The organism is Thermocrispum sp. (genome assembly GCF_002919275.1).
Taxonomy (GTDB): domain Bacteria; phylum Actinomycetota; class Actinomycetes; order Mycobacteriales; family Pseudonocardiaceae; genus Thermocrispum; species Thermocrispum agreste.
In genome coordinates, this window is the sequence record NZ_PKFA01000002.1 from 1 (window position 1) to 57,671 (window position 57,671).

Annotated in this window: 49 protein-coding genes and 3 tRNA genes; 35 read left to right on the forward strand and 17 right to left on the reverse strand. The window is 68.0% G+C overall.

The annotated features are described in order from the left end of the window. Positions 1 to 371: 371 nt before the first annotated feature. From CXP56_RS00175 to thpD, 5 genes are all read right to left on the reverse strand, one after another. Positions 372 to 1,598, reverse strand: a complete 1,227-nt coding sequence (locus CXP56_RS00175) for an MFS transporter (RefSeq protein WP_028847391.1) — start codon at positions 1,596 to 1,598, stop codon at positions 372 to 374. Between the two features lie 598 nt (positions 1,599 to 2,196). Then, complete coding sequence (locus tag CXP56_RS00180) at positions 2,197 to 2,355, reverse strand: hypothetical protein (RefSeq protein ID WP_286898977.1); 159 nt, start codon at positions 2,353 to 2,355, stop codon at positions 2,197 to 2,199. A gap of 520 nt (positions 2,356 to 2,875) precedes the next feature. Beyond that, positions 2,876 to 4,390, reverse strand: a complete 1,515-nt coding sequence (glpK, locus tag CXP56_RS00185) for a glycerol kinase GlpK (RefSeq protein ID WP_028847390.1) — start codon at positions 4,388 to 4,390, stop codon at positions 2,876 to 2,878. Between the two features lie 60 nt (positions 4,391 to 4,450). Further along, positions 4,451 to 5,269, reverse strand: a complete 819-nt coding sequence (locus CXP56_RS00190) for an MIP/aquaporin family protein (RefSeq protein ID WP_028847389.1) — start codon at positions 5,267 to 5,269, stop codon at positions 4,451 to 4,453. A gap of 500 nt (positions 5,270 to 5,769) precedes the next feature. Then, positions 5,770 to 6,675 carry an ectoine hydroxylase gene (gene thpD / locus CXP56_RS00195; protein WP_028847388.1) on the reverse strand — a complete coding sequence of 302 codons (906 nt, stop codon included), beginning with the start codon at positions 6,673 to 6,675 and terminating at the stop codon, positions 5,770 to 5,772. Positions 6,676 to 6,694: 19 nt separating this feature from the next. Here thpD and CXP56_RS00200 point away from each other — a divergent pair, with 19 nt between their 5' ends. Next, positions 6,695 to 7,246 carry a hypothetical protein gene (locus CXP56_RS00200; protein ID WP_286898983.1) on the forward strand — a complete coding sequence of 184 codons (552 nt, stop codon included), beginning with the start codon at positions 6,695 to 6,697 and terminating at the stop codon, positions 7,244 to 7,246. A 373-nt stretch (positions 7,247 to 7,619) separates the two neighbouring features. Here the strand turns inward: CXP56_RS00200 and CXP56_RS00205 are convergent, their stop codons facing one another. Beyond that, the gene (locus CXP56_RS00205) at positions 7,620 to 8,129 is read right to left on the reverse strand and encodes a hypothetical protein (RefSeq protein WP_051310092.1); all 510 of its coding nucleotides are present in this window, start codon (positions 8,127 to 8,129) and stop codon (positions 7,620 to 7,622) included. Between the two features lie 132 nt (positions 8,130 to 8,261). Beyond that, entirely contained in the window at positions 8,262 to 9,368 is a 1,107-nt protein-coding gene (locus CXP56_RS00210; protein WP_245566611.1) for a glycerophosphodiester phosphodiesterase, read from the reverse strand. A 214-nt stretch (positions 9,369 to 9,582) separates the two neighbouring features. On the opposite strand from CXP56_RS00210, the gene CXP56_RS00215 reads away from it, so the two are divergent. The 6 genes from CXP56_RS00215 to CXP56_RS00240 all read left to right on the forward strand — a co-directional run bounded on the left by CXP56_RS00215 (position 9,583) and on the right by CXP56_RS00240 (position 13,550). Then, positions 9,583 to 12,213 carry a putative bifunctional diguanylate cyclase/phosphodiesterase gene (locus CXP56_RS00215; protein ID WP_028847385.1) on the forward strand — a complete coding sequence of 877 codons (2,631 nt, stop codon included), beginning with the start codon at positions 9,583 to 9,585 and terminating at the stop codon, positions 12,211 to 12,213. A 62-nt stretch (positions 12,214 to 12,275) separates the two neighbouring features. After that, positions 12,276 to 12,351, forward strand: a tRNA-Thr gene (locus CXP56_RS00220). A 9-nt stretch (positions 12,352 to 12,360) separates the two neighbouring features. Beyond that, positions 12,361 to 12,434: transfer RNA gene (locus tag CXP56_RS00225), tRNA-Met, on the forward strand. Positions 12,435 to 12,489: 55 nt separating this feature from the next. Next, positions 12,490 to 12,654 carry a 50S ribosomal protein L33 gene (rpmG, locus tag CXP56_RS00230; protein WP_028847384.1) on the forward strand — a complete coding sequence of 55 codons (165 nt, stop codon included), beginning with the start codon at positions 12,490 to 12,492 and terminating at the stop codon, positions 12,652 to 12,654. 30 nt (positions 12,655 to 12,684) lie between these two features. Next, entirely contained in the window at positions 12,685 to 13,134 is a 450-nt protein-coding gene (locus CXP56_RS00235; protein WP_028847383.1) for a MaoC family dehydratase N-terminal domain-containing protein, read from the forward strand. Beyond that, the gene (locus CXP56_RS00240; protein WP_028847382.1) at positions 13,131 to 13,550 is read left to right on the forward strand and encodes a MaoC/PaaZ C-terminal domain-containing protein; all 420 of its coding nucleotides are present in this window, start codon (positions 13,131 to 13,133) and stop codon (positions 13,548 to 13,550) included. Before CXP56_RS00235 ends, CXP56_RS00240 begins: the two co-directional genes overlap by 4 nt. A 236-nt stretch (positions 13,551 to 13,786) precedes the next feature. On the opposite strand, the gene CXP56_RS00245 is transcribed toward CXP56_RS00240, so the two are convergent. After that, a complete protein-coding gene (locus CXP56_RS00245; protein WP_028847381.1) occupies positions 13,787 to 15,010 on the reverse strand; it encodes a pyridoxal phosphate-dependent aminotransferase in 1,224 nt (407 codons plus the stop codon). 145 nt (positions 15,011 to 15,155) lie between these two features. Here CXP56_RS00245 and CXP56_RS00250 point away from each other — a divergent pair. From CXP56_RS00250 to CXP56_RS00275, 6 genes are all read left to right on the forward strand, one after another. Beyond that, positions 15,156 to 15,231, forward strand: a tRNA-Trp gene (locus CXP56_RS00250). Positions 15,232 to 15,267: 36 nt separating this feature from the next. Then, on the forward strand, positions 15,268 to 15,684 hold the full coding sequence (gene secE / locus CXP56_RS00255; RefSeq protein ID WP_028847380.1) for a preprotein translocase subunit SecE: 417 nt from the start codon (positions 15,268 to 15,270) through the stop codon (positions 15,682 to 15,684). Positions 15,685 to 15,720: 36 nt separating this feature from the next. Then, on the forward strand, positions 15,721 to 16,509 hold the full coding sequence (gene nusG / locus CXP56_RS00260; protein ID WP_286898995.1) for a transcription termination/antitermination protein NusG: 789 nt from the start codon (positions 15,721 to 15,723) through the stop codon (positions 16,507 to 16,509). An 80-nt stretch (positions 16,510 to 16,589) separates the two neighbouring features. Then, entirely contained in the window at positions 16,590 to 17,021 is a 432-nt protein-coding gene (gene rplK, locus CXP56_RS00265; protein ID WP_028847378.1) for a 50S ribosomal protein L11, read from the forward strand. 72 nt (positions 17,022 to 17,093) lie between these two features. Further along, positions 17,094 to 17,816, forward strand: coding sequence for a 50S ribosomal protein L1 (gene rplA, locus CXP56_RS00270; RefSeq protein ID WP_028847377.1), 723 nt, complete (start codon positions 17,094 to 17,096; stop codon positions 17,814 to 17,816). Between the two features lie 126 nt (positions 17,817 to 17,942). After that, complete coding sequence (locus CXP56_RS00275) at positions 17,943 to 18,332, forward strand: hypothetical protein (RefSeq protein ID WP_286898999.1); 390 nt, start codon at positions 17,943 to 17,945, stop codon at positions 18,330 to 18,332. Positions 18,333 to 18,380: 48 nt separating this feature from the next. Here CXP56_RS00275 and CXP56_RS00280 read toward each other — a convergent pair whose 3' ends face one another. Beyond that, positions 18,381 to 19,457 (reverse strand): hypothetical protein, encoded by a 1,077-nt coding sequence (locus CXP56_RS00280; protein WP_156899165.1) that lies wholly within the window; start codon positions 19,455 to 19,457, stop codon positions 18,381 to 18,383. A 333-nt stretch (positions 19,458 to 19,790) separates the two neighbouring features. On the opposite strand from CXP56_RS00280, the gene rplJ reads away from it, so the two are divergent. The 18 genes from rplJ to CXP56_RS00370 all read left to right on the forward strand — a co-directional run bounded on the left by rplJ (position 19,791) and on the right by CXP56_RS00370 (position 45,345). Next, a complete protein-coding gene (gene rplJ, locus CXP56_RS00285) occupies positions 19,791 to 20,342 on the forward strand; it encodes a 50S ribosomal protein L10 (RefSeq protein WP_028847375.1) in 552 nt (183 codons plus the stop codon). A 36-nt stretch (positions 20,343 to 20,378) separates the two neighbouring features. Then, entirely contained in the window at positions 20,379 to 20,774 is a 396-nt protein-coding gene (rplL, locus tag CXP56_RS00290) for a 50S ribosomal protein L7/L12 (protein WP_028847374.1), read from the forward strand. Between the two features lie 290 nt (positions 20,775 to 21,064). Beyond that, positions 21,065 to 22,285 carry an ABC transporter ATP-binding protein gene (locus CXP56_RS00295; protein ID WP_051310090.1) on the forward strand — a complete coding sequence of 407 codons (1,221 nt, stop codon included), beginning with the start codon at positions 21,065 to 21,067 and terminating at the stop codon, positions 22,283 to 22,285. Then, positions 22,282 to 23,073, forward strand: a complete 792-nt coding sequence (locus CXP56_RS00300; RefSeq protein ID WP_028847373.1) for an MlaE family ABC transporter permease — start codon at positions 22,282 to 22,284, stop codon at positions 23,071 to 23,073. The genes CXP56_RS00295 and CXP56_RS00300 overlap by 4 nt, the downstream gene beginning before the upstream one ends. A gap of 7 nt (positions 23,074 to 23,080) precedes the next feature. Further along, positions 23,081 to 23,929, forward strand: a complete 849-nt coding sequence (locus CXP56_RS00305) for an MlaE family ABC transporter permease (protein WP_051310089.1) — start codon at positions 23,081 to 23,083, stop codon at positions 23,927 to 23,929. After that, on the forward strand, positions 23,926 to 25,398 hold the full coding sequence (locus CXP56_RS00310; RefSeq protein WP_028847371.1) for an MCE family protein: 1,473 nt from the start codon (positions 23,926 to 23,928) through the stop codon (positions 25,396 to 25,398). The genes CXP56_RS00305 and CXP56_RS00310 overlap by 4 nt, the downstream gene beginning before the upstream one ends. After that, the gene (locus tag CXP56_RS00315; protein WP_028847370.1) at positions 25,395 to 26,441 is read left to right on the forward strand and encodes an MCE family protein; all 1,047 of its coding nucleotides are present in this window, start codon (positions 25,395 to 25,397) and stop codon (positions 26,439 to 26,441) included. The genes CXP56_RS00310 and CXP56_RS00315 overlap by 4 nt, the downstream gene beginning before the upstream one ends. Then, the gene (locus CXP56_RS00320; RefSeq protein WP_028847369.1) at positions 26,438 to 27,427 is read left to right on the forward strand and encodes an MCE family protein; all 990 of its coding nucleotides are present in this window, start codon (positions 26,438 to 26,440) and stop codon (positions 27,425 to 27,427) included. The genes CXP56_RS00315 and CXP56_RS00320 overlap by 4 nt, the downstream gene beginning before the upstream one ends. Beyond that, entirely contained in the window at positions 27,424 to 28,596 is a 1,173-nt protein-coding gene (locus tag CXP56_RS00325) for an MCE family protein (RefSeq protein WP_028847368.1), read from the forward strand. The genes CXP56_RS00320 and CXP56_RS00325 overlap by 4 nt, the downstream gene beginning before the upstream one ends. Then, positions 28,596 to 29,795 (forward strand): MCE family protein, encoded by a 1,200-nt coding sequence (locus tag CXP56_RS00330; protein ID WP_286899010.1) that lies wholly within the window; start codon positions 28,596 to 28,598, stop codon positions 29,793 to 29,795. Before CXP56_RS00325 ends, CXP56_RS00330 begins: the two co-directional genes overlap by 1 nt. Beyond that, positions 29,795 to 31,060, forward strand: a complete 1,266-nt coding sequence (locus CXP56_RS00335; RefSeq protein WP_028847367.1) for an MCE family protein — start codon at positions 29,795 to 29,797, stop codon at positions 31,058 to 31,060. Before CXP56_RS00330 ends, CXP56_RS00335 begins: the two co-directional genes overlap by 1 nt. Before the next feature lie 114 nt (positions 31,061 to 31,174). Then, complete coding sequence (locus CXP56_RS00340; RefSeq protein ID WP_286899011.1) at positions 31,175 to 31,831, forward strand: hypothetical protein; 657 nt, start codon at positions 31,175 to 31,177, stop codon at positions 31,829 to 31,831. A gap of 6 nt (positions 31,832 to 31,837) precedes the next feature. Continuing rightward, entirely contained in the window at positions 31,838 to 32,845 is a 1,008-nt protein-coding gene (locus tag CXP56_RS00345; protein WP_286899014.1) for a hypothetical protein, read from the forward strand. A 698-nt stretch (positions 32,846 to 33,543) separates the two neighbouring features. Then, entirely contained in the window at positions 33,544 to 37,023 is a 3,480-nt protein-coding gene (gene rpoB / locus CXP56_RS00350) for a DNA-directed RNA polymerase subunit beta (RefSeq protein ID WP_286899017.1), read from the forward strand. 45 nt (positions 37,024 to 37,068) lie between these two features. After that, positions 37,069 to 40,983, forward strand: a complete 3,915-nt coding sequence (locus CXP56_RS00355) for a DNA-directed RNA polymerase subunit beta' (protein ID WP_286899021.1) — start codon at positions 37,069 to 37,071, stop codon at positions 40,981 to 40,983. Between the two features lie 294 nt (positions 40,984 to 41,277). Next, positions 41,278 to 43,101, forward strand: a complete 1,824-nt coding sequence (locus CXP56_RS00360; RefSeq protein ID WP_286899024.1) for a helix-turn-helix domain-containing protein — start codon at positions 41,278 to 41,280, stop codon at positions 43,099 to 43,101. A gap of 65 nt (positions 43,102 to 43,166) precedes the next feature. After that, complete coding sequence (locus CXP56_RS00365) at positions 43,167 to 43,955, forward strand: 3-hydroxybutyrate dehydrogenase (RefSeq protein WP_286899029.1); 789 nt, start codon at positions 43,167 to 43,169, stop codon at positions 43,953 to 43,955. Positions 43,956 to 43,983: 28 nt separating this feature from the next. Then, positions 43,984 to 45,345 carry an MFS transporter gene (locus CXP56_RS00370; RefSeq protein ID WP_286899031.1) on the forward strand — a complete coding sequence of 454 codons (1,362 nt, stop codon included), beginning with the start codon at positions 43,984 to 43,986 and terminating at the stop codon, positions 45,343 to 45,345. 174 nt (positions 45,346 to 45,519) lie between these two features. Here the strand turns inward: CXP56_RS00370 and CXP56_RS00375 are convergent, their stop codons facing one another. Both CXP56_RS00375 and CXP56_RS00380 read right to left on the reverse strand, forming a co-directional pair. Beyond that, the gene (locus CXP56_RS00375) at positions 45,520 to 45,924 is read right to left on the reverse strand and encodes an SsgA family sporulation/cell division regulator (RefSeq protein ID WP_028847359.1); all 405 of its coding nucleotides are present in this window, start codon (positions 45,922 to 45,924) and stop codon (positions 45,520 to 45,522) included. A 42-nt stretch (positions 45,925 to 45,966) separates the two neighbouring features. Further along, on the reverse strand, positions 45,967 to 46,464 hold the full coding sequence (locus CXP56_RS00380; protein WP_156899164.1) for a hypothetical protein: 498 nt from the start codon (positions 46,462 to 46,464) through the stop codon (positions 45,967 to 45,969). A gap of 901 nt (positions 46,465 to 47,365) precedes the next feature. On the opposite strand from CXP56_RS00380, the gene CXP56_RS00385 reads away from it, so the two are divergent. Next, complete coding sequence (locus tag CXP56_RS00385; RefSeq protein ID WP_051310087.1) at positions 47,366 to 48,697, forward strand: MFS transporter; 1,332 nt, start codon at positions 47,366 to 47,368, stop codon at positions 48,695 to 48,697. Positions 48,698 to 48,950: 253 nt separating this feature from the next. Here CXP56_RS00385 and CXP56_RS00390 read toward each other — a convergent pair whose 3' ends face one another. The 5 genes from CXP56_RS00390 to CXP56_RS00410 form a co-directional block, all read right to left on the reverse strand. Then, positions 48,951 to 49,196, reverse strand: coding sequence for a hypothetical protein (locus CXP56_RS00390; RefSeq protein WP_028847356.1), 246 nt, complete (start codon positions 49,194 to 49,196; stop codon positions 48,951 to 48,953). A gap of 245 nt (positions 49,197 to 49,441) precedes the next feature. Continuing rightward, on the reverse strand, positions 49,442 to 50,233 hold the full coding sequence (locus CXP56_RS00395) for a hypothetical protein (protein ID WP_156899162.1): 792 nt from the start codon (positions 50,231 to 50,233) through the stop codon (positions 49,442 to 49,444). 129 nt (positions 50,234 to 50,362) lie between these two features. Then, complete coding sequence (locus CXP56_RS00400; RefSeq protein ID WP_028847354.1) at positions 50,363 to 50,968, reverse strand: hypothetical protein; 606 nt, start codon at positions 50,966 to 50,968, stop codon at positions 50,363 to 50,365. 27 nt (positions 50,969 to 50,995) lie between these two features. After that, entirely contained in the window at positions 50,996 to 52,540 is a 1,545-nt protein-coding gene (locus CXP56_RS00405; RefSeq protein WP_051310086.1) for a putative T7SS-secreted protein, read from the reverse strand. Then, positions 52,540 to 52,902: a WXG100 family type VII secretion target gene (locus CXP56_RS00410; RefSeq protein ID WP_051310085.1), complete on the reverse strand. Its 363-nt coding sequence runs from the start codon at positions 52,900 to 52,902 to the stop codon at positions 52,540 to 52,542. The genes CXP56_RS00405 and CXP56_RS00410 overlap by 1 nt, the downstream gene beginning before the upstream one ends. Before the next feature lie 187 nt (positions 52,903 to 53,089). Between CXP56_RS00410 and CXP56_RS00415 the strand changes: the two genes are divergently transcribed. Together CXP56_RS00415 and CXP56_RS00420 are read left to right on the forward strand one after the other, a co-directional pair. After that, a complete protein-coding gene (locus CXP56_RS00415; RefSeq protein ID WP_028847353.1) occupies positions 53,090 to 53,938 on the forward strand; it encodes a hypothetical protein in 849 nt (282 codons plus the stop codon). Positions 53,939 to 54,144: 206 nt separating this feature from the next. Then, complete coding sequence (locus tag CXP56_RS00420; protein ID WP_028847352.1) at positions 54,145 to 54,732, forward strand: DUF3558 domain-containing protein; 588 nt, start codon at positions 54,145 to 54,147, stop codon at positions 54,730 to 54,732. 200 nt (positions 54,733 to 54,932) lie between these two features. On the opposite strand, the gene CXP56_RS00425 is transcribed toward CXP56_RS00420, so the two are convergent. Next, entirely contained in the window at positions 54,933 to 56,081 is a 1,149-nt protein-coding gene (locus tag CXP56_RS00425; RefSeq protein WP_028847351.1) for an acyl-CoA dehydrogenase family protein, read from the reverse strand. Positions 56,082 to 56,286: 205 nt separating this feature from the next. Between CXP56_RS00425 and CXP56_RS00430 the strand changes: the two genes are divergently transcribed. Further along, complete coding sequence (locus tag CXP56_RS00430; protein WP_286899049.1) at positions 56,287 to 57,600, forward strand: citrate synthase; 1,314 nt, start codon at positions 56,287 to 56,289, stop codon at positions 57,598 to 57,600. The last annotated feature ends 71 nt before the right edge of the window (positions 57,601 to 57,671 follow it).

Here is a 57,671-nt window from a genome sequence, read left to right on the forward strand (position 1 = left end):
TGCGGTGAGGAGGTGTGGACATGGCGAATCGGGACAACTGAGCAGGTGAGCCGACAGGTCCGGGCGACGACAGGGAGGTGCTGGACATGGCCAACCGCGACAACTGAGCGGTCGGTGACTACGTGCGGGCTTCGTCACGGAATCGGAGGTGTAGGCAGTGGCCAACCGGGACAACTGACGTGGTCGCTGGGGTGCAGGGTCGGCAGCCGAACAGAGGGGAGTCCGAGATGGCCAACCGGGACAACTGAGGCTTTCGTACGGTCGGGACGTCGCTCGCGTGCTTGCGGGACGGCTTTCGTGGTGGCGAATCGAGACGACTGAGAAATTGGTGCGGAGACGGATTCCCGCGGGCGCGCCCCCGACCGGTGCCGTCATGCTGCTGCGCTCCGAACCGGCGGCGTGTGGCGTACCCGGGCCCACGAGATCGCGATCGGGATCGCGACGAGCACACCAGCCACCGCGGCCACGCCGATGGCGTTCGCCGCTCCGATGAGGTCGGCCAGCCCACCGGCGGCCAGCGCGCCGAGGCCCTGGACGGTGATCACCCCGGAGGACGCCAGGCCGGTGCCCTGCGCGCGTCGTTCGTCCGGCAGGCGCTCGGTGAACTGCACGACGGTCTGGAAGTGATATCCCGTGGCCAATGCGCCGGACAGCGCCAGCAGTGCCAGGGCCACGATCAGTGCGGGCTTCAGCGCCAGCAGGATCAGCGGGATGCCCGCCGCGATGCCGAGCAGGCCGAGCGCGCGCACATTGGTCTCCTCGGAGACCCAGCGGCCGAAGATCGCGGCGCCGATGACCGAGCCGAGCGGGTCGGCCGCCATCAGCAGACCCACCGCGGCTGGTCCTGCGCCGATCTCGTCGGCGTACGGTGCGGCAAGGCCTTCGGCCACGACGTAGAACCCGGCGAGCCAGTTCAGCGCGAGCAGCGTGCGCAAGGCAGGAACGCGGAACACCAGCGCGGCTCCGGCGGCGATGGAGGACAGGTAGGACTGCTGCCCCTCCTTCGAGCTGGGCGTCACCGCAGGACGACGGCGCAACAGGAGCAGCAGCGCGGCCGATGCCACGAACGTGCCCGCATTGACGGCAAGCGCCACGAACGGCCCCCAGTGCGCGACCATCAAGCCTCCGCCGGCGAACCCGGCCAGCTGGGCCGCCTGCGAGCTGATGTTCCGCAGCGCCATGCCGACCCGGAACTTGCCGTTGGTGAGCACGTCCGGCAGGAGCGCTTGCTGTGCCGCCTTGAACGGGCCGTTCAGCAACGTCACCGCGGCCACCAACGCGCACAGCGCCCACAGCGGCATGCCCGGGACGATCATCAGGCCGACCAGAACGGCGCGGCCGATGTCGCTGGCGATCATCACGGTGCGTCGCGGGTGACGGTCACCGAGGCCGGACAGCATGACTCCGCCGACCAGGGCGGGCAGGAACGTCAGCGCGTAGGTCAGCGCGGTCAGCGCCGCCGAGTCCGTCCGGTCGAACACCAGCACGGACAGCGCGACGCGGGCGATCTGGTCTCCCGCGACCGACAACACCTCGGCCAGCCACATGGCCCGGAACTCGGCCACCCGCAAGACAGCGGTGAACGTCGGCGTACTCACCTAAAACCTCTCCCCCCTTGCGCGGCATCGGCGACCATGCCGCGCGGCGGAGGCTAGCAGCGGGCAGCCCCGGCGTCAGCCACTACGAGGAGGAATCAGTCGAATTCCCGCCGTAACCGAGGAAAGTTGTACGCAAAACGGGTGCTGTCCGTTCCGCGCGGGGTTGCGCCGCCGTTTACAGCTTCGGGTCTCGCGCCACGGTACATCGGACTGGGCGTGCGGGTGGGCTCCACGTCTGTGCGGGTGATCCACATCCCTTCCGGCTGGCCCATGCGACACGCGTGAGTTGCCCGCAAGAGCAACGCGAACCGAACCGGGTTGCGGGCCCGGTGGGCGGCCGGTTCCCGGCCGGCCGAGCAGCGAAACTCGGCAGCCACGGCGGATCCGCCGATGGCTCGGTGATCCCGCTCGGCTCACGGCGGGAGCTCGGTGATCCCGCTTGGCTCACGGGGGGAGCTCGCTGATTCGTCCTGGGTTCCGTCAGCTCGTGGCGGACTCGTCGATGCGGACGCCGACCTGCCCGCTCGTGCCAACGCGCCGGTCTGTACCGGATACCGGGCACAACTCGCGGTGGCACACCGCTTCGTAGCGGGATCCGTCAGCTCGCGCCCGGCTCATCGATCCGCACAGTGATCCGTTCGCTCGTGACGGCACACCGGTCCGTCCAGGTTCCGCCGGTTCGGGTCGGCGCTTCGGTCCGCACCTGGATCCGTCGGTTCGCGCCCGGCTCGTCGACCGGCGTCGCGATCTCACCCAACTGCCGACCCTATCGACCCGCGTCGCGCTCGCCGACTTCCGCCGCCGCACCTGTTTTCGTGTCGGTCCTATCGGTGTCGGCCACTGGTCGGCGGTGCGCCACCACTGGCAGGCCGGGCCTCGGACGTACCGCGGCTCCGGCTGCCGGTCGTCGGTGTCGTCATCGCCGGCAGGTGCTGCGACCGGCCCCTGACCGGCTGATCTGGTTGCGTGCCGTCCCACTGGGGGAGCCCGGTTCGCTGTCATGACCTGCCCATCGCACGTCCAGGTGCCGAGCGCGCCGAGGAGTCTGCCGCGCTGGTGGTGGCGGGTGTGGATGTCGGCGGTGCACCCAGCTTGCCCGCGAGTGCGCACGAGCCGGCCCAGCCACAGGCCGAGCGGCCGGACGGGCCGGGCCGGCTCGCGCACTCACCTGCCCTCGTCCGCGCGGGGAGACGAGGACCCAGCCATGCGGTGCCGCGCTCGCTGATCTCACCTGCCCTCGTCCGCGCGGGGACGAGCGGCACTTCCTCGACGAGCGGTCAGTCCTCGTCCTCGACCCAGCCGAAGGTCTTGGTGACCGCCTTCTTCCAGTTCTTGTACTCGCGCTCGCGCCGGGCCTCGTCCATGTTCGGCTCCCAGCGCTTGTCCTCGGCCCAGTTGTTCCGGATGTCCTCCTCGGACTCCCAGAATCCGACGGCCAGGCCCGCCGCGTACGCCGAGCCGAGCGCGGTGGTCTCGTTCACCACCGGGCGGATCACCGGTACACCGAGGATGTCGGCCTGGAACTGCATCAGCAGGTCGTTGACCACCATGCCGCCGTCGACTTTCAGCGACTTCAGCGGCACACCGGAGTCGGCGTTCATCGCGTCGATCACCTCGCGCGACTGGAACGCCGTCGCCTCCAACACCGCCCTGGCCAGGTGACCCTTGTTGACGTAGCGGGTCAGGCCGACGATGGCGCCACGGGCGTCGGACCGCCAGTACGGCGCGAACAGGCCGGAGAACGCCGGCACGAAGTAGGCGCCACCGTTGTCCTCGACCGTGCGGGCGTGCTCCTCGATCTCGGCCGCCGAGCTGATCATCTTCAGGTTGTCGCGCAGCCACTGCACCAGCGACCCGGTCACCGCGATCGCGCCTTCCAGCGCGAACACCGGTGCGTTGTCGCCGATCTTGTAGCAAACCGTGGTGAGCAGGCCGTTCTGCGACAGCACCTTCTCGGTGCCGGTGTTGAGCAGCACGAAGTTGCCGGTGCCGTAGGTGTTCTTCGCCTCGCCCGGCGACAGGCAGGCCTGGCCGAACGTGGCCGCCTGCTGGTCGCCCAGGATGCCGGCGATGCGCACTCCGCCGAGCGCGCCCCGCTCCCGGACCGTGCCGTAGACCTCGGACGACGACCTGATCTCCGGCAGCATCGACATCGGGATGCCCATGTCCGACGCGATGTCCGGGTCCCAGTTCAGCGTGTCCAGGTCCATCAGCAGCGTCCGGGACGCGTTGGTCGGGTCGGTGATGTGCAACCCGCCGTCCGGGCCGCCGGTCATGTTCCACAGCAACCAGCTGTCCATCGTGCCGAACAGCAGGTCACCCGCCTCGGCGCGCTCACGCGCGCCGTCGACGTTCTCCAGGATCCACATCACCTTCGGACCGGAGAAATAGGTGGCCAGCGGCAGCCCGGTCTTCTCCCGGTAGCGCTCCTGGCCGCCGCCCAGGTCACCGAGCTTGGCGATGATGCGGTCGGTGCGGGTGTCCTGCCAGACGATCGCGTTGTACACCGGCTTGCCGGTCTTGCGATCCCACACCACGGTCGTCTCGCGCTGGTTGGTGATGCCGACCGCAGCGATGTCGCCCGCCGTCAGGTCCGCCTTGGCCAGCGCGCCCGCGGCGACCGCTCGCGTGTTCTCCCACACCTCTTCCGGGTTGTGCTCGACCCAGCCTGCCTGCGGGAAGATCTGCTCGTGCTCCCGCTGCTCGCTGGCGATGACACCGCCGGAGTGGTCGAAGATCATGCAGCGAGTGGAGGTCGTGCCGTGGTCGATCGCTGCGACGTAAGAAGCCATGATGTCCCTTCTTTTGCGAGCTTGTCGGTCGGGATGTGCCGGAGGTGATCCGGCGGTCGGTTACAGCAGAGCCTGGGACAGCAACCCAGCCAGCACACCACCCACGATCGGGCCGAACACCGGCACCCACGAGTAACCCCAGTCGCTGGAGCCCTTCTTGCCGGGGGCGTCCGAGCCGGGACCAGGGTCCTCCGGCAGCTCGCCGCCTGCACCGGCGGCCACGCGGGCGGCCGCACGGGAGCCCTTGTAATGCAACGGCAGCACTGCGTGCGCCACTCGGGGGCCGAGGTCACGAGCCGGGTTGATGGCGTACCCGGTCGGGCCACCCAGCGAGGCACCGATCGCGACCACCAGCAGCGCCGCAGCGAGCGGGCCGAGGCCGGTCGGCGTCTTGCCGAAGCTGAGGATGACGAAGACCAGCACGAACGTGGCGATCACCTCGGTGGTGAAGTTCCACCCGTAGTTGCGGATCTCCGGACCGGTGGAGAAGACGCCGAGCTTCTTGGACTCGTCCGGGTCGTTGTCGAAATGCGGTTTGTAGGCCGCCCATGCCAGGCAGGCTCCGATGAACGCTCCGATGAACTGTGCGGCGATGTAGACCAACGTGGATCCGAACGTGATGGCCACGCCGGGCGCGTATTCCGCTTCTCCACTGGCCAGGATGCCGAGCGTGACGGCCGGGTTGATGTGGCCGCCGCTCCGGTAGGCGACGTAGACGCCGGCGAACACGGCCAAACCCCACCCGATGTTGATCAGCAGCCAGCCGCCGTCGTAGCCCTTGCTCTTCCTGAGCAGCACGTTGGCGACCACGCCCGCGCCCAGCAAGATCAGCATGGCTGTGCCGACCAGCTCACTGACGAATACCGTTCCTAGGTTCACAGCTCCTCCAAGCGTCCGATCCTTGCGGGCACGTGAGGACACGGAGCATCCCCTTGCAACGCGACTTCGGTCGACGGAGTCGATCGGTTACGCGCTGCTGGAGGAGTCGACCCGCAGTGCCCCCGCGAAGTTGATTATGGCGCAGCTCACAAGCCAATGGGTGAATTCATGTGGTGCGGGCGAGGCCGTGACCGGAGATCTTCCGTTTGGTGCGGCCCTGACCTGGACAAACTCGATCCGGACGGGCGGGAGCGCGGTGAGATGCGTCGTGACTGGTCCAATCGCGTCGAATGCGCTGGTAGAGCGCAGGTGAGGGTGGCGAACGAACGTACCCAGCACAGAAGGCAGGGCGCGGACGGAAACAGCGGAGGCCGGCATACGGACGCAAGCTGCGGGAGGCTGCGAACGGACGAAACAGGCCGTGCAGGAAAGCTCCTGCACGGCCTGTGGGCGTCGGCGAGCCGCCGGTGATGACGGCTATGAAGCCCCGGCGGGTACCGTCAGCGCGTCAGCGGCGTGAAGTCCCGAGCGGCGATGAATTCCGGACGCGGTGCGGGCGCCGCGAACGGTTCCACCAACGTGTTCTCGACGCTGTTGAACACCAGGAAGATGTTCGAGCGCGGGAACGGCGTGATGTTGTTGCCCGACCCGTGCATGATGTTCGAGTCGAAGAACAGCGCCGACCCGGCGGGCCCGGTGAACTGGTCGATGCCGTGCTCGGCGGCCAGCTTGGTGATGTTCTCCTCGCTCGGCACGCCGATCTCCTGCTCGCGCAACGAGTTCTTGTAGTGGTTCTCCGGCGTCTCGCCGATGCACTGCACGAACGTCCGCTGGGATCCCGGCATGACCATCAGCCCGCCGTTGAACGGGTAGTTGTCGGTCAGCGCGATCGAGCAGCTGACCGCCCGCGGCCGCGGCATGCCGTCCTCGGCGTGCCAGGTTTCGAAGTCCGAGTGCCAGTAGAAGCCGGTACCGCGGAATCCGGGCATGTAGTTGACCCGGCTCTGGTGGATGTACACCTCGGAGCCGAGGATCTGCCGTGCCCGGTCCAAGATGCGCGGGTCGGTGGCCAGCTCGGCGATGGCCTCGCTGATCTTGTGCACCTCGAAGATGGACCTGATCTCGCCGGAGCGCTTCTCGGTCACCACCCGCTCGTCCGATTTGAGCTGCTCGTCGCTGGTCAGCCGCTTCAGCTCCTGCCAGTAGGTCTGCACCTCGGCGGGGGTCAGCAGGCCCTCGATGATGGTGTAGCCGTTCTTGTCGTGCGCCGCCAGCCCGGCCGCGTCGAACGGGCCGTCCGCTTCGTCGCCCCAGACGGTGGGGTCTGTCCGCTCGAGCAGCTGCGCCCGCCCGCTGGCGAGTCGGGTCGGATAGGTGTCCGGAATCCGGCTCTTTGCGAGAGTCACGGTGTTTCGCCTCCTACGAGTGCTTCATCTTCTGGTGCTCGACTATTGCGCTGAACCTGGTTCCCTTCCTTCTTCTGGTGTCCGACCGGCGGTACGGCTCGATCTCCTCGGCCGTGGTCCGCTCGGTACCGGTCGCGAGATGCGTGGCACCGGCGACCGGAGCTTGTGGTCGGCCGCGCGGCGGGGCGGTGGAACGTATTCGCCGCTCCGATTGCGCAAGCCGCTCAGCCGGGACAGACGGGTGTGGCTGTTCACCTACCCGCTCATCAACCGTGACAAACCACGCGCAGTGAACGATGTACTCATCGACGACAAGTGCGCCGAAACCGGATTCGGTATTCTCGGAGAAATTCAGGTCGTCGTCGGCTGGAATGCCAACGGGATACCGTCGATCCGATCACCGGCTCCGATGGTGATGACGCGGCAGGCGGTGAACCGGGCCGGTCGAATTGTCACCCGTCTGTCTTGGTGCCGTCGGGCCGTGTTCCCGCCGTCATCCCTTGCGGCTTATGCCCATGGACCAGTGCAGGCCGGCTCTGCTCGGATCCGCGCCCGGAGCGTCCAGCGCTGATACGTGTACCGAGCCGACGGCATCCAAGTGATGAATCAATCGATCGCTCTTGGCATTGTCGTGCACACCCCCCGCGGTTTGCCGCCATCAGCAGGCAATGCGTGCTTTCCCGACATGTCCGTGCACCGTAACAGACAAACTCGCGCGATTCAGCCGTCGCCTGTTCACAAAAACGCAATCACCTGCAGCGACGCAGACTGTGCTGTGACAATATCGACAAATGCCTTCCGTGGCGCTGTTTCGTCTGCTATCAGCAATCCTGATCATCAGGCGTGTCGGCGGTGCGTGATCACCATCGAGAAGTTTGCCGAAACCGTCCTGGCAACGGCGGGGGTGCGGTGCCGACAGCCTCAGCGGCACATGCTCGAGCCCGTCAACCGAACACGAAGCGCGTCGCGTCGCGTGGATAGTCCGACCACGCCAGCACCTTGCGCGGGATCAGCACGTGCCCGTCACGCCACAGCTCGGCGTTCGGCGGGCCGTACTCCGGGTATTTCTCGGCGAAGGTCGTCGCCAACCGCGCGGCCTGCTCGTCGTCGATGCCCGCCGTGGACACCGTGCCCTGGACGATGACGACCTCCCACGGGTGGGGCAGGTGCATCGTCACTGCCGGATTCTTCGCCACCAGGCGGCGATGCAGCGTCTGCGGGCTTCCGCCGTGGTACCAGCGGTCGTCGATCCACATGCCGTCCAGCGGCACCACGTGCGGGTTGCGGTCACCGTTGTCGACCGCGATCCAGTACTGCTTGGCCTCGACCAGCTTGGCCCGCACGGTCGGCCAGGCCAAAGTCGTCTGCTGCTCGCCGTAGCCGGGCGGCATGGGCAGCGGCTGGGCAACCGGGTCCTGGCCGCCCCGCTCGCCGATGGGCGTGGTGTCGGTCATGGCCGTGATTGGAGCACCGGCCACCGACGGTCTCGGCTCGAGCGCCCCGGCAGGCAAGCAGACGGCCCGCCGGGGCCAAGCGCTCCCGGCGGGCCGTCACCGGAGTGGGAAGGACGAAGTGTCAGTTCTCCGTCAGTTCTCCTCGTCGTCGCGGACCTCGACACCGATGTCCGGGTTGTCGGTGAACACCCCGTCCACGCCGGCGTCGAAGTAGACCTCCAGTTCCTCGTGGATCCGGCCGTAGTGCGCCGGGTTGTCCGAGGAGCGGAAGTCCGCGGGCAGGAACGAGTTCTCCGCACGGAAGGTGTACGGGTGGACTTTCAGCCCCACCCGGTGGGCGTCCCGGACCAGCCGGGTCGGCTCGCCGAGGGTGCCGTCCGGGTTCCACGGGATGACCAGCTGCTTGTCCGGGCCGATGCCGTCGGCGTAGCTGGCGATCTCCCGCAGGCCCTTCGGCGTGATCAGGTCGGCGTAGGTGCGCGGATCGCCGGAGTCGACGAAGTCGTACGGCGCGCCGGTGGAGGAGATCAGCTGCACCAGCGGCACCCGCAGCTGGCGGTCGAGCTCCTTGAGGTTGCTCACCTCGAACGACTGCACGATCACCTTGGCGTTCGGGTGGTTCAGCCCGGCCTTCTTCAGCTCGGCGACCAGCCGCGGCTCGATCGGCAGGCCGATCTTGCGGAAGTAGGTCGGGTGCTTGGTCTCCGGGTAGACGCCGATCGGCCGCCCGAGCTCCTTCGACAGCCGCTTCGCCTCCTTGAGCACCTCGGCGAACGTCGGGATGGTGTAGCGCTCGTCGTAGATGGTGTTGCGCTGGCGGATGTCGGGCACCCGCTCCTTGGCCCGCAACGTCTTCAGCTCGGCGAGCGTGAAGTCCTCGGTGAACCAGCCGGTGATCTCCTGGCCGTCGATGGTCTTGGTGGTCTTGCGGTCGGCGAACTCCGGGTGTTCGGCGACGTCGGTGGTTTCGCTGATCTCGTTCTCGTGCCTGGCGACCAGCACACCGTCCTTGGTCACCACCAGGTCCGGCTCGATGTAGTCGGCGCCCATCCTGGCGGCCAGCCGGTAGGACGCCAGCGTGTGCTCCGGCCGGTAGCCGGACGAGCCACGGTGGCCGATCACCAGATCCTTGCGCACGTGCAGGCTGTTCGGCGTGGCGAAGTCGGACTCCGCTTGCGCAGCCGGCACGACGAAGCCGCAGGTGACTACCAGCCCGGCAGCCCCGGCAAGCACCGCCATGCGTCGAACCCACTTCCTGAACATCGTCGTGAACACCGCCCTCCAGTCGGGTCGAAACCCTCGATGCGGACCTTGACCGGTCCGGTCAACGACCGCCTGTCGATGGCAATACCTTTCGGTGGCCACCTCGTTAATTTCTCGCACGAGGTGGAATCCGCCAAGGCGCGATACAGTAATCGGGCTTCAGGGTCCGGCTAGGGGAGCAGGAGATCACTTGAGCGACCGCGGCGACACTGCGTCGGAGCGGCCGGGGGCGCATCCGTCGGCCCTGGAGGAACCGCCGTCCGGCGGGGAATCCGGGGCGAGTGGGGGTGACGGCACCGGCGAAGCAGGATTCCGGTGGTTTTCGTGGCTGATCCTGGCGTTCGCCGCCGCCGGCGCCGTCGCGATGGCGCTGGTCGAGCCGTTCACGTTCACCGCGGCGACGCTGCCGACGGCGGCGCTCTTCCTGGTGGCGTTCGTCGCCGCGGAGACACTGGCCATCAACATCGACGTGCGCAGCGGCATCTCCTGGACGGTGTCGTTCACCGAGATCCCGCTGGTCGTCGGGCTGATGGTGGCCGAGTACGAGCTCATCCTGGTCACGCATGTGATCGCCGGAGTCGGCACGCTGGTGGCGCGCGGGGTCAACCGCCGCAAGCTCTACAACTCCGGCGTGCTGGTCATCGAGATCACCACCGCCTACGCGGTGGCGACGACGGTGGCCGCGGCGATGGGTGCGCAGTCGATCACCTGGCCCGCCGCGTTCGCCGGTGCGGTGGCCGCGCCGGCCGCCAGCACCGTGCTGGCCATGGTCTCGGTCTGGGTGCTGCGCAACCGGATGAAGCTGTCCACCGGGCTGCGGTTCATGACCCGGGTCCTGGTCGTCGGCATGATCAACGCCTCGGCGGGCCTGGTCGGCTACCTGGTGGCCACCGAGGTGCCCGCGGGCTGGCTGCTGGTCGCCGCCATGGGCATCGGCCTGGCCGGGCTGTACTGGGCTTACGGCGATCTGCTCCGGGAGCAGCGGGACATCGACGCGCTGGCCGACGTCAGCCTGATGGTGGCCAGGTCGGGGCAGCTGACCGACACCGGCCTGCCCGGTGAGTTCGGCCCTGCGGACTGGGAAGCGCTGGCCGCCAGGATCAAGGATCAGCTGGCGGCCCGGCGGGTGGTGCTGCGGCTGCGACTGGACGGCGCGAACACGCTGACCACGGTGGTGGCGGGCGACCCGCTGGACGGTGAGGACGTCTCCGCGGACGACCCGCTGATCCGGCTTCCGCACAGCAGGCCGCGGCACGTCCGGCTGGTCGACAGCCGCCCCGATGTCCGGCGTGCGCTTGCCGCGCGCGGCGCGGAGGAAGTGCTGATCTGCCCGTTGCGCAGTGCCACCCAGCTGCTCGGCGTGGTGGAAGCGCACGATCGCCGCTCGCGCTGGCGCGGGTTCGCGGCGGCCGACCTGCAGCTGCTCGGGGCGATGTCGGCGCATCTGGCCACCGCGCTGGACAACCGCAGGCTGACCGCCACGATCAAGCACGACGCCTACCACGACCCGCTGACCGGCCTGCTCAACCGCCCGGGGATCTCGCACGCCGCGCGCGGTCCGTTGGCTTCCGGGCGCAACGTCGTGCTGCTGCGGGTGGACCTGGACAACTTCTCGACGGTCTGCGACGCGCTCGGCTACGCGTGGGCGGACCGGATGGTCAGCATCGCGGGCCGCCGGCTGGTCGACGTCCTCGGCCCGGAGGTGCCGGTGGCCAGGCTGGAAGGCGCATCGTTCGCCGCCCTGCTCACCTGCCCGGAGTCGACCGCGCGGGAGATCGCCGAGCAGGTGCGCAGCGAGCTGTCCATGCCGTATCCGATCGACCGGCTGACCGTCGAGGCACACGCCATCGTCGGATACGCCAGCAGCGACGTGGACGACGCGGTCGGCCGGATGGACGTCGACGGCCTGCTGCAGCGCGCCGACGTGGCGCTGCGCGCCATCACAACCAGCGGCAACACCGACGAGGTGCGCGGCTACGTGCCGAGCATGGGGCAGATCTTCATGCGCCGGTTCCAGCTGGTCAGCCAGTTCCGCCAGGCGCTGGAGAGCAACCAGGTCACGGTTCACTACCAGCCGAAGATCTCGCTGCCGAAGCGCACCGTGCTCGGGGTGGAGGCGCTGGTGCGGTGGAAGCACCCCGAGTTCGGCGACCTGCACCCGGACGAGTTCATCCCGCCGATCGAGGCGGCCGGACTGATCGGCGCGCTCACGTCGTTCGTGCTGGACGAGGCGCTGGCCAGGGCCCGCAAGTGGCTCGACGCGGGGCTGCGCATCTCGGTGGCGGTGAACATGAGCGTGCGCAGCCTGTCCGACGAGGAGTTCCCCGGGCTGGTGGCCGCCGCGCTGCAGCGCTTCCAGGTGCCGCCCGAGCTGCTCACGCTCGAGCTGACCGAGTCGGGCGTGATGGCCGACCGGCAGCGCGCCCTGCCGATCCTGCGCGAGCTGCACGCGCTCGGCGTGGTGCTGGCCGTGGACGACTTCGGCACCGGGTACTCGTCGCTGGCCTACCTGCGCCAGCTGCCGGTGGACGAGGTGAAGATCGACAAGAGCTTCGTGCTCGGCATGGGCACCGACCTGAACGACCTGGCGGTGGTGCGGTCCATCGTCGAGCTCGGCCACTCGCTCGGGCTGACCGTGGTGGCCGAGGGCGTCGAGGAGGACGTGGCGCGCGACCAGCTGGAGGCCATGGGATGTGACGTTGCTCAGGGCTACCTGATCTCCCGGCCGCTGTGCGAGGAGCGGCTGGAGGCGTGGCTGCACGCGCGCACCGCCCGTCACCTGGACGTTCAGTCCGAGACGGTGCTCAAGCTGCTCAACTGACCCCCCGCTTTCATCGCCCGCGGGCGGGGTTGTAAAGTTCTAAGTGCTCTCGCAGAGAGCATGCCCCTTTAGCTCAGTCGGCAGAGCGTCTCCATGGTAAGGAGAAGGTCTACGGTTCGATTCCGTAAAGGGGCTCCACGCTGACCTGGCGGGGTAGCTCAGGTGGTTAGAGCACACGGCTCATAATCGTGGTGTCGCGGGTTCAAGTCCCGCCCCCGCTACTCGAAGTTGGGATGATGAGAAGGCGCCACGGCGCGCCACGAGAAAGGACACGCAGTGGCTGCCACCGATGTGCGACCGAAGATCACGCTCGCGTGCGAAGAGTGCAAGCACCGCAACTACATCACCCGCAAGAACAAGCGGAACGACCCTGACCGCCTCGAGCTGAAGAAGTTCTGCCCGAACTGCGGGAAGCACCAGGTGCACAAGGAGACCCGCTGAGTCTCCCTGCGCGGCGGATAAGCTCCTGACGTGGCACTCAGTCGGTCATTCGTCGGGCGGTGCTACCCGCCCAAGGAGACGTACGAAGTCAGTCGCGCCAAGATCGCCGAGTTCGCCGACGCGATCGGTGACACCAGCCCGCTGAGCCGGGACAAGGCAGCCGCGCAAGCCGCTGGCTATCCCGACGTCATCGCCCCGCCGACGTTCTTGACGATCATCAACCTGGACGCCATCAACGCGATCATCAACGACCCCGAGCTGGGCCTGGACTACTCGCGGATGGTGCACGGCGACCAGCGCTTCGTCTACCAGCGCCCGGTGCACGCCGGGGACAAGCTGCGCATCACCACCTACGTCGAGGACATTTTCGACCGCATGGGCAACGACTTCTTGAACCTGCGCGCCGAGATCACCGACGAGTCCGGCGAGCTGGTGTGCACCACGCGTGCCCAGCTGGTCGTCCGGGGAGCCGACGCATGAGCGCCGATCTGAGCGCCGTCGAGGTCGGCACCGAGCTGCCCCCGCTGAACGTCCGCATCACCCGCAAGGACCTGATCCGCTACGCGGGCGCTTCCCTGGACTTCAACCCGATCCACTGGAACGAACGGCAGGCCACCGAGTCCGGCCTGCCGGGCGTGATCGCGCACGGCATGCTGACCATGGCGCTGGCCGGCAGGCTGGTGACCGAATGGACCGGGGACTCCGGGCGGGTCGTCGACCTGTTCGCGCGGTTCACCCGGCCGGTCGTGGTGCCGGACGACGACAAGGGCGCCGAGGTCGAGCTCACCGGCAAGGTGACGGAGATCTCCGACGGGCGCGCCACCGTGGCGATCACCGCGAAGTTCGAAGGCCGCCCGGTACTGGGCAAGGCCACCGCCGTGGTGCGGATCGACTGATCACCGACCCGCCACGCCTCTCACCTACCCACCACGGCCGATTCAGGACGTGATCTGCGGAGCTTCGCGGGGGCTCCCCATCGGGGGCCGGCCGAACCAGCGATGGCCACGACCACGCGGTAGGGGTGGCGAACATCACCGAGTTTCCTCGCGCGGGATGCCAGCTCGCGCGCCGATCCGGCAGGGTCCGCCGGTCGCCGGTTGCCGAGTCCGGCGGACCCTGTGCCGATCGCGCTTCACGCCACTTCGCTGAGCAGCTTGCCGAGCCGGGACACACCCTCGACCAGGTCGTCGTCGGACAGCGCGTAGGACATCCGGAAGTAGCCGGGGGTGCCGAACGCCTCACCGGGGACGATCGCCACCTCGGCGTGCTGCAGCACCAGGTCGGCCAGCTCCACGGTGTTCTGCGCCGTCGAGCCGCGCAGCGGCTTGCCGAGGAACGATTTCACCGACGGGTAGGCGTAGAAGGCGCCCTGCGGTGTCGGGCACTCGACGCCGGGGATCTCCGACAGCATCGAGACGATCTTGCGCCTGCGCCGGTCGAACACCTGGCGCATCTCCTCCACGGCGTCCTGCGGGCCGGAGAGCGCCGCCAGGGCGGCCTGCTGGGCGACGTTCGACACGTTGCCGCACAGGTGCGACTGGAACGACGTGGCGGCCTTGATGACATCCTGCGGACCGTGCATCCAGCCGACCCGCCAGCCGGTCATCGAGTAGGTCTTGGCCACCCCGTTGAGCACCAGCGTGGTGTCGGCCAGCTCCGGAACCGCTGCGGTGATCGGCGTGGCCCGGACGCCGTCGTAGACCAGGTGCTCGTAGATCTCGTCGGTGACCACCCAGATGCCGTGCTCCAGCGCCCAGCGGCCGATCGCCTCCACCTGCTCGCGCGGGTAGACCGCGCCGGTCGGGTTCGACGGGGAGTTGAACAGCAGCACCTTGGTGCGCGGCGTCCTGGCCGCTTCCAGCTGCTCGACGGAGACCAGGTAGCCGGTCGACTCGTCGGCGGTCACCTGCACCGGCACACCGCCGGCCAGCTTGATCGCTTCCGGGTAGCTGGTCCAGTACGGCGCGGGCAGCAGCACCTCGTCGCCCGGGTCGCACAACGTGGCGAACGCCGAGTAGACGGCCTGCTTGCCGCCGTTGGTGACCAGCACCTGGGACGGGCTGATCCGCACACCGGAGTCGCGCAGCGTCTTCTCGGCGATCGCTTCGCGCAGCTGGGGCAGGCCCCCGGCGGCGGTGTAGCCGTGGTTGGCGCGGTCCCGCACCGCCTTCGCCGCCGCCTCCACCACGTGCTCCGGCGTGGGGAAGTCGGGCTGACCAGCGCCGAAGCCGATCACCGGGACACCCTGGGCCTTCAGCTCCTTGGCCTTGGCGTCCACCGCCAGGGTGGCGGAGGGCTCGATCGAGGCGATACGCTCGGAAATTCGACGGGCTTGCGCTGAGTGTGAATCGGCCATGGATGCATCGTTTCACGGGACCGAACTCAGGCACGAGTCGGCGTTGCCGTACACTCCCTTACTTGAACGCCGACGACCGTGTGCCCGCGGGGCCGACACGGTGTCGAGTTCGTGTGTCCGCTTCGGCGCAAGCGGGCGCTGCCATAGGGGTGTAGCTCAATTGGCAGAGCAGCGGTCTCCAAAACCGCAGGTTGCAGGTTCAAGTCCTGTCACCCCTGCCAAGTGCACAGACCGGCCACGAGCTAAGGAGTTCGAGCGTGAGCGACGACGGCGCGAAGGGCAACGGCGAGGACGCGCGGCGTCCGCGCCGGCCGGAGACCGCCGCGGGTCGGCGTGCCCGTAGGCGGGCTGCCGGCGATGCGGTCAAGCAGCCCGCCGCCGTCGGTGCAGGCAAGGCCGGTCGTGGTTCGTCCGCCTCGGCGCCCGCCAAGCGCAAGGGCTCCCCGGCCCCGGCAACCAAGCGGGAGGACGACGGCGAGAAGCAGTCGATCTTCCGGCGGATCTCCCGCTTCCTGCGGGAGGTCGTCGCGGAGCTGCGCAAGGTCATCTGGCCAACCCGGAAGCAGATGGTCACCTACACCGCGGTCGTGCTCGCCTTCGTCGCCTTCATGGTGGCGCTGGTGTGGGCGCTGGACTGGGTGTTCGCCAAGGCCGTCTTCGCGTTGTTCGGCTGATCGGCGCGAGCGAAGAGAGATTGTGAGGACTGCAACGTGACCTCGGAGAACGCAGCCAACGGTGCTGCCGTCGACGCCACGGACGAGGCGGTGGCCGACGAGCGCCAGCCGGAGACTGCCGAGGAGACCGGCCAGGACGCCCGCCCGGAAGGCCAGGCTGACGCCGGCGACCAGGCCGAGGCCGCCGAGTCGGCCGAGGTCGACGAGGAGCCGGATCCGGCCGAGCAGCTGCGCGAGGAGCTGAGCAAGCTGCCCGGCCAGTGGTACGTGGTGCACTCCTACGCCGGGTACGAGAACAAGGTCAAGGCCAACCTGGAGATGCGTCGGCAGACGCTGGACGTCGAGGACTACATCTTCCAGGTCGAGGTGCCGACCGAAGAGGTCACCGAGATCAAGAACGGCCAGCGCAAGCTGGTGCAGCGCAAGGTGCTGCCCGGCTACATCCTGGTCCGGATGGAGCTCAACGACGAGTCGTGGAGCGCGGTCCGCAACACGCCGGGCGTGACCGGTTTCGTCGGCGCCACCAACAACCCGTCCCCGCTGAGCCTGGACGAGGTGGTCAAGTTCTTGCTGCCGAAGACGGAGAAGGCGGCGGGCAAGGCCAAGGCCGGTGCCGAGGAGGGGGCGGACGTCGCCGCGGGCGAGGTCGTCGAGGTGGACTTCGAGGTCGGCGAGTCGGTCACCGTCATGGACGGCCCGTTCGCCACGCTCCCGGCGACGATCTCCGAGGTCAACCCGGTCGCCCAGAAGCTCAAGGTGCTGGTGTCGATCTTCGGTCGGGAGACGCCGGTCGAGCTGGGCTTCCACCAGGTCTCCAAGATCTGACGGTCCACGAGGCCGGCAGAGCTTGCAGGAGCCCGCGCTACGGCAGGTGCGCGGGATGACAACACACACAAGGAAACGACATGCCACCCAAGAAGAAGAAGCTGGCGGCGATCATCAAGCTGCAGATCCCCGCGGGCCAGGCCAACCCGGCTCCGCCGGTCGGCCCTGCGCTGGGTCAGCACGGCGTCAACATCATGGAGTTCTGCAAGGCCTACAACGCCGCGACCGAGTCGCAGCGCGGCAACGTGGTGCCGGTGGAGATCTCCGTCTACGAGGACCGCTCGTTCGACTTCAAGCTCAAGACCCCGCCCGCGGCGCAGCTGCTGCTGAAGGCCGCCGGCGTGGAGAAGGGCTCGGGCGAGCCGCACAAGAACAAGGTCGGCACGGTGACCTGGGACCAGGTCAGGGAGATCGCCGAGACCAAGAAGGCCGACCTGAACGCGACCGACATCGAGCAGGCGGCCAAGATCATCGCAGGCACCGCCCGGTCGATGGGCATCACGGTCGAGTAAGCAACCCGCTTCGAGCGTGGGAGGGCCAGGCGCTGGCCCGGACACCACGACTGATCCGCGAAGGACAGACACATGGCAAAGCGCAGCAAGAAGTACCTGCAGGCGTTGGAGAAGATCGACCGCACCCGGCTGTACACGCCGCTGGAGGCGGCCCGGCTGGCCAAGGAGACCTCCACCACCAAGATGGACGCGACGGTCGAGGTCGCCATGCGCCTGGGTGTGGACCCGCGCAAGGCGGACCAGATGGTCCGGGGCACCGTGAACCTGCCGCACGGCACCGGTAAGACCGTCCGGGTGGCCGTCTTCGCGACCGGTGAGAAGGCCATGGAGGCCGAGCAGGCCGGCGCCGAGGTGGTCGGCAGCGACGACCTGATTCAGCGCATCCAGGGCGGCTGGCTGGACTTCGACGCCGCCATCGCCACCCCCGACCAGATGGCCAAGGTCGGGCGGATCGCACGCATCCTCGGTCCGCGTGGCCTGATGCCGAACCCGAAGACCGGCACCGTGACTCCGGACGTGGCCAAGGCGGTCGCCGACATCAAGGGCGGCAAGGTCACCTTCCGAGTGGACAAGCAGGCGAACCTGCACTTCATCATCGGCAAGGTGTCGTTCACGGCCGAGCAGCTGGTGGAGAACTACGCCGCCGCGCTGGACGAGATCCTGCGGGCCAAGCCGTCCGCGGCCAAGGGGCGCTACCTGAAGAAGGTCACGTTCACCACGACGATGGGCCCGGGCATCCCGGTCGACCCGGCGAAGACCCGCGACCTGCTGGCGGAGGCGGAGGCAGCGGCCTGACGGTCATCCGCAGCTGACAAGGCTCACAAGCTCTGCCGAAGGGCGGCCCGGCCATCCCGGGCCGCCCTTCGGCGTTGTCAGGGGACATGTGCGTCTCCACAGAGTGCTTTGGTACGCGATCGGATCGTGAGCACCTTCGAGGGCGGTCGGGTCGAGGACTTCGGCATGGACGGATCGTTTCCCGGATCCGATCAGCATGATGCTCACGTACACGCCGCAGCTGTCGCCTGCGGTGCTGACTACGTCTTGAGCTGCGACCGTGGTCTGCAGGAGGCAGCAGCGGAGGACGTCGAACTGCCGCACGAGGTGTACGCGCCGGACGAGTTCTTCCTCTTGATTGACGAATGTTCTCCGATCCACGTCCGGGAGGCCACGCTGCGGCAGACCCTGTATTGGCTGAAGAAGAGCGGCAAAGCGTCGATGGCGGAGCACCTGGAGAAGGCTGGTTGTCCGCAGTTCGCACAGAGAGTGCGCCAGTACCAAACACGGCTGTCGCTACCGAAGGACTTGCCATGACCGTCGGTCCTGTTGGTGGTAGCGGGTGTGGCCGGGGTCGGCCGCGGATCAGGGCTTCCGCGGGCACTTCTCCGGGCCGGGGACGTACTCGGTGATGATCCACTGGTCGCCTTCGGCGTTCGGGATCTTCGACACGGTGAACACACCGAGCGCGGGCCCGCCGACCACGCCCCCCGGGGCGATACCGACCTGGCACGAGTCGATCTCGATCTCGTCGCCGAGCTGCGGATTGGACACGTGGGACGGCAGCGACTCGGCGTAGGAGTCCGCGTCGGTGACCTTGCTGTGCAGCTCGGCGGCGGCATCGCTGCAGGTCTCGTGGTTGAAAGCGGAGGCGAACTGCTCGCGCGCCGCTTCGTCGAACCGGTAGCAGATGTCCTCGGTCGCGCCCTGGGCGATGTCGTCGTAGACGCGGCGCACCGCCTCGTACGGATTGCTCGCGTACAGCTTCGTCCCTTCGGCCTTCTTACCGCCCAGGCTGGCGTGCTCCTCCGGGCTCACCGGGTCGTCCGCGCCGAAGAAGTAGTCGATCGCGATGGCCGCGCCGACCACGATCGCCGCGAGCATCAGCAAAGCGCCGAGGATCTTCCCGCCGAGGGAGACCAGCCACCGGGGGGCCTTGCCCTTGCCTGTCGGCTGGCCGTTCGCTTCCCCCGCGGCCGACGGCATGACCTCGCGGGCGGCAGCCGGCTGGAGCTGACCCGTGTGCGCGGGGCCGGCCTGCTGGACGGCAGCGCTGGGCGGCTGCACCGGTGGTGCAGGAAGCGCCGTCCCGGCCTGTTGGGTGGCAGGCGGGATCAGACCCTGCTGCTGGGCCTGCTGGAACTCCTGGAACCGCTTGAACTGTTGGAACTGCTGGAATTCCTGGAACAGCCGCAGCTGCTCCGGGTCCAGCTGGGTGGCGGGGACCTGGGCGTCGCCGGGGCCGTGCTGCCCGGAGGCCACGCTCGGCGGTCCGCCCGGCGCGGGCACCGGCGCGCTCGAGGCGCCCGGCGCGTCCGGTGAACCCGCTGCGGTGCCCTCCGGGGTGTCCGCAGACGTGCTCGCCCCGGCCTGGGATCCGGGCGAAGCCTGCTGGCCGTCGCGCGGGTCCGGCTGCTGGTCGTCGTGTCGCTGATCCGCCACGGCGTCCATGATGCCTGCCGCGGTCGCCGAGGTCTCGGGTGTCCGCGGCAAGTTGACCCGGCTTGCCCACACCGGCCCGCAAAGCCCGACCCGGTGCCGGGGGCTGCGAAGCCGTGCCGTATCCTCGACAAGGTTCTACCGAAGACCGCTGGTCATCCATCCCCGGGATGGATCGAAGGTCCCGCAGCCGCGGGCGGCCCGCGCAGGAGGACGAGGCTTGGCCACGCTTGTGCGTGTGCTCATGTGTACGCCCCGCGCCGTCCTGCGCCGGGGCGTTTGTCGTATGTGGGGGCTTCGATGCCTGCGGTCGCCAGCCAAGAGAGGAGGCGCTGGATGGCGAAGCCGAGCAAGGTGGCCGCCGTCGCCGAGCTCGCGGAGGACTTCCGCACCAGCTCGGCCGCGGTGATCACCAAGTACGACGGCCTCTCGGTATCCCAGCTCACCGAGCTGCGTCGCGCCCTCGGCGCTGGTGCGAAGTACCGGGTCGCGAAGAACACGCTCGTCAAGCGCGCTGCCGCGGAAGCGGGCGTGCAAGGTCTTGACGACCTGTTCGTCGGTCCGACCGCGATCGCCTTCATCAAGGGCGAGCCGGTCGACGCGGCGAAGGCGCTCAAGAAGTTCGCGAAGGACAACGACGCCCTGCAGATCAAGGGCGGCTACATGGACGGCAACCCGCTCACCGTCGACGAGATCTCCCGTCTCGCCGACCTGGAGAGCCGCGAGGTGTTGCTGGCCAAGGCCGCCGGCGCGTTCAAGGCGAAGTTGTCGCAGGCCGCCGCCCTGTTCGCGGCTCCTGCCACCCAGGTCGCCAGGCTCGCCGCCGCGCTGGAGGACAAGCGCAAGGGCGAATCCGGCGACAGCACCGACACCCCTGCCGAGAGCTGACACCAGCCCAAGCCCGCACAAGAAAGGAAGGCCACCATGGCCAAGCTCAGCACCGACGAGCTGCTCGAGGCGTTCAAGGAACTGACGCTGATCGAGCTGAGTGAGTTCGTGAAGAAGTTCGAGGAGACCTTCGAGGTCACCGCGGCTGCTCCGGTCGCCGCCGTGGCCGCCGCGCCGGGTGCCCCGGCCGCCGGTGGCGAGGCCGCTGCCGCCGAGCAGGACGAGTTCGACGTCATCCTCGAGTCGGCCGGTGACAAGAAGATCCAGGTCATCAAGGTCGTCCGGGAGATCGTCTCCGGCCTGGGCCTGAAGGAGGCCAAGGAGCTGGTCGAGTCCGCTCCGAAGCCGATCCTGGAGAAGGTCGACAAGGAGGCCGCCGAGGCGGCGAAGGAGAAGCTCGAGGGCGCCGGCGCTTCGGTCAGCCTGAAGTAACTTCTCGTCGAACGACCGACGAACGCAGTGCGCACAGGGCAGGCATCCGTTCGGGTGCCTGCCCTGTGCTGCGTCCGGGGCAACTTCCGTTGGCCTGCAATGTGGTAACGGTTGCTATGAGCTGGGCCACGCGGACGGTAGGTTGCCCCCCCCTGGGCCGTCCCTGCCGGAACGGCACTTGCGGGTGAAAAGAACATGACTGGCGAGTAACCTGTGCCGCTCCGGCTCGTTGCACCGAGAAACTGCGGCCCGCGGGCGTGGCCTTGAGCAGTGCGGATTCAGGAGGGTCGATGGGAGCCGAGGTCATCGTCGAAGGCCTGACGAAGTCCTTCGGGAACCAAACCATCTGGCGGGACGTGACGCTGACGTTGCCGCCGGGTGAGGTGTCGGCGCTGCTTGGCCCGTCCGGTACCGGCAAGTCGGTGTTCTTGAAGTCGATGATCGGGCTGCTCAAGCCGGATCGCGGCAAGTGCATCATCAACGGCATCGACATCGTGTCGTGCTCGGAGTCCGAGCTGTACGAGGTGCGCAAGCTGTTCGGCGTGCTGTTCCAGGACGGCGCTCTGTTCGGCTCGATGACCCTCTACGACAACGTGGCGTTCCCGCTGCGCGAGCACACCAAGATGTCGGAGACCGAGATCCGGCGCAACGTGCTGGAGAAGCTGGAGATGACCGGCCTGGCAGGCGCGGAGAAGAAGCTGCCCGGCGAGATCTCCGGCGGTATGCGCAAGCGTGCCGGACTGGCGAGGGCGTTGGTGCTGGAACCGGAGATCATTTTGGTGGACGAGCCGGACTCGGGCCTGGACCCGGTGCGCACCACCTACATCTCCCAGCTCTTCCTCGACGTCAACGCGCAGATCGACGCGACGTTCCTGATCGTCACCCACAACATCAACCTGGCCCGCACGGTGCCGGACAACATCGGCATGCTGTTCCGCAAGGAGCTGGTCATGTTCGGGCCGCGCGAGGTGCTGCTCACCTCCGACGAGCCGGTGGTCAAGCAGTTCCTCAACGGCCGCATGGACGGCCCGATCGGCATGTCGGAGGAGAAGGACTCCGCCACGCTGGCCGCGGAGAGGGCGATGTTCGAAGCAGGCCACCACGCGGGCGGGGTGGAGGAGATCACCGGCGTGCCCAAGCAGATGCAGCCCACCCCCGGCCTGCCGCCGCGCAAGGGCGACAAGCGCCGGACCGATCGCGTCATGCGCATGCTGCACGAGCTGCCGCCGAAGGCGCAGGAAGCCATCATCGAGTCGCTCACCGAGGAGCAGAAGCAGTTCTACGGGGTGCGCTCGCCCGCGGTGGCCGCGGCCAACGCCGCGCCGGCCGCGGCGGGGAAGCAGGCGTCCCAGCCCCGCCCGCAGCCGCCGGGACCCGGCGGTGACCAGCCGGGCGTGCAGCGCGGGCAGCTGCCGCCCGAGCAGGTGGCGCGCATCCCGGAGAATCGGTGGTCGCCGTACCCGCCGGGCCGCGAACCGCGGCCGCCGCAGGGCCAGGGAGGCCTTCGGTGACGCAACGTTCGACGGTTTCGTTCCCGGGACGGGGCGCGCTGGAGTCGACCGGCAAGCTGTTCGCGCTCGGCGCGGACGTGGTCCGGTTGACGTTCAAGCGGCCGTTCCAGGTCCGGGAGTTCATCCAACAGGGTTGGTTCATCGCCGGGGTGTCGATCCTGCCCGCGATGCTGGTGTCGATCCCGTTCGGCGCGGTGGTCTCGCTGCAGCTGGGCCAGGTGGTCAACCAGCTGGGCGCGGCCTCGTTCACCGGCGCGGTGAGCGTGCTGGCCATCATCCAGCAGGCCTCACCCATCGTGTGCGCGCTGATCGTCGCCGGCGCGGCCGGGGCGGCGATCTGCGCCGACATCGGCGCCCGCACCATCCGCGAGGAAATCGACGCGATGGAAGTGCTGGGTGTCTCGGCGGTGCACCGCCTGGTGGTGCCGCGAGTGCTGGCCTGCACGCTGGTCGCGCTGCTGCTCAACGGCGTGGTCAGCGTAGTCGGCGTGCTGGGTGGCTACTTCTTCAACATCATCCTGCAGGGCGGCACCCCCGGCGCCTACCTGGCCAGCTTCTCCGCCCTCGCCCAGCTGCCCGACCTGTGGATCTCCGAGATCAAGGCCGCGCTGTTCGGCTTCCTGGCCGGCGTGGTGGCCTGCTACCGGGGGCTGAACCCGCCGCCCGGCCCGAAGGGTGTCGGGGACGCGGTGAACCAGTCGGTGGTCATCACGTTCCTGCTGCTGTTCTTCGTCAACTTCATCCTCACCGCGGTGTACCTCACCGTCGTCCCACCGAAGACCGGGTGATGCGGCGATGTCGACACTGAACACCGTTGGGCGCACCGCACGCAGGGCGGTGCAGGTGCCGTTGAACAAGCTGGACGACCTGGGCGACCAGCTGTCGTTCTACATCCGTGCGCTGGCGTGGATCCCGAAGACGCTCGTGCGCTACACGCGCGAGGTGATGCGGATCCTGGCCGAGACGTTCTTCGGCAGCGGCGCGCTCGCGGTCATCGGCGGCACCGTCGGCGTCATGCTCGGCATGACGCTGTTCGTCGGCATCGTGGTCGGCCTGCAGGGCTACGCCGGCCTGGACCAGATCGGCGCCGCGGCGGTCTCCGGGTTCGTCTCGGCCTTCGTCAACACCCGTGAGGTGGCGCCGCTGGTGGCCGGCCTGGCGCTGTCCGCGACGGTGGGCGCGGGCTTCACCGCTCAGCTGGGCGCGATGCGGATCTCCGAGGAGATCGACGCGGTCGAGGTCATGGCCGTGCCCAGCCTGCCGTTCTTGGTGACCACCCGGATCATCGCGGGCTTTCTGGCCATCATCCCGCTGTACATCATCGGGCTGTTGGCCTCGTATCTCGGCTCCCGGCTGACCGTGACGTTGTTCTACGGCCAGTCGATTGGCACCTACGACCACTACTTCGAACAGTTCCTGCCGAAGGAAGACGTGTTCATCAGCTTCGCCAAGGTGCTGATCTTCGCGGTGTTCATCATCCTGGCGCACTGCTACTACGGCTACACCGCCTCCGGCGGGCCCGCGGGTGTCGGGGTCGCGGTCGGCAAGGCGGTGAAGACCACCATCGTGGTGGTCGCGCTGATGAACTTCTTCATCGGATTCGGCATCTGGGGTACCGACACGACGCTGAGGATCGCCGGATGAGCAGGGGATTGGGAACCGTGCTGAAGCGCCGACTGCTCGGCATCGGCTTCATCGTGATCGTGCTCGGACTGGTCGGCTTGAGCGTGGCGAGCCAGCAGCACGCGTTCCGGGACGTGGTGACGGTGAAGCTGGAGACCGACAAGGTCGGCAACCAGCTGGCGGTGAAGTCGGACGTCAAGGCGCGCGGGGTGTTCGTCGGGCACGTCGCCAAGATCACCCCGACCCCGGACGGCGCCGTCCTGGATCTGGCGCTGGACCCGGAGTACGCGGCGCAGCTGCCGAAGAACGCCACTGCGCGGATCATGCCGAAGACGCTGTTCGGTGAGCGCTACGTGCAGCTGTCCTTCCCGTCGCTGGACGGTCCGAAGATGTCCGAGGGCGACGTGATCACGCAGGATCGATCGAGCGCGGCGCTGGAGCTGGCGCAGTCGTTCGACAAGCTGCTCCCGGTGTTGCGCGCGGTGCAGCCGCAGAAGCTGAACAGCACGCTGACCGCCATCGCCAACGCGCTGGAGGGCCGCGGCGAGCAGCTCGGCGACACGCTGGTGGAGCTCGGCGAGTACATGGGCGAGCTGAACCCGGAGCTGCCCGAGCTACAGCAGAACCTGCAGGAGCTGGCCAAGTTCTCCGACAACCTGGAGGACGTCGCGCCCGAGCTGATCGACACGCTGGACAACATGCGCACCACGTCCGCCACGCTGGTGGACAAGCAGCGCAACCTCGACTCGCTGTACCGCACGCTGACCACCGCCTCGCGTGACCTGCAGGACTACCTCGAGGCCAACCGGAACAACATCGTCACGGTCAACAAGGTCAACAAGCGCACGCTGGCCATGCTGGCCAAGTACGCGCCGGAAGTGCCGTGCGTGACCAGTCAGATGGCGGAGGCGCTGCCGCTGCTGGACGCGGCGTTCGGCAAGGGCACCTCCACCCCCGGCCTGCGGGCCAAGGTGGTCATCGGGCCCGCGCAGGAGAAGTACAAGCCGGGCCAGGACGAGCCGGAGTTCGGCGGCATCGGCACCGACGAGCTGGGCAAGTACCGCGGGCCGTGGTGCGTCGACGTGCACCACGAGGACATCCCCAGCCCGCTGCCGATGCCGTACAAGTTCCTGCGGTTCGACGACGGCACCGACCCGGCGGGCGAACCCGATCCCCGCGCGCCGGAGTGGGACGCCGAGGGCCTGCCGTGCGACGTGGTGAACGTGTTCGGCAACAAGGTGCCGGAGCAGTGGCTGAAGGAGTGCAAGCCGGGCACCAAGCCGAAGGGCATGGCGGGCACCTACGACGCGAGCGGCGGTGGCGCCGCCCCGGCCGCCGCCGTGGCCGACGAGGTGAACACCCCGGCGGAGAACAACCTGCTCAGCCACCTGGTGAGCATCGAGACCGGCATGAAGCCCAACCAGATGCCCAGCTGGGGCAGCTTGCTGGTGGGTCCGCTCTACCGTGGAGCGGAGGTGGAGATCCGGTGAAGTCGGCGACCCATGTGACCGGTCCGCTGATCAAGCTGACCATCTTCGCGGTGATCACCGTGGTGACCACGGCGGTGCTCGGCATCAGCATCGCCAACATCAACATGAGCGGCACGGTGACCTACACGGCGCGGTTCTCCGACGCCACGCTGCTGCTGGAGAACGACGACGTCCGGATCGCCGGTGTGCGTGTCGGCCAGGTCACCGACGTGCGGGTGGCCGACCGCAACCAGGCCGAGGTGGAGTTCGAGGTGGACGCCGACCGGCGCCTGCCCAAGCAGACCATCGCCACCGTGCGGTACCGGAACCTGGTCGGCCAGCGCTACATCGCGCTCGACCCCGGCCCGCCGTCCGGCCGCGACGACTACCTGCCGACCGACGGCACCGGACGGATCCCGCTGGAGCAGACCCGGTCTGCTGTCGATCTCACCGAGCTGTTCAACGGGTTCAAGCCGCTGTTCACCGCGCTGTCGCCGAAGGACGTCAACCAGCTGTCCTACGAGATCGTGCAGGTGCTGCAGGGCGAGGGCGGCACGGTGGAGAACCTGCTGGCGCACACCGCGCAGCTGACCAACACGCTGGCCGACAAGGACCGGGTGATCGGCGAGCTGATCGACAACCTGAACTCGGTGCTGGACACCCTCAACGCCAAGGGCCCGCAGTTCCGGGAGACGGTCGACACGCTGCAGCAGCTGGTCTCCGGCCTGGCCGAGGACGCGGTGCCGATCGGTGACGCGGTGGAGTCGCTGGACGAGCTGGCCCGCACCACCGCGGGCTTCCTCGACGACACCCGCAAGCCGCTCAAGGACGACATCGCCGAGCTCGGCAGGGCCACGCGGCTGCTCAACCAGCACGAGGACAAGATCGAGCACTTCATCGTGTTCGGGCCGAAGAAGTACACCACGATCGGCCGCACCGCCAGCTACGGCTCCTGGTTCAACTTCTACGTCTGCGGCCTGGACATCACGGTGAAGGTGCCGGGCGGGCAGGAGATCCCGATCGAGACACCGCGCGCACCGCGAGAGAGGTGTGGCACGGCATGAAGTCGTTCCAGAAACGCAACCCGATCACCATCGCCGTGGTGGCGATCTCGGTGATCGCGATGGGTCTGGTGGCCGCGGCCAACGCCGACGACCTGCCGTTGATCGGCGCCGGGACGACCTACAGCGCCCAGTTCGAGGAGGCGGCCGGGCTCAAGCCGGGCAACGAGGTCCGCATCGCGGGCATCAAGGTCGGCAAGGTGGCCGACGTCGAGCTGGACGAGCAGAACCTGGTCCGGGTCACCTTCTACGTCAAGGACGCCTGGATGGGCGACCAGACCAGGGCGGACATCAAACTCAAGTCGCTGCTCGGGCAGAAGTTCCTGTCGCTGGAACCGGCCGGGACGAAGCCGCTGGATCCGAACGAGGTCATCCCGGTCGAGCGCACCACGTCGCCGTACGACGTGCTGGAGGCGTTCCGGGACCTGGCGCAGACCGTCGACGAGATCGACACCGACCAGCTGGCGCAGAGCTTCGACGTGCTGTCCGAGACGTTCCGCGACACCCCTCAGGAGCTGCGCGGTGCACTGACCGGCTTGTCCCGCCTGTCCGACACCATCGCCAAGCGGGACCGGCAGCTGGCCAAGCTGCTGGCCAACACCCGCGAGGTGTCCGACACGCTGGCCGACCGGGACGAGCAGCTGGTGAAGCTGATGCAGGACGGCAACGTGCTGCTGGCCGAGCTGAATCGGCGCAAGGCGGCCATCTCGGCCCTGCTGGAGAGCAGCCAGCAGCTGGCCGCTCAGCTCAACGGCCTGGTCGACGACAACGACAAGCAGCTGCGCCCGGTGCTGAAGGACCTCGACCGGCTCACCAGCCTGCTGCACCGCAACCGCAAGGCGCTCGGTGAGGGGATCGAGGCGTTCGCCCCGTTCGTCCGGCAGTTCAACAACGTGCTGGGCAACGGCCGGTGGTTCGACAACTACCTGTGCGGTTTCCTGCTGCCGCAAGCGGGGCCGCTGAACGAGGACGGGTGTGATCCGCGATGAGCCCGCAGACTCGTTTCGCAGCGCAACTGTGGCGCGGGATCGCGCTCGCCTGCGTGCTCGGCCTGGTGGTGGCCGGCGCGCTCTGGTGGACCCTCAAGGACGCCAACGTCCGCCGGGTGACCGCCTATTTCCCGTCGGCCATCGGCCTCTACGAGGGCAACAGCGTCCGGGTCCGTGGCGTTGCCATGGGCACGGTCGAGGAAGTGCTGCCGATGGGCGACCGGGTCAAGGTCACCATGACCTACGACCGCACCGTGCGGCTGCCCGCCGACGTGCAGGCGGTCATCGTTGCCCCGTCGCTGGTCAGTGACCGCTACGTCCAGTTCACTCCCCCGTACACCGGTGGGCCGACGCTGAAGGACAACGCGGTCATCGGCATGGAGCGCACCGCCGTCCCGCTCGAGATCGACGACCTGTACGAGACGCTGATCGAGGTCAGCGAGACGCTGGGGCCGAAGGGGGCGAACAAGGACGGCTCGCTGTCCCGGCTGCTGAAGACGGCGGCGGAGAACTTCAAGGACAACGGCAAGGCGCTCAACGCCACCATCGACAAGCTCGGCAAGGCGTCCGGCACGCTGGACGGCAACAAGGACGATTTGTTCGCCACCGTGACCAACCTGGCCAAGATCACCAAGACGTTCGCCGACAGCGACGCCGACATCCGCACGTTCGAGCAGCAGCTGGCCGAGGTCAGCGCGTTCCTGTCGGAGGAGCGGCACAACTTCCGCGAGACGGTGAAGGTGCTCGGCTCCACGCTGGCCAAGGTCAAGCGGTTCATCGACCAGAACAAGGACCGGTTGCGCAGCAACGTGGACAAGCTGGCCGAGGTGACCAAGACGCTGGTCGACCAGCGGGCGGCGCTGACCGAGATCCTGGACATCGCGCCGGTGGCGTTGGGCAACGTGATCAACGCCTACAACGGCAGCACCGGTGCACTGGACACCCGCTCGGACTTCAACGAGCTCGCCCAGCCGCCGCTGGTGATGATCTGCAACATCGTCAAGCAGGTGCCCGAGGCCGGCAAGCCGCTCGGTTCGCTGTGCGACAAGGTCGCGCCGCTGGGCGATGCGCTGCCCTCGGTCGGTTCGGTCATCAACTCGCTGCAGAAGGGCAAGATCCCGCCGCCGCTGCGGCAACTGCAGGCGATCCAGTACGGAGGTGGCCAGTGATGCGCATGCGACGTGCGCTGATCGCGCTGCTCGCCACGCTGGCCCTGGCGGCGACCGGGTGCAGCTCGTTCACCGGCATCTACGACCTGCCGCTGCCCGGCGGCGCCGACCTCGGCGAGGACCCGATCAGGGTGAAGATCCAGTTCCGGGACGTGCTGGACCTGGTGCCGCAGACCCACGTGAAGGTGAACGAGGTGCCGGTCGGCCGGGTGGAGAAGATCGACCTGGCCGACGACGGCTGGCACGCCGAGGTGACCGTGCTGCTCCGCAGGGACGCCGACATGCCCGCGAACAGCCTGGCCAACATCAAGCAGTCCAGCCTGCTCGGGGAGAAGTACATCGACCTGGTGCACCCGCCGCGGGGCACGGCGCGCGGTGAGCTGACCGACGGCTCGGTCATCCCGCTGTCCAGGACCAACCGCAACGTGGAGGTCGAGGAGATCCTGGGCGCACTGTCCATGCTGCTCAACGGCGGCGGCATCGAGCAGGTCAACACCATCACCAAGGAGCTGAACAAGACGCTCACCGGCAACGAGCCGGAGATCAAGGCGCTGCTGCACAACGCCAACACGCTGGTGCGCGGGCTGAACGGGCAGACCGACGACATCGACAGGGCGCTGCACAGCCTGAACCGGCTGAGCAAGACGCTGCGCAAGGACAAGCACGTGGTGGCCAAGGCGCTGGACGACCTGTCGCCCGGCATGAAGGTGCTGGTCGACCAGCGCAAGGACCTCACCCGCATGCTCAAGTCGCTGCGCAAGCTGTCCGAGGTGGCCACCGACACGCTGCAGCGCAGCCAGGACGACTTGATCGACAACCTCGAGTCGCTGCGGCCGATCCTGCAGAACCTGGCCGACGCGGAGGACCTGCCGCAGTCGCTGGAGCTGCTGGTGTCGTTCCCGTTCTCCGACGGCGCGGTGGAAGGCGCCAAGGGTGACTACTTCAACCTGTTCGCCCGGGTCAGCCTGGATCTGGAGGAGATCGTCAAGAACTTCCGGCGCAACCGCGGCCACCCGATGCCTGGGTTGCCGATCGTCAAGGACCTGCCCATGGCCGAAGGCGAGCTGCTGGATCCGAACCAGCTGCCGTTGCCGGACCTGGAAGTGCCGCAGATTCTGCCGGAGATCCCGATGGACGGGTCGGGCCCGCGCAGGCTGATCGAGTCGCTGACCGGCGCGCTGCCGATGGGGGGTCACTGATGCTCACCCGCAAGACCAAGCTGCAGCTGGTGGCGTTCGTGCTGATCAGCTGCACGGCGCTGGTGTACGCGCTGATCCGGTTCACCGACGTGGGCAAGGCGTTCGGCGATGCCGGCTACACGGTGGCGGTGCGCATGCCGGACACCGGTGGGGTGTTCCCCAACGGCGAGGTCACCTATCGCGGCGTCAAGGTCGGCCGGATCGGTGACATGCGGCTGACCGACACCGGGGTGGAGATCGACCTGAACATCGAACCGGACGCCCCGCCGATTCCCGCGGACGTGCAGGCGGTAGCGATGAACCGGTCCGCGGTCGGTGAGCAGCTGATCGACCTGCGGCCGCGCAAGGCAGGCGGGCCGTACCTGAAGAACGGGTCGGTCATCACCGACACCAAGCGGCCGCCGGGCACCGACGACGTGATCGAGGAGCTGACCGACCTCGCCGACTCGGTGCCGACGGACGCGCTGCGCACCGTGGTGAACGAGTCGTACGACGCGTTCGCCGGTGACTACGGCAAGGACCTGCAGGTGCTCATGGACACCTCCAGCGAGTTCGTCCGCGGTGCCCGGAAGAACCTGCCGGATCTGCGGCAGTTGCTGGAGTCCGGCAATCAGGTGCTCAGCACGCAGAACGAGGAGTTCGACCACGTGCGGTCGTTCGCCACCGACCTGCAGAAGGTGTCCGAGGCGCTGAAGGGATCCGACGAGGACCTGCGCAAGCTGATCGACCAGGTGCCGTCGTCGGCCACCCAGGTCAGCGAAGTGGTGGACGAGATCGGTCCTGGCCTCAGCCATGTGATCGCCAACCTGATCACCGTCGGGCGGATCGCCGGCACCCGGCTGGAGGGCCTGGAGCAGGCGTTCCTCACCTACCCGGCGCTGTCCGCGGGTGCGGTGACCATGCTGCGCGACAACAAGGGCGAGGCGCCGTTGGGGTTGACGCTGAACTTGTTCGACCCGCCCCCGTGCGTGAAGGGCTACGAGGGCACGGTCCGGCGCAAGGGCAGCGACATCACCAACGACCCGCCGTACAACAAGGACGCGTACTGTGCCGAGCCGAAGGGCAGCCCGATCAACGTGCGCGGTTCGCTGAACGCGCCGTACAACGGCATACCCGTGGGCGAGGCCACAGACGAGGAAGTCGCCGCCAACGCCAACCGCGACCAGGAATCGCTGGACTACCAGCGCCGTATGGACGGCCGCCCGGACCACCTCACCGTCAGCAAGACGGTGACGTCGTTCGGCGGCATGCTCGGGCTGGGGTGACCTCCCCCGAACGGGCGGAACGGTCGGCCGGGCAGGCGCACGGTGACCGCCATTGACGTCGAGAAAACAGGCACGGCCGTACCCTGATGCGGCAGCCGGAGCAGGGATTGAGGAATGACACACGACAGGACCGACGCCGACGGCGGGCGGCACGAGCCCGCCGGCGAGCCCGTCGACCCGGTCGCTGCGGACGGCGAGCGGACCGACCGGAAAGCCGGCCGGCGGATCCTGGTGGACAAGGCCGAGCGGCGGCCGGGGCCGTCCAGGACCGCGGTGTTCGTTGCGGGCGGGGTGGCGGTGGTCGCGCTGATCGCCGCCGTGGTCTTCGGAATCCTGTGGTGGACCACGACGTCGTCGACCGAGTACGAAGCGGCGCAGACCAGGCAGGCGGTGCTGGACACCGCACGCCGGGCGGTCGTGGCCTATTCCGCGTTCGACCACGCCAACCCGGACAAGGCCCGCCAAGCGCAGCGGGCGATGTCGACCGACGAGTTCAACGCGGCGACCGAGGCGGGGTGGCCGAACGCGCGCAAACTGATCGTCAAGGAGAAGCTCGACACCAGCGTCCAGATTCTCGACATCGGCATCGCCCGGCTCGAGCCGTCCACGGCCGAGGTCGTCGCCGCCGTGCACGCCAGCAAGATCAAGGACGGCAAGACGCTGGGGACGATCCCGCTTCGACTGGTCACCCAGCTTCGGCTGGTCGGTGACGAGTGGAAGGTGGACAACTTCGCCCCCGCCCCCAGCATCGCCAGCAGCGGATCGGAGTGACGACTCGTGCCCACACCACGTCGCCGTCCCAGCCCTTACCCGACGCGTCGCCCGTACGTCGCCGGGCGCCGCAAGCCCGGCGGGGGCAAGCCGAGCCCGCGGCCGCGGCCCGCGCCGTACTCGGCGCAGCTGGAGGACCTCACCGGCACCGAGGACACCGCTGCGCGCACCACCGAGGCGGTGGGCGCGGAGGAAACCCCCACCGTTGACGCCAAGGCCGCCGGGGCGAGCGCGGAGCCCGTCGAGGAGCAGGCGGCAGCCGAGGGAGCCGAACCGGAAGCCCGAGCCGCCGAGGTGGACGACCGAGCCGCCGAGCCGGCGGAACCGGAGCCACGCCGGGTGCCCCGGTCCAAGTCCAGGGACACCGGGAGGTTGCGGCCCACCAAGGAAGAGGACGTCGACACCACCGCTGAGCCTGCGAGCGTGCGGCCGGTCACTGCCCGCAAACAGCGGGAGTCCGGCAGCTCGCGGCGCGTGCCGTTCTGGACGGCCGTGGTGGCCGCGGTGGTGTTCGCCGCGTTCGCCGGCATCGCGGCGTGGCAGTACTACTCCGCGGCGGACCTGATCGGGAACAAAGCGCAGATCGATCCGATCACCACCAGCCAGGCCAAGAAGGAGATCGACGCGGCGGTCGAGACGCTGTTCACCTACGACTACCGCGACCTGGACGGCCGCGACGACGAGGTGAACGAGCTGCTGGCGTCGGACAAGCTGCGCAAGCAGTTCGCCACGCTCAACTGCGCGATCCAGAAGCAGGCGCCGAAGCAGAAGACGGTGTCGGCGACCAAGGTGTCCTACAGCGCGGTCACCGCGCTGACCGACGACACCGCGCGCGCCATCGTGTTCGTGGAGAACATGTGGGAGCGCAAGTCCGCGGGGCAGACCGAGAAGAGCTCCGGCTCGCTCGCCGTGACGGCCCGGCTGGTGGACGACCAGTGGAAGATCGCCGACCTGGAGATCCACGGCGGTGACACCGGCGAGGATCCGGAAGTTCCGCAGGGGTGCCGCGAGTAGGTCGGTGGCTGCTTGTGGGGTGGCGGCCGGTGGTGGTTGCCCTGGCGGGGGTCCGGAGGTTCTGTAGGGGTGCCGCGAGTGGGTCGGTGGCTGCTTGTGGGGTGGCGGCCCGTGGCGTTTGCTCCGGCGGGCAGGCCGGAGGCGGCCCGCGCAGGGCGGCTGGCAGCTACTGACATCCGCAGGGAATTGGTGCGGGGAGAGGCGGCCCGCGCAGGGCGGCTGGCAGAAGCCCCGGCCACGCGGTCGGTGGAGTCCGTCGCGGCTGCCGGGAGCCGCACCAGGCGGCCGCCCCAGGCCGGCTGAGGCGGCCACACGTTGCGACAATCGCAGGCGGCCGGACGGGTGGCCGGTGGGGACGCGTGTCGTCACTGTGTGTGATCAACACCAAACCGAGCTCGACTGATGAGACGTACGGCGTCCCCGGCCTGACGTGCTACGCTTTGGGCACGGAAGCGGTTACGGCAGGCCGTGCGGACGGGCCGTCGAGTTTCGAAGCCACGCGGGTGTGGAGCTTCCTCGACAGAGCCGCTGTGACCAGCTAGACTGAGTTGTTGCGCTGCCCGCTGTCATGCTGCCTCAAGCAGGGCGTTAAGATAGTTGGTACACCCGCACCGTGACCAGTTGCGTTCCTCTTCGGCTTGCTCCTGTAGAGGTCAACGCTGCTGCTCAACCGCTTTCTGTCCCCGGAAGGACGCATCTTGGCAGTCTCTCCCGCGAATCAGGCCACTGCTGCGACCACATCGGAGATTCCTGGAGCCCCGCGACGAGTTTCGTTCGCCAAAATCCACGAGCCACTCACCCTGCCCGACCTGCTTGACGTCCAAAAGCGGTCGTTCGAGTGGTTCGTCGGCAGCGACGAGTGGTACCAGCGTCGCGTCGAGGAAGGCGAGGAGAACCCCGTCGGCGGCCTCGAGGAGGTCCTCAACGAGATCTCGCCGATCGAGGACTTCTCCGGCTCGATGTCGCTGTCCTTTTCCGACCCGCGCTTCGACGAGGTGAAGGCCTCCGTCGAGGAGTGCAAGGACAAGGACATGACGTACGCGGCTCCGCTGTTCGTCACCGCGGAGTTCGTCAACAACAACACCGGTGAGATCAAGTCGCAGACGGTCTTCATGGGCGACTTCCCGGTGATGACCGAGCGCGGCACCTTCATCATCAACGGCACCGAGCGTGTCGTGGTGTCGCAGCTGGTCCGGTCCCCCGGCGTCTACTTCGATCAGGCGATCGACAAGACGACGGACAAGGATGTCTTCAGCGTCAAGATCATCCCGAGCCGCGGCGCGTGGCTGGAGTTCGACGTCGACAAGCGCGACACCGTCGGCGTCCGCATCGACCGCAAGCGCCGCCAGCCGGTGACCGTGCTGCTGAAGGCGCTCGGCTGGACCAACGAGCAGATCCGGGAGCGCTTCGGCTTCTCCGAGACGCTCATGGCGACCCTGGAGAAGGACCACACCACCACGCAGGACGAGGCGCTGCTGGACATCTACCGCAAGCTGCGTCCGGGTGAGCCGCCCACCAAGGAGTCGGCGCAGACGCTGCTGGAGAACCTGTTCTTCAAGACCAAGCGGTACGACCTCGCCCGGGTGGGCCGGTACAAGATCAACAAGAAGCTCGGCCTCGAGCTGCCGTACGGCGACGGCACGCTGACCGAGGACGACATCGTCACCACGATCGAGTACCTGGTGCGGCTGCACGCCGGCGAGCAGAAGTTCACCGCGCCCAACGGGCAGGAGCTGCCGGTCGAGACCGACGACATCGACCACTTCGGCAACCGCCGGGTGCGCACGGTCGGCGAGCTGATCCAGAACCAGGTCCGGGTCGGCCTGTCCCGCATGGAGCGGGTCGTGCGCGAGCGGATGACCACGCAGGACGTCGAGGCCATCACGCCGCAGACGCTGATCAACATCCGCCCGGTGGTGGCGGCGATCCGCGAGTTCTTCGGCACCTCGCAGCTGTCCCAGTTCATGGACCAGAACAACCCGCTGGCCGGCCTGACCCACAAGCGCAGGCTGAACTCGCTCGGCCCGGGTGGTCTGTCCCGTGAGCGGGCGGGCATGGAGGTCCGCGACGTGCACCCGAGCCACTACGGCCGGATGTGCCCGATCGAGACCCCGGAAGGCCCGAACATCGGCCTGATCGGCTCGCTGTGCTCGTACGCGCGGGTCAACCCGTTCGGCTTCATCGAGACCCCGTACCGCAAGGTGGTCAACGGCCGGGTCACCGACCAGGTCGACTATCTGACCGCGGACGAGGAGGACCGTTACGTCAAGGCCCAGGCGAACGCCAAGGTCGACGAGAACGGCTACTTCGTCGAGGAGAAGGTGCTGGGCCGCCGCAAGGGCGGTGAGGTCGAGCTGATCGACCCGATGGAGATCGACTACATGGACGTCTCGCCGCGCCAGATGGTGTCGGTGGCGACGGCCATGATCCCGTTCCTGGAGCACGACGACGCCAACCGCGCGCTGATGGGCGCCAACATGCAGCGGCAGGCCGTGCCGCTGCTGCGCAGCGAGGCGCCGCTGGTCGGCACCGGCATGGAGCTGCGTGCCGCGGTGGACGCCGGTGACGTCATCCAGGCCGAGCAGGCGGGTGTGGTCGAGGAGGTCTCCGCGGACCTGATCACGATCATGCACGACGACGGCTCGCGGAAGAGCTACGGACTGTACAAGTTCCGGCGCTCCAACCAGGGCACCTGCATCAACCACAAGCCGATCGTCAGCGAAGGCCAGCGGGTGGAGAAGGGCCAGGTCATCGCGGACGGGCCGTCGACGCAGAACGGCGAGATGGCGCTCGGCAAGAACCTGCTCGTGGCGATCATGCCGTGGGAGGGCCACAACTACGAGGACGCCATCGTCATCTCCGAGCGGCTGGTGCGCGACGACATCCTGACCTCGATCCACATCGAGGAGCACGAGATCGACGCGCGCGACACCAAGCTGGGCGCCGAGGAGATCACCAGGGACATCCCGAACGTCTCCGAGGACGTTCTCGCCGACCTGGACGAGCGCGGCATCGTGCGCATCGGTGCGGAGGTCACGGCGGGCGACATCCTGGTCGGTAAGGTCACGCCGAAGGGTGAGACCGAGCTGACCCCGGAGGAGCGCCTGCTGCGCGCGATCTTCGGCGAGAAGGCCCGCGAGGTTCGGGACACCTCGCTGAAGGTGCCGCACGGCGAGACCGGCAAGGTGATCGGCGTCCGGGTGTTCTCCCGCGAGGAGGACGACGAGCTGCCGCCGGGCGTCAACCAGCTGGTCCGCGTCTACGTGGCGAAGAAGTCGAAGATTCAGCCGGGTGACAAGCTGGCGGGCCGGCACGGCAACAAGGGCGTCATCGGCAAGATCCTGCCGGTCGAGGACATGCCGTTCATGGAGGACGGCACCCCGGTCGACGTGGTGCTGAACACCCACGGTGTGCCGCGCCGGATGAACATCGGCCAGATCATGGAGCTGCACCTCGGGTGGCTGGCCTCGCAGGGCTGGAAGGTCGAGGGCAACCCGGAGTGGGCCAAGGACCTCAAGCCCGAGCTGCGCGAGGTCGAGCCGGGCACCAACACCGCGACCCCGGTGTTCGACGGTGCCAGCGAGGAAGTCATCACCGGACTGCTGGGATGCACCAAGCCCAACCGCGACGGCGAGCGCCTGGTCGGCACCGACGGCAAGGCGCGGCTGTTCGACGGGCGCTCCGGCGAGCCGTTCCCGGAGCCGGTCGCGGTCGGCTACATGTACATCCTGAAGCTGCACCACATGATCGACGACAAGATCCACGCTCGGTCGACCGGGCCGTACTCGATGATCACCCAGCAGCCGCTGGGTGGTAAGGCCCAGTTCGGCGGTCAGCGGTTCGGCGAGATGGAGTGCTGGGCCATGCAGGCCTACGGCGCCGCCTACTCGCTGCAGGAACTGCTGACGATCAAGTCGGACGACGTGGTAGGCCGCGTCAAGGTGTACGAGGCGATCGTCAAGGGGGAGAACATCCCCGAGCCAGGCATCCCGGAGTCGTTCAAGGTGCTGCTCAAGGAGCTGCAATCGCTGTGCCTCAACGTCGAGGTGCTGTCTTCGGACGGGGCCGCCATCGAGATGCGCGACTCCGAGGACGAGGACCTGGAGCGGGCCGCGGCGAACCTGGGCATCAACCTCAACCGCCCGGAATCGCCGTCGGTCGACGACGTCATGCACTGACAAGCCCCTAGCCGCTACAACCCACCAGGGAAGAAGGAACGACGCGTGCTGGACGTCAACTACTTCGATGAGCTCCGCATCCGCCTGGCCACCGCCGACGACATCCGCCAGTGGTCCTACGGCGAGGTGAAGAAGCCGGAGACGATCAACTACCGCACCCTCAAGCCGGAGAAGGACGGGCTGTTCTGCGAGAAGATCTTCGGCCCGACCCGGGACTGGGAGTGCTACTGCGGTAAGTACAAGCGGGTCCGGTTCAAGGGCATCATCTGCGAGCGGTGCGGCGTCGAGGTGACTCGCGCCAAGGTGCGCCGCGAGCGGATGGGCCACATCGAGCTGGCCGCACCGGTCACGCACATCTGGTACTTCAAGGGTGTGCCGAGCCGCCTCGGCTACCTGCTGGATCTGGCGCCGAAGGATCTGGAGAAGATCATCTACTTCGCCGCCTACGTGATCACCAGCGTGAACACCGAGCTGCGGCACAACGACCTGCCCACGCTGGAGAACGAGATCAACGCCGAGCGCAAGGCGATCGAGCAGAAGCGCGACGCGGAGATCGAGGAGCGGGCGCAGAAGCTGGAGGCCGACCTCAAGCAGCTGGAGGAAGAGGGCGCCAAGGCCGACGTCCGGCGCAAGGTGAAGGAGGCCGGCGAGCGCGAGATGCGGCAGATCCGCGACCGCGCCAACCGGGAGCTGGACCGCCTCGAGGAGGTCTGGAACACCTTCACCAAGCTGGAGGTCCGGCAGCTCATCGTGGACGAGAACCTCTACCGTGAGCTGCACGAGCGGTACGGCGAGTACTTCACCGGCGGCATGGGCGCCGAGGCGATCCAGAAGCTGTGCGAGGACTTCGACGTCGACGCCGAGGCGGAGAAGCTGCGGGAGATCATCCGCACCGGCAAGGGACAGAAGAAGCTGCGCGCGCTCAAGCGGCTGAAGGTGGTCAACGCCTTCCAGCAGACCGGCAACGACCCGCGCGGCATGGTGCTGGACGCCATCCCGGTCATCCCGCCGGACCTGCGCCCGATGGTGCAGCTGGACGGTGGCCGGTTCGCCACCAGCGACCTGAACGACCTGTACCGCCGGGTGATCAACCGGAACAACCGGCTCAAGCGGCTGATCGATCTCGGCGCGCCCGAGATCATCGTGAACAACGAGAAGCGGATGCTGCAGGAGGCGGTCGACGCGTTGTTCGACAACGGCCGCCGCGGCCGTCCGGTCACCGGGCCGGGCAACCGTCCGCTGAAGTCGCTGTCCGACCTGCTCAAGGGCAAGCAGGGCCGGTTCCGTCAGAACCTGCTCGGCAAGCGGGTCGACTACTCCGGCCGTTCGGTCATCATCGTCGGTCCGCAGCTGAAGCTGCACCAGTGCGGTATCCCGAAGGGGATGGCGCTGGAGCTGTTCAAGCCATTCGTGATGAAGCGGCTGGTGGACCTCAACCACGCGCAGAACATCAAGTCCGCCAAGCGGATGGTGGAGCGGCAGCGTCCGCAGGTGTGGGACGTGCTGGAAGAGGTCATCGCCGAGCATCCGGTGCTGCTGAACCGTGCGCCGACGCTGCACCGGCTGGGTATTCAGGCGTTCGAGCCGCAGCTGGTGGAGGGCAAGGCCATCCAGCTGCACCCGCTGGTGTGCGAGGCGTTCAACGCCGACTTCGACGGTGACCAGATGGCGGTGCACCTGCCGCTGTCCGCCGAGGCGCAGGCCGAGGCGCGCATCCTGATGCTGTCGGCGAACAACATCCTGTCGCCGGCGTCGGGTCGCCCGCTGGCCATGCCGCGGCTGGACATGGTGACCGGCCTGTTCTTCCTGACCAAGATGGTCGAGGACGAGCCGGGCGCGGGCAAGGCGTTCTCCTCTCCTGCCGAGGCCATCATGGCCTACGACCTGAAGGAGATCGGCCTGCACGCCCCGGTGAAGATCCGCATCTCCGACCGGCAGCCGCCGAAGGAGCTGGAGGCCAAGCTGGCCGAGGAGGGCTGGGAGCCGGGCAAGCCGTGGCTGGCCGAGACCACGCTGGGCCGGGTGCTGTTCAACGACCTGCTGCCGCCGGACTACCCGTTCGTCAACGAGGTGCTGCCGAAGAAGGCCCAGGCCAAGATCGTCAACGACCTGGCCGAGCGGTACTCGATGACGCAGGTGGCGCAGACGCTGGACAAGATCAAGGACGCCGGCTTCTACTGGGCCACCCGCTCCGGGGTCACGCTGTCCATCTCGGACGTGCCGGTGCCGGACGAGAAGCAGCAGATCCTGGAGACCTACGAGGCCAAGGCCGCCCAGGTGGAGCGGCGGTACCAGCGCGGTCAGCTGTCCCACGCGGAGCGGAACAACGAGCTGGTCAAGGTGTGGACCCAGGCCACCGACGAGGTCGCCCAGGTCATGGAGGACAACCTGTCGGAGGACAACCCGATCGCGGTGATCGTGAAGTCGGGTGCGGCGGGCAACATGACCCAGGTGCGGTCGCTGGCCGGTATGCGTGGTCTGGTGTCCAACCCGAAGGGTGAGTACATCCCGCGCCCGATCAAGTCGAACTTCCGTGAGGGCTTGTCGGTGGCGGAGTACTTCATCGCCACCCACGGTGCTCGGAAGGGTCTGGCCGACACGGCGCTGCGTACCGCCGACTCGGGTTACCTGACCAGGCGTCTGGTGGACGTCTCGCAGGACGTCATCGTGCGCGAGGCGGACTGTGGCACCAACCGCGGCATCGAGATGGCCATCGGGCACAAGACCCCCGACGGCCAGATCGTCCCGGCCGAGCACGTGGCCACGTCGGTGTACGCCCGCAACCTGGCCGAGGACGCCACGGACGCGGACGGCAACGTGGTGGTCAACCGCGGTGACGACCTGGGTGACCCGGAGATCGAGAAGCTGCTCAGCCTGGGCATCACCAAGGTCAAGGTGCGCAGCGTGCTGACCTGCGAGTCGGCCATGGGCGTGTGCGCGATGTGCTACGGCCGCTCGATGGCCACCGGCAAGCTGGTGGACGTCGGCGAGGCCGTCGGTATCGTCGCCGCCCAGTCGATCGGTGAGCCGGGTACGCAGCTGACCATGCGTACGTTCCACCAGGGTGGCGTCGCCGGTGACGACATCACCACCGGTCTGCCGCGTGTCCAGGAGCTGTTCGAGGCGCGGACCCCGAAGGGCAAGGCGCCGATCGCCGAGTGCGACGGCCGGATCCGCATCGAGGAGTCCGACCGGTACTGGAAGATCACCATCATTCCGGACGACGGCTCCGAGGAAGTGGTGCTGGACAAGCTGTCCAAGCGGCAGCGCCTGGCCATGGGCCCGAACGGTCCGCTGCAGGACGGCGACCACGTCACGGTGGGTCAGCTGCTGCTCGAGGGCACGCCGGACCCGCACGAGGTGCTGCGCGTGATGGGCCCGCGCCAGGCCCAGATGCACCTGGTGGAAGAGGTGCAGAAGGTGTACCGGGCGCAGGGTGTGTCCATCCACGACAAGCACATCGAGATCATCGTGCGGCAGATGCTGCGCCGCGTGACGGTCATCGACTCCGGCGACACCGACTTCCTGCCCGGCGAGCTGCCGGAGCGGACGAAGTTCGAGGCGGTCAACCGGCAGACGGTGGCCGAGGGCGGCCAGCCGGCCTCGGGTCGTCCGGTGCTGATGGGTATCACGAAGGCGTCGCTGACCACGGACTCGTGGCTGTCGGCCGCCTCGTTCCAGGAGACCACCAGGGTGCTGACCGACGCCGCGATCAACGGCAAGTCGGACAAGCTGGTCGGTCTGAAGGAGAACGTGATCATCGGCAAGCTGATCCCGGCCGGTACGGGCATCAACCGGTACCGCAACATCGAGGTGCAGCCGACGGAGGAGGCGCGGGTCGCGGCGTACTCGATCCCGTCCTACGACGACGGCTACTACGGCACCGACATGTTCGGTTCCACCGGCAGTGGTGTCGCGGTGCCGCTGGACGACTACGACTTCGGTCGCGACTTCCGCTGACCGAGCGTCACGTCACGAAGGGCCCGGGGCGAACCCGGGCCCTTCGTCGTGTTGGGGGCCGTTGTCGTCTCGGGTTCTGTGTCGTGTTGGGGGCCGTTGTCGTCTCGGGCCCTGCGTTGTGTTCGGGCCGCTTTCGCCGCCTGTTTCCGTGCGGCCGGCCCAGACCCGTCCGATCCGGGAACGGATGGCTGGGGGTGAGCACGCGCGTTGCGGCAGACGCCCGCGCTAGGCCGGAGCGGTGGCCTTTTTTCCGAACCCTCGCTCGATCGGGGGATCTCGCCCTAGCCTGCTCGGATGACCGCACGGACGTTTCTCGACTTGCTGTACGAGCAGGCTCCCCGGGAGGAGTTCGAGCGGCTGGTCGTCGACGCCGAGCAGCGTGGTGACCCGGCGGCGGCGCGGCTGCGGGAAATGCTGCCGCGTGCCCTGCACGTCCGCGACACCCTGGAGCGGCAGCGCAAACGGGAGGCCCAGCTGTCCGCGTTGTACGAGACGGCCAACGACCTCACGGCCATCCGCGACCTGAACCAGATCCTGCGGGCAATCGTGCGCCGGGCACGGCAGCTGCTCGGTACCGACATCGCCTACCTGGGCCTCAACGTGGAGTCGGAGGGTGCGGCCTACATCCGCGTCACCGAGGGGTCGGTCTCCGACGCGTTCGCCAACCTGCGGCTGCCGCTGGGCACCGGGCTGCTCGGCCTTGTCGCCCAGACCGGCCAGCCGTACGCCACACCGGACTACCACGCCGACGATCGCTTCGAGCACCGCCCGTACATCGACGAAGCCGTCGCTGACGAGAGCATCCGCGCGATCCTCGGCGTGCCCATGACGGTCAGCGGGCGCGTCATCGGCGCCCTGCTGGCGGCGAACCGCACCCCTCGGCCGTTTCCGGCGGAGGAGGTGCAGCTGCTGTCGTCGTTCGCCGCGCATGCCGCGATCGCGCTGGAGAACGCCCGGCTGTTCGAGCAGGTCATGCAGACCAACAAGCGGCTTCGCGAGCATTCGGCGGCAGTGGAGATGGCCGCCGATGTGCACGACAAGCTCACCGGGGTGCTGCTGCGCGGCGGCGACTCCAACGACGTGGCAGGCGTGCTGAGCGAAGCGCTGGACGCGAAGGTCGAGGTGTGCGAGCCCGACGACCCGCAGATTCCTGCCGAGTCGGTGCACGAGGCACGGGCCACCGGTCATGCGGTGCAGCTGACCGGCGGGCAGTGGATCGCCGCGGCCACCGCGGGCGGTGACCACCTCGCCACCTTGCTGGTCAACGGCCGGCCCGGCCTCGATCTGGCCGAACAGCGAACGCTCGAGCGCGGTGCCATGGTGACCGCGCTGCTGCGCATGGTGTTGCGGGCGGTGGCCGAGGCCGAGGACCGAGTGCGCGCCGACCTGCTCGACGACCTTCTGGCCGAGCCTCCCGCCGATCCGGCGCTGCTCCGCGTCCGGGCGCGCAGGCACGGTGTCCGGGTCGACGAGCCGATGGTGCTGGCGGTGGTGGACGTCGGCGACGCCGACCGTACCCGCGCGCAGCGGGAGGCCGCCCGGCTCGCCGCCCAGTCCGGCGGTTTGTCCGGCACCCGTCAGGGAAGCATGGTCCTTGCCCTGCCCGGTGACGACGCCTTGCGCGTGGGCGGCACGATTCAGCAGCGGCTGGGTCCGGTCACGGTGGGGGTGGCAGGTCCGGTCACCACGGTGACGGCGTGGGCAGGTGCCTATCGCGAAGCCCGGCAGTGCGAGCGTGCCCTGCTCGCCCTCGGCCGCGCGGGGCAGGTCGCCGACCAGGCGCATCTGGGGTTCGCCAGGCTGCTGCTCGGCCATTCCGGCCCCGCGGAGCTGGACGACTTCATGCGCCAGACGATCGGTCCGCTGCTGGACTACGACCAGGCGCGCGGCACCGAGCTGGCCGCCACCCTGGACTGCTGGTTCGAGGAGTCCGGCAGCGCGACCGCGGTGAGCAGGAGGCTGCACATCCACCCGAACACGGTGGCGCAACGCCTGGACCGGATCACCACGTTGCTCGGCCACGGGTGGCGGGAACCGGCGCGCGTGCTGGATCTTCGGCTGGCGCTACGGCTGTGGCGGCTGCGGGAATCGTTCGACGATGGGGTCGGACCCCACTGATCAGCGAATTCTGTGTGTCGGCGGCACATGGCCGCCGTTGGGTGATCTCCGTAGCCTTCCCAGCCATGACGGCCGAGGTACCCGCCAACGATGTCGAAGCCCCCGTAGCCGACCTGTCCGGTCACCGTGCCCTGGTGACCGGCGCCGCCAGCGGTATCGGCCGCGCGTGCGCGGAAGCCTTCGCCGCAGCCGGTGCCGAGGTGGTCGTGGTCGATCGCGACGCGGACGGTGCCCGCGCGGTCGCCGACGCCGTCGGCGGCGAACCGGTCGTGGCCGACCTGGCCGAGAGGGACGTGGTGGCGGAGCTCCCGCTGGACGGTGTCGACGTGGTGATCAACAACGCCGGATTCCAGCACGTCGCCCCGGTGCCGGAGTTCGAGCCCGCGGTGTTCGGCTCGATGTTGCGGGTGATGGTGGAGACCCCGTTCGCGCTGGCCCGGGCGGTGCTGCCGGTCATGCAACGGCGCCGCTGGGGCAGGTTCGTGCACATCTCCAGCGTGCACGGGCTGCGGGCCTCCGCCTTCAAGGCCGGCTACGTCACCGCCAAGCACGCGCTGGAAGGGCTGTCCAAGGTGCTGGCCGTGGAGGGTGCCCCGCACGGCATCACCTCCAACACGATCTGCCCCGGGTATGTGCGGACCCCGCTGGTGCAGCGGCAGCTGGCGGACCAGGCCCGCACCCACGGGATCCCGGAAGAACAGGTGCTGGACGACGTGCTGCTGGCCCGCACGCCGGTGAAGCGGCTGGTCGAACCCGCCGAGGTGGCCAGGCTGGCGGTGTTCCTGTGCGGGCCCGGCAGCGCGTCGATGAGCGGTTCCTCCTACGAGATTTCCGGCGGCTGGACCGCCACCTGACACCACGGCAGACGAGAAGGGATCGGCTATGAGTACGGCGAGTACGTCCAGGCCCGGCCAGCCCGACCGCACCGGAATCGGCAAAGTCGTCGGCGCCAGCATGATCGGCACCACCATCGAGTGGTACGACTTCTTCCTGTTCGGGTCGGCGGCCGCGCTGGTCTTCGGTGACGTGTTCTTCGCCGAGGAGATCGGCGGTACCCAGGGCACGCTGTACGCGTTCATGGTCTACGCCCTCGGCTTCATCGCCCGGCCGCTGGGCGGCATCGTGTTCGGGCACTTCGGCGACCGCCTCGGCCGCAAGAAGATGCTGGTGCTCAGCCTGCTGCTGATGGGCGGCGCGACGTTCGCCATCGGCGTGCTGCCCACCTACGCCCAGGTCGGTGTCCTCGCGCCGGTGCTGCTGGTGGCCTGCCGGCTGATCCAGGGCTTCGCGGTCGGTGGCGAGTGGGGCGGCGCGGTGCTGATGGCCGCCGAGCACGGGCACAACCAGCGCCGGGGTTTCTGGACCTCGTTCGTGCAAGGCGGGGTGCCCGCGGGCAACCTGCTCGCCGCGGGCGTGCTGTGGATTCTGCAGGGCACGCTCAGCGAAGACCAGTTCCAGTCATGGGGATGGCGGGTGTCGTTCCTGCTCAGCGCCGTGCTGGTGGTCGTCGGCCTGTGGGTGCGGCTGACCATCGAGGAGTCGCCGGTCTTCGCCGCCACCCAGGCCAAGCTGGCCGAACGCGCCGAGCGCAGCCACCAGCCGCTGCTGGAGGTCGTCAAGCACTACCCGAAGGAGATCCTGCTGGCCATGGGCATGCGGCTGGCGGAGAACATCTCGTACTACATCTTCACCGTCATCTCGATCAGCTACCTGAAGGACTACCTGGACACCGACGGCAGCATCGGCACCCAGGCGGTGCTGATCGGGTCCGCGGTGCAGGTGGTGCTGATCCCGCTCATCGGGCTGGCCTCCGACCGGTTCGGCCGCAAGCCGTTCTACCTGGCCGGGGCGGCAGGTGTGGGCGTGTGGACGTTCGTGTTCTTCGGCATGTTGGACACGCTGTCCGGGGGCACGGTGGCGCTGGCGGTGACCATCGGCCTGCTGTTCCACGGGCTGATGTACTCGCCGCAGGCGGCGTTCTTCTCCGAGCTGTTCGGCACCAGTGTGCGCTACTCCGGCGCCTCCATCGGCTACCAGCTGGCTTCGGTGCTCGCGGGCGCGCTCGCCCCGATCATCGCCATTGCGCTGCTGGGTGACGTGAACGACCCGAACCAGGCCGCGGTGGGCATCTACGTGGCGATCGCTTCGGCGCTGACGATCATCGCGGTGCTGCTGTCCCGGGAGACCCGCGGCCAGTCGCTGGAGCACGACCGTGCCCTGCAGGCCGCCACTGTGTCGAGCTGAGCGCAGTGTCCTGTCACCGGACCCCGGGAGTCGGGAGGTGTCCCGGGGTCGTGGTGTGCCGGGTGGTCGTCACCGGACGGTGTAGCGGAGCCGTGCAGGCCCGGTCGGTTCGGATGACGGGTCGTCGGCTGCCCGGACCGAGGTCCGGCCGTCACGAGTGCGGCTCGCCCGGTGTCAGACGTCGGTGATCTGGGCCAGCAGCGCGTCGATGTCGAAGAACTCTTCCTCGCGGCCTTCCGGCACCAGCTGCAGCGTCATCTCGACGAACTCCTCGGCCTCGGTGCGGTCGAGGAACCACGAGGCGCGGCCCTGGTCGGACTCGACCTGCATCAGCAGCAGCTTGTCCCCTTCGTCCTCGAACGGAACGAACCGCACGTCGCCGATGCCCGCGGGGCCGTGCAGCCCCGCGATGAGCAGGTCGCGGGCGAAGACCCATTCGACCCAGCGGTCCTGGCCCGCTTGGAAGGCGACGGTGACCGAATACGGCTCGTCGGCACGGTAGGACCACCGGGAGAGCACCGGGGTGTGCTCGCTGAGCAGGTTGATGTACCGGTCCTGTCGCACGGAGTTGGCGGGCATCGTCGCGCCTCCTGTTTCTTCTTCGTGCAGGCTTCTTGCTGGCTACACGGATGAGACGCGCGACCATGACGCTTCGGTGGCAAACATCAGCCGATTCGGTGTTTCCCGTCGCACAGGTGTAACGGCGCAGGTCAGCGCGACGATGGCGGCTCCGGGCGGCCGTCGGGGCCGACCCCGTGGAGCGGGACCCCGTGGTGCGGGAGGGGAGCGCACCCGCGCCAGGAAGCGTTCCGCCTCCAGCGGTGGCGTGAACGTCCGCCACGCTTCGGCCGGGATGGTCGCGGCCAAGCGGATCGGGCTCCCGATGCTCATCCGCATGTCGGCCACGGTCAGCCTCGCCGCTCGCCTGACCCACAGCACCCCTCGGTAGATGAGGAAGTGCCGGACGCGCAGCCACGGGTCGGTCATGAACACTCGGTGGACCTCCGGAGTGATGGCGGCGCGGGTGAATTCGGGGTCTTCCGCGGCGACCAGGTGCCGGAATCCGGGAACCCGCTCCAGCTCGTCGGGGTCGAGCGCGGATACCTCGCGTGGCTTCATGTACGCCATGTGGCGGCGGCTCGCGGCGAGCGAGCTGAAGTCCGGTCGGATCATCACCGCGGACACGGCATTTGGATCCAATGCCGGACCTGTTCCCAATACCGAAACCGGGACAACCGGTAGGTCGGCGTGGTCTTGGTCATACCGTCCACGAACTGAATCCCGGGGACGGGGTGGCCGAAACGCTCGGTTTCGACCGCGAGTTCGAAGGCGGCCCGGGGATCGTCATGACGGACGATCCCTGCGGGGATGGCAGCAGGCCGAAGCTCGAGGCTGTCCTTCGCCGTTCTGCGCCACGACACCGGTCTTGCCTGCCCAGCGGCTCATCTAGAGCTTCTGCTGCTGGTGCCGGACGAACCAACCACGATGCCGGCCGTCGGGATGGGGAGTGAGCCACGCCCACGGTCCGCGAACGTTCCGTAGGTGAGCATGTACACGGTGGCCGTCGTCGCGGCGAACCCGCTGATGCTGAGGAAGATCTCTTGCGTCGACGGGGCCGGATCCGGGACGCCAGCAGCAACCCGAGCGCAAGCGCGTAGCCGCCCCAGATGATGACGGCGTCGATGGGCGAGAACTTCACAGTTGCAGGATTACCCGGCTGCTTCCTGTGTACGTCGACTTCGGCGAGAAGCCCGAACTGACGTGACCCGCGTGCAGCTGCTGATGGTGTCGTGGGAAGGCAGCGTCACCTCGGTGACGTCACCGGTTCGGTGCAAGGACACCGTCCGTGGGATCAGCCGGTCCTGCCCGGGTGGCTGGAGCAAGGAGGAGCGCAGTGCTGACGATCGACCGCTGAAGTCTCGGACTTGGTGCAGAAGGCCAACCAGGCAACCGCGGATGTGGTGCAGGCCTCGGTCACGTGAGTGGGGCATCGAGCAGACCGTGAGCTAGCCTAACGATTATGGCGACGGGCACCCGGCGTGTGTCCCGGGTGCGCTCTGCGCTGGCCCGGGCGGTGATCGACACCCGGCCGCTGCGCGTACCGCAGTTTCGCTGGCTGTGGTTCTCCACCGTGGCGACCGCCGTCGGCAGCCAGCTGACCGCGGTCGCGGTGCCGAAGCAGATCTACGACATCACCCAGTCGTCCGGCTGGGTCGGGGTCGCGGGCGGCGTCGGGCTGGTTCCGCTCCTGGTGTTCGGGTTGTGGGGCGGGGCGATCGCCGACGCGGTCGACCGGCGCACGGTGATGCTGGTCAGCAACCTCGGCATCGCGGTGACTTCTGCCTTGCTGTGGGCGCAGGCGGCATGGCGTCTCGACTCGGTCGCGGTCGTGCTCGTGCTGCTCGGCCTGCAACAGTCGTTCGTGGCGGTGAACATGCCGACACGCTCGGCGGCGATCGCGCGCCTGGTGCCCATCGAGCTGGTGCCGACCGCCAACGCACTGAACTTCACCACCTCGACGTTCGGCATGGTCTTCGGCCCGCTGTTGGCCGGTGCGCTCATCCCGGTGCTCGGGCTGCCGACGCTCTACCTGATCGACACCATCGCGTTGGCGATCGCCGCGGTGATGGTCTGGCAGCTCCCCCGCATGCCGCGTGCCGCGGAGGCCACCGGGCGTGCCGGGCTTCGCGACATCGCCGACGGCCTGCGCTACCTCGCTGCGCGCAAGCTGCTGCTGGTGTCGTTCCTGGTGGACATCGTGGCCATGGTCGCAGGCATGCCGCGGGCGCTGTTCCCGGAGATGGCCGAGCGCACCTTCGGCGATCCGCCGGGTGGTGGGGCGGCGCTTGGCTGGTTGTTCGCCGCGATCCCGCTGGGTTCGGTGGTGTTCGGGCTGTTCTCCGGCTGGTTCTCCCGGATGGCCCGCGCCGGGGCGGTCATCACCGTGGCGGTCGTCGCCTGGGGCCTGATGATGGTGGGCTTCGGGCTCGCGCCCACGTTGTGGCTGGCGGTGGTGTTCCTTGCCCTCGGGGGTGGTGCGGACCTGGTGAGCGCGGTCCATCGCAGCGCGATGCTGCAACTCGAGGCCACCGACGAGATGCGCGGCCGCATGCAGGGCGTTTTCACCGTGGTGGTCGCGGGTGGCCCGCGGGTGGCCGACCTCGTGCACGGCTGGGGCGGCGCCGCCGTCGGACCCGCGATGGCCAGCGCCGTCGGCGGTGTGCTGGTTGTGCTCTTGACGGTGGCGATCGTCGTCTGGGTGCCCGGCTTCTGGCGTTACCGGACTCCCGCCGCCGCTGCTTCCGCTCCGCCGTCCGATGCTGTGGAGCAGCGCGATCCGGCGAAGACGTGAGTCATCCCAGCGATCAGCTGAAGATGTCGATGAAGTACTCGCGCGAATCCCAGCGGTCCAGGTGACCGACGAAGGTCAGATGCTCTCTCCGGCAGGAGAGGTGGATCGTCTTCGTCTCGGTGATCTGCCCGTTGTGGCGGGGTGATCAGGCCGAGCGCTGCCGGGTCGTCGGAAAGCTGAGCCGGTGTGTGTTCCTTGAGGTGGTCGGCGAGCTCTTGGGTGAGCCGGCGGACGTCCGCTTCGCTGCGGGTGGTCACCACGGTAAGCGTGTCGACGTGCTTGTTTTCCGGCATGGCCGGATCACGTCGACCCGGCCCTGCTTCCCGGGCGATCGGCGGCGGATGGCCCCGACGATCCACTGGACGAGGAGTTCGCAGCCGAGCAGGACGGCCAGGACGACCATCACCACGAGCCGGATGGCCAGCTCCACCAGGGTGAGGAGGAGCAGCACGATCCCCAGAGTCGGGTACAGCGCGAACAAGACGGTGCCGAACGGCAACAGTGCCCAGCTGCGCCCGTCGGGCAGCCGGTCTCAGGAGATGCGCCGCCAGCCGGAGGGGTACTCCCGCATGCTGTCGTCCGGCGATGCCGGTCGCGGTGCAGGCCGTTTCGGGGTGACTTCGGTGTAGCGGCGGTTCCTCAGCCAGAGGATGCCAAAGGCTGCGTGCGCCGCTGCCATGGCGAGATGCGGTGTTCGATCTGCCATTTCGCCCCGCAGAGTCGGCCGTAACAGCGTCGGTCGGCTCATATGGATCTTGATCTCAAGAACCAGGCTCGCGTGCCGTCGCGGTCCAGCTTCCCGGCAAGAGTGACGTATCCCTTTCCCCCGCCAAGGTGCACGGTTTTCCTGTCGGTGATCCACCCATGATGGTGGGCGATCAGGCTGCGCGCACCCGGATCGTCGACCAGATCCACAGGTGCATGGTGGATGAGGTAGGCGGCCAGTGCTTGGGTGAGGTTGCGTGCTTCGGGTTTGCTCTGCGTAGTGACGACCCAAAGGGTGGCGATGCACTCGTTCTCCGGCACGGTCCGGAGCACGTCGACCCGTCCTGGCCGGTGCGGTGTGAGCATGCGTATGGCACCGACGACCCACTGAATCACGATCTCGACGGCGGCGAAGATCGAGACGACCAGCGCGAGGGAGAACCGGATGGTTCCTTCGACCACGGTGAGGACGATCAAGAAAGCAGCGTAGACGCAGGCCAGAACGGCCACCAGCGCGGCAACGGTGATGGCCACCAAGATCGACTTGAGGTCGTCCGACGACTCCTCCTTCGGCTCCTTGGTTGCCTCGTCGTCCTTGCGGCTGGCTGGGGTGTCGCCCTTGTCCGGGGGCGGTGGTGCTGGGCGCTTCGGTGTGACCTCGCTGTAGCGGCGTGGCGCCCACCAGACGATCGCGATCGGCTGAATGAGGCGTCGCCAGGGCGCGATGCGGTACTCGACCTGCCACTCGACGTTTGCCGGGTCCTTGATCTTCAAGGCGGGTCGGAACAGCGTCGGTCGACGGGCTCGCTGTGGTTGCTGCGTGGTGGTCATGGCTGTGTCTGCTGATCGATGTGGTCGGCCGTCAATGACGAGATGGGTCCACCGGTCACGGGAAAACCCCGTTCCGCGCCATGCCGCAAGAGCGTCGGCCGGCGGATTCTCGTGGTTGCCGTGTGGTGGTCATTCCTCGTCCCAGGAGAACGTCTGGAATATCTCTTTCGCCAGGCCGGAAACGTGGGCCCAGTCCTCCGCGTTGTTGCTGCTGACTTCGATCACAGCGGTCTGCGGCAGGTTCGGGGAGGGGATCCAGGCGCTGAGGCTGCGGGAAGTCACCGTCACCGGGCCAGCCGGGGTGTCGTGCCGTGACGAGTGGGCTGTCTCCACCAGAACGGCTTGTCCGGCAGGCAGGGTCACCCGTCGGACGTCGTCGAACTTCTTCGCCGCGGAAAGCTTCTCGACCGACTCCAGGGCCTCGGTGACAGCGGAATGGCCGGTCTCTTCCAGATACGTGCTGACCAGGACCATGACCGGCCGAGAAGCTTCCGGCGAGCGATAGATGGCCGCCGAGACGTGAGCCGACCCGGTCACTCCCGCGGCCGCGCCGGTCGCGGCGAGCATGGCTGCTGTCTGCACGCTCCCCTCGGTGAGTTCAGCGGGGTTCTCGACACCGAGGGCCGCTTGCCACTCGTGGGCGAGCTGGATCAGCCGGTCTACCGACGGGGTACGTTCTCTCGGCAGTTCGACGAAACCTGCCGGCAACGTCACCGAACAGCTGGCGGATTCCATGCAATCGTTCCGTTCTCGATCGTGCCGTCAGCTTCTTTCCACCTTGTTGTCAGGCGAGTCAAGCGCCTCCCTCAGGCTGTCTCGGATCGGGTCGCCCACCTGTTCCCGGAGCTCTTTCTTGAGTGGATCGACGATGTGCTCCTGGAATTTCTCTTTGAGGGGATCCACCACATGTTCCTCGATCTTTTCTTTGGCGAAGTCTTTGACTTCGTCCATCGCCATGTCTTTCAGCGTTCCATAAGTGGCGCCGACAAGACTTCCCGCTGTGGTGTCAGGGTTGACGTTCGCCTTGATGCCTATCCGGTTCAGGTGCTTGTTCAGGCTTGCGACGTTGTCCAGGTGCGACTGTCGCGCGGTGTCGTGAATGATTTCAGATACTTTCCCTTTGCTGAGGTTTCGTGCCAGGTCATTGATGTTCGAGTAGTCGGCGGGCTGGATCTTCTTCAAGCCGACTTTTCGGAGGGTGTTCTTGACGGCCGTGTAGGCAGCGTCCTCGACCGCGTCTTCCACGGCGGTTTGCAGGCCTGAGATGGTTCGGCGGATGGTGCCACGGTTGGCCCACTTCACCGTCTTCGCGCCGGCCGTGCCGGTGTTGCCGAGCTTGGCGAACTTGCCGAGTTTTCCGCCCGGGAACGCGCCGAGCGCGTCCATCCCGATGTCGGCCCAGGAGACGTTCGCGCCTCCCGCCTTGGCGAGCAGTCTCGTTCCGGCAGCGGCGGCACTGAGGCCGGCAGCTGCCGCGGCCGTGACCGCGTTCACGCCCGGGATGAAGGCCGTGGCCAGGGCGAGTGCGCCCGCGACATCGGAGAGAAACGACAGGCAGTCGCCGATCTTGGCCAGTACGTCCGAGACGTCCGAGAGGAAGTCTCCGATGGCGTCGCCGATGTCGGAGAAGAAGTTTCCGATGGACTCGAGGATGCCGCTGACGTCGATCCATGGCAGGTCCGGGGCGATCTCCCGTGCCCGGTCGAGGGCGGCCGCCACGCGGATCGCCTCGTGGTCGTGCTGTTCGCGCAGTTGCTCGGCTCGGCGGCGGATGTCCTCCAGGTTCGCCCGGGCTCTTTCCAGCTCCGCCTGGGCGGCGTAGAGCCGTCGCTGCGCATTCTCCAGCTCCGGGCCGAGTTCGAAGATCTGGTCGACCAGGCCGAGGTCGGGATTCGCCTCCGCGCGGATGAGGTTGGCCATCGCCTTCGCCGCCTCGGCCTCCAACGACGCCGCTTTCCGCTGCATCTCGCCGAGGTCCTGTGCCCAGCCGGACAATGCCGAGGACGCGTCGTTGAAGGAGCTGTTCGCTTTGTCCAGATACTCCGGGAGTTCTTCGACGGTGTTCGCGAAGGCTTGCGCAGCCGTCCCGGTCCAGATTCCTTCCGATTTCCCCAGATTCTTCAGGTCCGTGTACGCCTCGCCCAGATCGCGAGCGATGTCCGAAAGGCAGTCGGCCAGAGTGTTGATCCGTTCGATGCTGCCGGGTGCCGGGTCGAATCCGAGCGCGAGAAACCCGGGCCGATCGATGTTGCCGGGTGCCGGGTCGGAGCCGAACGTGGAATCGAACATGGGATTCAGCTCCGCCATCACTCCCCCTCCAACCGGCGGGCGATGATCGAGTCGCCCGGGTCCGGGCCGGCACCTGCGACGTAGCCCTGCTGGCCCCCGCCAAAGGTGTCGCGGATGCTCTCGTCCAGCTCGCGGTAGACCCGGATCGCCTTCCGCAGGCCTTCGACGATGTCCCCGGTGAGGTCGCCGATCTCGTCGATGCCGTCTTCCCAGTCGTCCTGGAACGCCTCGGCCGCCCGGTCCAGCCGGGGATGCCCCAGGTCGGAGCAGCTGGCGTCGCGCAGCCGGTCGGTGGCCCTGGTCATGCGCTCCTCGGCGTGCTCCAGGGTGTGTGCCAAATGGCGTACTTCGGACAAATCGATGCTGAATCCGCCAGCCATCGGTAGTACCCCCTCGTTCTCCCTGCGCGCGAGAACAACACACGGCGAAAGCGCGTGCAACCGAATCCGGCGAAGTCAGCCCATCAGGTTCATCACATCCCGGCCGGGTCGACTCAGCGTGGTTCAGCCACGGTCACGCGGGGAAAAATCGGTCGGACGACGGTTCGATTCTTCGGATACTGAACGAGTGAAGCGCGAACAAGCGGAGTACGAGTGGACGGCCTACCCGTTCGGGTTGAAGGCCTCATGGCGCCTGGTGCTCGGCGTTCCGCGGCGCGTGGTCGACGCGGTGCGGTGGAACCGCAGTGTCATCCCGACCTGGCGTAGCTACGTCGTGGCCGGCCTTGTCGGCTTGGTGCTGGGGCTCGCCCTGTACTTCGCGTTCGCGTGGCCATGGTGGCCGTTCCCGGTCGCTGCGCTCGTCGTCACCGCGATCGCGTTCGCCGCGACCGCATTGACTTCGCCCGCAGCGCGCAGCAACACGGCAAGGGACCTCCGCGAGGCCGTGACGATCTCACCCGAACGTGCCTACCTGCGTCGTCGGCTGGACCAGGTGAAGCCGTACCTCAAGGCCGATGTGCCGATCTACGGCCTGCAGCCGGAATGGCAGGGCCTGCGGTATTTCGGTCTGTTGGAGGACGACGGTCGCCAGTTCGCCGGCTGGGGATTGACCCATCGGCTCGAGGACCCCGCGGAGCCGGAGCTCGAGGTGATCACGTACCGGACGCCGGTGTCGCGTGGCGAAGCGGTCGTCGAGGTCGCGGCGTCGGGTGATGACGACTTCGACGACCTGCTCGAGCGGTCGGAGGGGCAGTGGCGGACCCTCGTGGTGACGGTCGACGGCGAGGCGAGTGAGTTCTCCCTGCTGGCCCACCAGGACGAGTGGTGGGCGTATCGCACCATTGGCGGGCGGGGCGTCCTGCTGCACGGCATGCAGGGCTATCCGCGAGAAGGCATCGAACTCGCCCGCGTCCAGGACTTCACCCCCTACCTCGACGGCCACGTCGAGATGCTTCGCCGGCTCGGCACGGCGTAGTTCGGGTGGTTCGGCCATTGGACGATCGCGTCGTCCCGCGTGTTGGCGATCGGAAACGTTTCCCGGTCACCAGTGGCGTGTGGGAACCCGGGGCGGAAAGGCGTCGTCGGACCGAGTGCACAGTTCACGAACGGGGCATGATGAAACTGCGGTGGTCATGGCATCCAGCTGACCGTTGTTCGTGGTCGCGGTGGGTTGCACCTTTCGTGTTGGGGCTGGCTGTTCTGGCGGGGTGTTCCGACGGCGGTGCGCATGGCGAGGTCGATCCGCTCGACGCGCCGGAGGTCACGACGCCGCTCGATCCGGCGGATTTCACGGACAACCCGTGTCGTCTGGTCCCGGAAGAAGTGTTGCGGGAAAACGAATTGTCGCCGGAGGGGAAGCCGAACCCGGACTACAGTGAAGATCTCGGGAAGTTCGAGAAGTTCAAGGCGCCGGGGTGCACGTGGAACGCCGAAGGGCTTCGCGTGTACTTCGTGACCCTCCGAATCAGGGACTACTCCGACTCCACCTACAAAGGAATCGCAAACGCCTACCACGGTAAGCAGACCGGCTGGTATCACGACGTGCGGCCATGGCAAGTGCCTGGGCGGCCAGGCAATCCCGCGGTCGTGGCGCAGGATCTCGAGGACGAATCGTCGTGCAAGGCGATTGTCGGGCTGACCAAGGACCTCGCCCTGGAGTTCTTGCTCTTGGATGCGCACAACGACGTCGGCGGGTGTGACCGCACCAAGAGCCTTGCCGAGGCAGCCGTCAAGACGCTGGTCGAACACCACGAAAAGAGCGGCACGTAGCGCTGAGTCGTCGGCTCCTACCGGGCCGCAGCCGGTGGCAGCGCAGGTAGGCGGGCGATCCGAGCATCATCGCGCAGGCCGGGCCGCCGTGCCCGCGCGCGATGCCGGAGTCGGCGGGCGTCCTGGCTTGTCGACGGGACGCGCCGTCCTTGGGGTGGCGCGTCCCACCGGCGGCTGTCCCATCCGCAAGACGGGCAGGCTCACGACGACTTCCGCAGCTCTCGCGCGATCACCAGCCGCTGGATCTGGTTGGTGCCCTCGAAGATCTGCGGCACCTTCGCCTCCCGCATGTACCGCTCCACCGGGAAGTCCCTGGTGTAGCCGGCGCCGCCGAGGATCTGCACCGCGTCGGTGGTGACCTTCATGGCGTTGTCCGTGGCGATCAGCTTCGCGATCGCCGCCTGCCGCGCGAACGGCATGCCTCGGTCCCTGCGGCGGGCCGCATCGAGGTAGGTCGCCCGCGCCGACTCCACCGCGGCGGCCATGTCCGCCAGCATGAACTCCACGCCCTGGAAGTCGATGATCGGCCGGCCGAACTGCGTGCGCTCCTTGGCGTACGCCACCGCTTCGTCCAGCGCCGCCTGGGCGAGGCCGACCGCGCACGCGGCGATCCCCAGCCGTCCGGACGCCAGCGACTCCAGCGCGATGCGCAGCCCCTGCCCCTCGTCGCCGATGCGCCGCTCCACCGGGACGCGCGCGTCGTCGAAGATCATTTGGGCAGTCGTGGAGGCCGTCATGCCCATCTTCTTCTCGGGCTCGGCCGCGCTCAGCCCTTCCGTCTCGGCGTCCACCAGCAGGCACGTGATGCCTTTGCCGCCGTCCGGGGAGGTGCGGACCATCGTGGTGTAGAAGTCCGCTTCGCCGCCGTGCGTGATCCACGCCTTCGTGCCGTTGATCACATATTCGTCCCCGGAGTGAACTGCTCTGGTGGACAGCGCTGCGGCGTCGGAACCGGCGTGCGGCTCCGACAGCGCATACGCGCCGAGCAGGTCACCGCCCAGCATGGCCGGCAACCACTTGTCACGCTGTTCATCAGTCCCGTAGTGCGCGAGGGCGTAGCACGACATGGTGTGCACGGACAGCCCGACGCCCACCGACATCCACGCCGTGGCGATCTCCTCCAGCACCTGGAGGTACACCTCGTACGGCACGTCCCCGCCGCCCCAGCGCTCCGGGTAAGGCAGTCCGAGCAGGCCAGATTTGCCCAGCAGCCGGAACTGCTCGCGCGGGAACCTGGACTGTTCCTCGTACTCGGCGGCCAGCGGGGCCAACTCCTCGCGGGCGATCTCCCGCGCCAGCGAGACCAAGTCCTCGGCCTCGGTGGAAGGCAGCAGACGCTCGGCAGGCATGGCGCTCCCTTGCGACTTCATGCGAACAGCTGGTCGCTAAAGACTACCGAGCGCCCCTGTCCCAAGACCTAGTGGACGACAGAGTGAGTTGTCTCACCCGATCGGATCGTGATCGTGGTGACGGATAGTCGTCGGCGTGCTGCGGGGATCGGCGATGTTCAGCTAGGTTAGGGCCGAATCCCCAATCCACGTGAGAGGACCACCCATGTCCGACGCCGCAGCCAAGCCGAGCAGCGAAGAGACAGCGACGCTGCGTGTACCGGGTGGCGAGCATGTCATGAACATCGTGCCGGCTACCGAAGGCGCGTCCGGCATCGAACTTGGCAAGCTGCTGGCCTCCACCGGGTACATCACCCTGGACCCCGGCTTCGTTAACACCGGGGCGGCATCGTCGGCGATCTGCTACATCGACGGCGAGGCGGGGATCCTGCGCTACCGCGGTTACCCGATCGAGCAACTCGCCGAGCAGTCGACGTTCATGGAAGTGTCGTACCTGCTGATCTACGGCGAACTTCCGACCAGGGAGCAGCTCGACGCCTTCACTGACCGGGTTCGGCGGCACACGTTGCTGCACGAGGATCTGAAGCGGTTCTTCGACGGCTTCCCGCGCGACGCGCACCCGATGCCGGTGCTGTCCAGCGCGGTGTCCGCGCTGTCGACCTTCTACCAGGACTCGCTCGACCCGTTCGACGCCGAGGCCGTGGAGCTGTCCACGGTGCGCCTGCTGGCGAAGGTGCCGACGCTGGCGGCTTACTCGTACAAGAAGTCGATCGGGCAGCCGTTCCTCTACCCGGACAACTCGCTGAGCCTGGTGGAGAACTTCCTCCGAATGACGTTCGGGCTGCCTGCCGAGCCCTACGAGCCGGACCCCGAGGTGGTCAAGGCGCTGGATCTGCTGTTCGTCCTGCACGCCGACCACGAGCAGAACTGCTCGACGTCCACCGTGCGCCTGGTGGGTTCGTCCGAGGCGAACTTGTTCGCCAGCATCTCGGCGGGCATCAACGCGCTGTTCGGTCCGCTGCACGGCGGGGCGAACCAGGCGGTGCTGACCATGCTGGAGGGCATCCGCGACGAAGGCGGCGATGTCGACCAGTTCGTCACCCGGGTGAAGAAGAAGGAAAAGGGCGTGCGCCTGATGGGCTTCGGCCACCGGGTGTACAAGAACTACGACCCGCGCGCCAAGATCATCAAGCGGACCGCGGACGAGATCCTCAACAAGCTCGGCAAGAGCGACGAGCTGCTGGACATCGCCGTCCGGCTGGAGGAGCGCGCGCTGTCCGACGAGTACTTCATCGAGCGCAAGCTGTACCCGAACGTCGACTTCTACACCGGCCTGATCTACCGGGCGCTCGGCTTCCCGACCGAGTACTTCACCGTGCTGTTCGCCCTCGGGCGGCTGCCCGGCTGGATCGCGCACTGGCGGGAGATGATGAGCGACCCGGCACGCAAGATCGGCAGGCCCCGGCAGGTCTACACCGGCTACGGCCTGCGCGACTACGTGCCCATCGACCAGCGCTGATCGGCGCGAACAGCGCACACCCAGCCGATGCGTCACGGCCCGCGGCGCCCGAGTGGCCCGCGGGCCTTCGT

What these genes read in the sequence shown, in the direction of transcription:
- glpK (WP_028847390.1), bottom strand. Translation starts at nt 4,390, where the DNA reads ATGGCTTCTTACGTCGCAGCGATCGACCACGGCACGACCTCCACTCGC.
- CXP56_RS00205 (WP_051310092.1), bottom strand. Translation starts at nt 8,129, where the DNA reads ATGACCGACACCACGCCCATCGGCGAGCGGGGCGGCCAGGACCCGGTT.
- CXP56_RS00210 (WP_245566611.1), bottom strand. Translation starts at nt 9,368, where the DNA reads ATGGCGGTGCTTGCCGGGGCTGCCGGGCTGGTAGTCACCTGCGGCTTC.
- CXP56_RS00240 (WP_028847382.1), top strand. Translation starts at nt 13,131, where the DNA reads ATGAGCGCCGATCTGAGCGCCGTCGAGGTCGGCACCGAGCTGCCCCCG.
- CXP56_RS00245 (WP_028847381.1), bottom strand. Translation starts at nt 15,010, where the DNA reads ATGGCCGATTCACACTCAGCGCAAGCCCGTCGAATTTCCGAGCGTATC.
- rplK (WP_028847378.1), top strand. Translation starts at nt 16,590, where the DNA reads ATGCCACCCAAGAAGAAGAAGCTGGCGGCGATCATCAAGCTGCAGATC.
- rplA (WP_028847377.1), top strand. Translation starts at nt 17,094, where the DNA reads ATGGCAAAGCGCAGCAAGAAGTACCTGCAGGCGTTGGAGAAGATCGAC.
- rplJ (WP_028847375.1), top strand. Translation starts at nt 19,791, where the DNA reads ATGGCGAAGCCGAGCAAGGTGGCCGCCGTCGCCGAGCTCGCGGAGGAC.
- rplL (WP_028847374.1), top strand. Translation starts at nt 20,379, where the DNA reads ATGGCCAAGCTCAGCACCGACGAGCTGCTCGAGGCGTTCAAGGAACTG.
- CXP56_RS00295 (WP_051310090.1), top strand. Translation starts at nt 21,065, where the DNA reads ATGGGAGCCGAGGTCATCGTCGAAGGCCTGACGAAGTCCTTCGGGAAC.
- CXP56_RS00305 (WP_051310089.1), top strand. Translation starts at nt 23,081, where the DNA reads ATGTCGACACTGAACACCGTTGGGCGCACCGCACGCAGGGCGGTGCAG.
- CXP56_RS00310 (WP_028847371.1), top strand. Translation starts at nt 23,926, where the DNA reads ATGAGCAGGGGATTGGGAACCGTGCTGAAGCGCCGACTGCTCGGCATC.
- CXP56_RS00320 (WP_028847369.1), top strand. Translation starts at nt 26,438, where the DNA reads ATGAAGTCGTTCCAGAAACGCAACCCGATCACCATCGCCGTGGTGGCG.
- CXP56_RS00325 (WP_028847368.1), top strand. Translation starts at nt 27,424, where the DNA reads ATGAGCCCGCAGACTCGTTTCGCAGCGCAACTGTGGCGCGGGATCGCG.
- CXP56_RS00330 (WP_286899010.1), top strand. Translation starts at nt 28,596, where the DNA reads ATGCGCATGCGACGTGCGCTGATCGCGCTGCTCGCCACGCTGGCCCTG.
- CXP56_RS00335 (WP_028847367.1), top strand. Translation starts at nt 29,795, where the DNA reads ATGCTCACCCGCAAGACCAAGCTGCAGCTGGTGGCGTTCGTGCTGATC.
- CXP56_RS00340 (WP_286899011.1), top strand. Translation starts at nt 31,175, where the DNA reads ATGACACACGACAGGACCGACGCCGACGGCGGGCGGCACGAGCCCGCC.
- CXP56_RS00360 (WP_286899024.1), top strand. Translation starts at nt 41,278, where the DNA reads ATGACCGCACGGACGTTTCTCGACTTGCTGTACGAGCAGGCTCCCCGG.
- CXP56_RS00365 (WP_286899029.1), top strand. Translation starts at nt 43,167, where the DNA reads ATGACGGCCGAGGTACCCGCCAACGATGTCGAAGCCCCCGTAGCCGAC.
- CXP56_RS00370 (WP_286899031.1), top strand. Translation starts at nt 43,984, where the DNA reads ATGAGTACGGCGAGTACGTCCAGGCCCGGCCAGCCCGACCGCACCGGA.
- CXP56_RS00375 (WP_028847359.1), bottom strand. Translation starts at nt 45,924, where the DNA reads ATGCCCGCCAACTCCGTGCGACAGGACCGGTACATCAACCTGCTCAGC.
- CXP56_RS00380 (WP_156899164.1), bottom strand. Translation starts at nt 46,464, where the DNA reads ATGAAGCCACGCGAGGTATCCGCGCTCGACCCCGACGAGCTGGAGCGG.
- CXP56_RS00385 (WP_051310087.1), top strand. Translation starts at nt 47,366, where the DNA reads ATGGCGACGGGCACCCGGCGTGTGTCCCGGGTGCGCTCTGCGCTGGCC.
- CXP56_RS00395 (WP_156899162.1), bottom strand. Translation starts at nt 50,233, where the DNA reads ATGACCACCACGCAGCAACCACAGCGAGCCCGTCGACCGACGCTGTTC.
- CXP56_RS00400 (WP_028847354.1), bottom strand. Translation starts at nt 50,968, where the DNA reads ATGGAATCCGCCAGCTGTTCGGTGACGTTGCCGGCAGGTTTCGTCGAA.
- CXP56_RS00405 (WP_051310086.1), bottom strand. Translation starts at nt 52,540, where the DNA reads ATGGCGGAGCTGAATCCCATGTTCGATTCCACGTTCGGCTCCGACCCG.
- CXP56_RS00410 (WP_051310085.1), bottom strand. Translation starts at nt 52,902, where the DNA reads ATGGCTGGCGGATTCAGCATCGATTTGTCCGAAGTACGCCATTTGGCA.
- CXP56_RS00425 (WP_028847351.1), bottom strand. Translation starts at nt 56,081, where the DNA reads ATGCCTGCCGAGCGTCTGCTGCCTTCCACCGAGGCCGAGGACTTGGTC.
- CXP56_RS00430 (WP_286899049.1), top strand. Translation starts at nt 56,287, where the DNA reads ATGTCCGACGCCGCAGCCAAGCCGAGCAGCGAAGAGACAGCGACGCTG.